Source organism: Peribacillus sp. NPDC097197 (genome assembly GCF_050278025.1).
GTDB lineage: Bacteria > Bacillota > Bacilli > Bacillales > DSM-1321 > Peribacillus.
In genome coordinates this window covers 1-57,671 of record NZ_JBNNST010000017.1, presented here as the reverse complement: position 1 = coordinate 57,671, position 57,671 = coordinate 1, and the positions used below count along the sequence as shown (strand labels likewise).

Below are 57,671 nucleotides of genomic sequence, written 5' to 3'. Positions count from 1 at the left end.
TCGTTGCATTTTTCAATACAATCATATTCAATGGTGTCCAAACGATTGGCCTTCAATATTTACCTTCGGGGTTGTTTTCGGTCATCGTTTATCTTCAGCCCGTTTTAGTCGTGTTAATAGCTTGGAAATGGTTGAAAGAATCATTATCCGCCATTAAAATCATGGGGTTAATGATTGGTTTTACTGGGGTGGTGCTTGTATGTCTGGATGGAATTTCCGGTAAAATCTCTTATGTTGGTATTATACTAGCACTTATTACTGCAACTGGATGGGCATTCGGTGTGGTCTATGTAAAGAAGACCAGTACACAAGTGCATGGACTTTGGCTGGTGGCGATGCAAAGCATCATTGGTGGTTTGTTTCTGACAGGAAGTGGTTTGGCAGTAGAAAATGCATCGAATATTGAGTGGAATTCAACGTACATATCCTGTTTGATTTTCGGATCAATCTTTAGTATGGCATTAGCTACCGCAGTGTATTTCAAGTTAATGAGTTCTGGCGAAGCAAGCAAAGTCGGATCTTTTACATTTCTTGTTCCTTTAATCGCCGTAGGGATAGGAACCATATTCTTAGGTGAACCATTTACTATATCCCTCCTTGAAGGCATGGTCCTCATCCTACTTAGCATCTATTTAATTAATCGAAAAGGTGCATCGAAAGTTGCAAAAGTGAAAGGCAAAAATGTGGTTTAACAACATTTCTGCCTTTTACTTTTGCGTTAGGGGACTAGTTAATGTAGGTATAAAGGCGTTATGGTCAAACCTGCTTTATCCACCTCGTTTACCCTATTTCATCTAAAAACCAAATTATAAATGATTTTACCTATTGTAAAAATATACCTTTTATTTTATGGTTAGTTTAGATAAAAGAAAAAGATTCATAGGGAAAAATCATGAATGTTCAAATGTGGGCATGATTCGGAAACGTGCTATTCTAGTCGCAACATAATGTAAACGCTTCCTTTTTTGAAAATTTTAAGTGTGAGAAATTATGAGCGTTATCCCAACCAATTAAAGACTATGGATGATTTCTATAGTAAAAGAGATTTTACCGAATAAAGTGATATCGAGGGCATTTGTCACAAATTGCTGCCATAGCATAGGGAGAAGGTTAAATTCTTTTTTTCTGACTTCATGGTTATCTTGACTGACTGGGCTATACAGTACATCTAGAATGAAAAAGCACCGAGAATCGCTTGGTCTCAATATCATTGCAGGGGGTGCAGGTATGAAGCTTTCAGAATTACTTGATAAGAACGTTCGAGAGTTCGGTGAGTATCCTTTTATATTCTCCGGAGGCAAACAGTATACAAATGTAGAAACCATGAACTATGCTAATCAACTCGCCAATGGATTGCGAAATCATGGAGTTGATAACGGAGAACGGGTAATCGTCATTATGCCGAATTCCCCGGAAGTGTTATTTGCCTATCAGGGAATCACAAGGGCGGGAGCGGTGATTGTACCTGTCATGTATACTTTACATCCAAAGGAAATCGCCTTTATTGCCGATAATTGCGGAGCCAAGTTGATTATTACCTCTTCTTTACTTCTTGATAATATTGGACAGGCGATTGAGTTAATGGATAAGCGGCCATCGATACTTGTAGTTGATGCACCTACTACCGAACAAGCCCAGAATTTCTATGATTATCTGTCCCCATCACCTGATTATGATGCGAAGTTGATTGAAGTGATGCCTGAGGATACGGCTGTCATCCTTTACACGTCAGGGACAACCGGGAATCCAAAAGGAGTCAAGTTAACTCATAGAAATCTATGTTCCAATGCAGAAAACTCAGTAAAACACTCTAATGTAGAACGTGGAACGACACTTGGAATTCTTCCGCTTGCACATGTGTTTGGGCTTACCATTTCTCATACATGCTACATAGTGGGAAGCTCCATTGTAGTATTCCCGCGCTTCGAACCGAAAGAAGTATTGGCAGCGATTGAAGCCCATAAAGTAAGAGCGTTTTCTGTAGTCCCTGCAATGATTCATGCTTTGGTAGCTTTCCCCACAGCCGGTAACTATGACACAAGCAGTTTGGAATCAGTAAGTTCTGGATCTGCACCATTACCTATAGCATTACTGAATACATTTGAACAAAAATTTGGCGCTAAGGTATATGAAGGATACGGATTATCAGAAGCGGCTCCCATCGTAACGGCACATACTAAAGATCGCCCGATTAAACCAGGATCCGTGGGGATTCCGATACCAGGGGTAACAATAAAGATTGTGAATGAAAAGAACGAAGATGTTCCAAGAGGAGAAATCGGTGAATTACTTGTCCGTGGAGATAATGTGACACCTGGCTATTTCCGGAATGATGAAGAAACCGATCGTACTGTAAAGGAAGGCTGGTTATATACCGGAGATCTAGGACGCTTGGATGATGAAGGATATCTATACATTGTCGATAGAAAAAAAGATCTTATCATTCGGGGAGGATTTAATATTTATTCTAGAGATTTGGAAGAAATCCTTAGTAAGCATTCAGGCATTTCAGAAGTTGCGGTTGTTGGTGTACCAGACGAGAGAATGGGTGAGGAATTAGTTGCCTGTGTTGTGAAAGACCCGTCCTCGTGCGTATTGGAAGAAGAATTGATTCTTTATTGTCAGGACAACCTTGCCAAACATAAAACGCCAAAGAGAATCATATTTTTAGATAGTTTGCCACGAAATGGAGTAGGAAAGATTTTAAAGACCCATTTAAGAAAAATGGTAAATGTGACGGATTTAACAGATTCTAAAAAAGGATGATTTCCAATCTTGAGAGGGGTTTTCAATGATGAGAAAAACCATTACCGCAACTTCAAGAGGCTTAATGATAGATTCATTTCCATATCGCTTATATCAAAAAGCAAAAAAGGTGGGAACATGGAATCCCGCTACCATTGATTATACAAAGGATGCTGAGGACTGGGGGATTTTATCGATAGGACAAAAAAATAGCATCCTTCGACTACTTTCGCAATTTCAGGCCGGAGAAGAAGCCGTTACCCTCGATTTATTACCGCTCATCATGGCAATAGCAAAAGATGGACGGATTGAAGAGGAGATGTACCTGACCACTTTCCTATTTGAAGAAGCGAAACATACAGAATTCTTCAGGACGGTTTTGGATGCTATAGGTGAAAAAGGTGAACTGAACCCTTTGTTAACTGACACGTACAAGCAAGTTTTCCATGTTATATTACCAACTGCCATGGAGCGTCTGATTACAGATCAGTCACCAGAGGCCATTGCCGATGCAGCCACTGTATATAACATGTTTGTCGAAGGGGTTCTTGCTGAAACTGGTTATTTTTCATTCTATAAGTCTTTGGAAACATCGAAATTAATGCCTGGTTTACTTGAGGGAGTCGGTAACTTGAAAAGAGACGAATCTCGCCATATAGGGTATGGAACATTTCTGTTGCAACGATTGATTTGCGAACATCCACATATATATGATGATGTCGTCATGAAACGAATGGAGGAGCTTACTCCTTTGGCATTCAAGATTATAGATGAAGGCTTTCAAGAACCTGACCTGGAAGCGTTCAATAATGAGCCCGACGAATTCGTGAATTTTGCTATGAAACAGCTAAAAGTCAGAATGGAAATTTTGTCACGAGCTAGAGGGAAGAAAATCGAAGACATTTACAAAACGACCGAAAGTGATGTTGGTGTTTATTGATAAGTAAAACAAATATTAGGGTCGATATGGGTTCATAAGAAAAGCTCAACCATTTCAAGGAATGGCTGGGCTTTTTTGTACGGCCTGGCTTGGGTGCAATCTAAATATAGGTAAGTCCCAATCTATGGTGGCAGTAGTAATAGTTAGCCTAATGTAAGTGTTTCTAAGATAGGATAGAGAAATGAAGCAGATATGAAAAAGAAGGAACAAACGGACTAAGGAGGATGAATGACTTAAACGTCTTATTGTTCCATACATCTCGGTAGAATATCATTAAAAAAAGCCCTGTAAAATAAGAGTGTCTTATTTTACAGGGCTTTTCCTATGGTTAAGTTATAATAGTTTATTCAATCAACGAATACATTTTTCTTATGCCATTTAAAGTATGGTTTATTATCAGGATGAAGGGGGATTTTTATGCCCTTTCTTAGCTGGTACGTCTCATATTCTTCTTCAGGAATCTGATTAGAAATATGTAGTCTGCCTTGACCGTCAAAGGAGATAAGGCCTTTTTCATACAAGGCATCATGATTGAAGCATAATAATAATCCATTATACGGGTTAAGGCGCTCATCATCGGTACTGTCCTTCCATGGTTTAGAGTGACTACTCTTTAGTAGGGCATCCATTTCTATTCCACATAGCGGGCATTTATGATTCCAAAGAGGCATAACCGATTTTCTGAATTTTTTTTGGCCACAGCGAATGTTCATTTTGGCTTCCGATTCTGTTTCAGCAAGAAGTGCTTGTAGAGGATTCCGCTCTTTAGCAATGACTTCATCGACAGAGAGTTCTAATTGATCTTCGTCCGAATTGAAGATGTTAAGCATACTCATATATTCTAAAAGTTTTAGTGTAAGTTCTTCATTACAAGGATATAGATATCCTGAATTGCCGGTTGCATCCTCCTGGAATGCTGAATATTTAATAGGAAGATATGGAGCAATACCGTCAAAGTATTCACGTATATTCAGGGGGACCTCCAATTCACGATACTCGGTTTCAACTAGATAACCATTATCTGTCCATCTAGTATAATTTCGAATTTTTTGAGGTTTATTATCTTCTTGACATCCTTTTTTTACAATACTTATCGCGACAATCGATCCCTTTACATAATGGAAAATCCGATCTCCACTTTTAACTTCTTGCATCAGTTTAGATGAGTGAGGTACTAAACCGGATTTATCGATTTGAGGAGACCAGATGATCCCTAAATGTTTTTCTTCTTGATAGGTAGTACCTTGCATGACAATAAAACTATTCAACGTCTTTCCTCCTACTTGCTACGATATGCGATTTAAATGAAAGAGCTGGTTTGCTTACTCTTTGGACATATTCTATGTAACTTATCATACCTTAATTATTTTAGAAATGTAACGATAACGTGTCAAATGACGAAGTATGTATGCGGGGTGAAAGAACTCATCCTGGGAAACCCATTCTAATGTAATGTATAGAGCGGGGATATACTAATCTGAAGTAAAAAAAGAGTAAGCATCAAACAGTTACAGTGTTTGATGCTTACTCCAGTTGGTTTTCTGTAATGCGCTTAATGGCATTCAAATCATTAGTTAAGAATTCGAACGGCTTTTACGAAAAGAGGTTTCCAGTATGAACCGTTGATGTTTGCATACGATACACCTTTGGAAGTTGAAGCATTAATCATTTGATTATTCCCCGCATAAATTCCTACGTGATTAATCACTCCATCATGATTAGTATCATAAAACACCAAATCACCCTTTTTCAATGAATATGAAGAAACAGGTACTCCCATTTGAGCTTGGCCAGTTGATGTGCGAGGCAAGGAGATCCCTGCTGCTTGGAATGCTTTCATGGTAAATGATGAGCAATCAAAGGCATCAGTGCGCGATGTGCTTGCAGCATATTGATACTTGGCCCCTAAGTATTTTTTAGCGGCGTTTAAAACGCGGTCCACTTCAGAAGAGGCAGAAGACACAGTCTTTGTAGCAGCTGTAGTTGCCTTTCCAGAAAGTTTAATAGTCTGTCCAATACGTAAAGTATTAGCATTTTTGATGCTAGGATTTAATGAAAGTATAGCTTTGACGGTCGTTTTATTTTTACTTGCAATTTTGGAGAGACTGTCCCCAGACTTAACTTTATATGTACTGCCCGATTTGTTTGCTGTACTGGTTGCACTAGATGTAGTGGCTTTTCCAGAAAGTTTTATGGACTGTCCAATACGTAAAGTATTAGCATTTTTGATGCTAGGATTTAATGAAAGTATAGCTTTGACGGTCGTTTTATTTTTGCTTGCAATTTTGGAGAGACTGTCTCCTGACTTAACCTTATATGTACTGGTTGAACTGCTTTTTGCAGCAGTAGCACTAGTTGAAGTAGCTTTTCCAGAAACAATGATGGATTGTCCAATACGAATTCGGTCCGAATTGGAAATGGTAGGGTTCAACTTCAATAATGCATTTAGCGAAAGATTATATTTTTTAGCAATTCCACTTAACGTATCCCCAAGTTTAACCACATGTTTCTTTGTTGAAGTTGTACTTTTCACCGTGGATTCATTTATCTTTAACACTTGTCCAGGGAAAATAAGGTTATTAGAAAGTTTATTTTGCGATTTTAATTTTTGAACGGTTGTATGATTTGCTTTAGCAATTTTATATAGACTATCACCTGATTTTACATGGTATGTACTAGCATAAGCTGAATTGCTGGCAAATAGGGTACCTATGATAGAACCCGCGATAATGAAAGATTTTTTTGAACTATTCATAAAAAGGAAGATTCCTCCTGATATTCTATAATATTATTGCACTATTTTTATAGCGCAATAATATTATAAGGCAATTAACCCAATAAAATATTAAAAATAGAAAAAAATTCTGATTTAAACATTAAATTATCATTGCTTATATTACAGGGATGTTACGAAGTGTCGGAATGTTGATGTGAGCAAGTGAAGGGTGAACCCTATTACCTATAAGGTTTCAATAATTTAGAAAATATATATATTGCAAGTCAATGATTTATTTTTGTTAAAGGTACCCTTAAAAGGATTGATTGCTACATTGCAATTTTGAAAAGGTAAAATGTAACACAATATACAAGATGGCCTTATATATTTTAAACGATATACTTCGCCATAAATTGTCTGAAAAGAGTATAGTAGTAGAATGATTCCGACTATTTTAAAGCATATTGTAATAGTTAATACTTTCATTTAGAATAATACCCATTACTACGAATTATCATCATATAAATATCCTTGTATAATATCAGTGATAAGGTCTGATAGTTTCTACCTGGCTGCCATAAAAAGCCGGACTACAGGGAAGCATGAATAAAAGAGATGAAACAGTTATAGGTAGCATTTTGTAAGTCACTTTGTGATTCTTGCAGAAGGTCCCACTATTACTTTGTTTTTTTGAAGAGGCTCTTATTTTTCATGCTTTCTGTCCAGTGGCCGAAAGCATGAAAAATAAGGGCTTTTTTATGTATGCATTCAACAGTAAAAGATAAAGGAAGAGGGTGCCGTATGTATTTCTTATTGAATATTCTAGGGGTATTGGTTGTCATGGGTATCGTATACTTGTGCTCACCTAATAGAAAAAACGTGAAGTGGAAAATCATTCTTACGTTGCTTGGCATTGAATTGATTATTACATGGTTCATGTTGTCGACCACCATCGGAACATGGGTCATTAAACAGATTGCTACTTTCTTCACCTGGTTGATTGCATGTGCTAATGAAGGAATCTCTTTCGTTTTTCCTTCTGTTATGGCAAACGAACAAGTGGATTTCTTTTTCAGTGCGTTGATGCCGATCATCTTCATTATTACGTTTTTTGATATTCTATCGTATTTCGGCATCCTGACCTGGATAATAGATAAAGTCGGTTGGCTCATTTCGAAAGTGTCCGGTTTACCGAAACTGGAGAGCTTCTTTTCTATTCAGATGATGTTTCTTGGAAATACGGAGGCTCTCGCTGTTATCAGGATGCAATTAAGTTCTTTAAAGGATAAGCGTTTGCTGACCTTTGGAATTATGAGTATGAGCAGTATAAGTGGTTCGATTATAGGTGCGTATTTATCCATGGTTCCGGCTGAATTTGTATTCGTCGCTATTCCATTGAATTGTTTAAATGCCTTGCTTATAGCCAATATGTTAAATCCTGTTACTGTCAGTAAAGAGGAAGATGTCGTATATATTCCTACAAAAGAGGAACGTAAAGACTTCTTTTCAACCATTTCAAACAGTATGCTAGTTGGAGTCAAGATGGTGATCGTCATTATGGCCATGGTAATCGGCTATGTCGCATTAACGGCTAGTCTTAACGGTATTTTAGGGCTTGCGGTAGATGGATTAACAATCCAAAAAATCTTCTCTGTCATCTTTAGTCCATTCGCTTTCTTGTTTGGATTAAATTGGGAAGATACGATGTATGTTGCTCAATTAATGGGAATCAAACTGGCAACGAATGAATTTGTAGCCTTGCTCGATTTGAAAACACAGATTAGCGGTTTGGCCCCGCATACAGTAGCTGTGGCCGTTACGTACCTGACCTCATTTGCAAACTTTAGTACAGTCGGCATGATTTACGGAACGTTCAATTCGATTCTAGACGAGGAGAAATCGAATATCATTGGAAGAAATGTTTGGAAGCTATTGCTTAGTGGAATGGCAGTCTCCATGCTTAGTGCCATGATTGTTGGATTGTTTGTTTGGTAACGCTGTGTATTATAGTTTTACTAGAAAACCTTAAATATTGTGGCTTTAATACGTGAATGAAAAACAAATTAGCCAAGTGATTTTTAGGTATAAATGATGTTAATCCCTTAATCGGTAAGATTAAGGGATTGCTTTTTTTACATGAGTATAAAAAGAAACCAATAGTCACGTTTCCGATAAGGTGAAGGCGTGAAATACATTAGAGATGTCATAATAAAAGCATGAAGAGCAGAAATTTTGTCCATGTTTCTGCTCTTCCAATTGAGTCAATGTCAACTAAATCACCCCACTCATTTTAGATTTTCTAGGTATTTCTCCAAATCCTTATCAACTATGAAAACTTCGATTCGTTCACCCGTTTTGGTACTAATGTCACTGTGTGAAGAAAGGACTTTACAACCTGTTAGATCCTCGACAATTTTTTCATAATCCTGACTGTACATTTCACGTAGAAGAGAGCGCATTTTTTTTACAAGCTTCTTTCCAGAATCCTGACTGACGAGGTGTTTTTCTTCGACAGTCAAGACTCCTTTAAAACGAGTGATCAGCATGTCATTAATGATGTAGGTTTTAACTTCTTGTGGCCCTCTGCCAATTAAATCACGCTGGAATTTAATGAATGCTGCACTAATTTCGGCTTCAATTTTCTTTTTTTGGTTTAACATAATGCCTCCGATTTTTTTCATCGATCGTATATGGGATTCATCATAATGCCGGATTCAAGTTTTTGTCAATACAAGTTTGTATATATATTAAAATATTAGAAATATATAGGATTAATGAGTAAATAATACTTTTATATAGAAAAACGGAAGTATATGGTCGAATATGAATCTATTTGCGAATATATGGAATTTTAATGGGGTTTACAAAGGTTTGCTGATGAGCGTAGAATATGCTCATCAATAACAATTTGATATCGGCCAAATCTCAAGTAATTGAGAACGGAGGACCCATTATTTATGGGGTTAATTCTGCTTTTGCAGAAGGGATGTGAACTCTTTCGCCATCCTACCCGTCAGCTAACTTCGTCGGCTAAAGCGAAGGAGGTCATAAGACCACCTTGATCCAGGAGGCTTTTTTGTTGTGTTTGTAGCAAAATAGCAACCTGTCATTTCAGTAGGTCTTTTTATTATGCCTATAATTACATGAAAAGGTTTCTTGGAAGACAGATCGCAAAGAGCGCTGAAAAGCTTGCTGGGCGATAAGTAGACCAATGAGTACTTTTTCTCCACTAATACTGTTTGCTTTTGCAAATATTCTTGTTTGGATTGTGAATCATTTTTTTCACTATTGAAACTAGGATAGCCATGCAATGCGGACTATTGGAGAAGGGGTAAGCATTGGTCTATTTTTTGTGTTCTTTTGGCACCAATTTCTCCACTAATCGTGAAGGAGGTAAATTGTAAAGATTTTTAAAAAAGTGAAAGGAAGGTTCGGATGGATGCTATAACTATCTTTCTAATGGGTACACCCTTTTTACTTTTCTATGGATTCATTCATTTTTGTAACAAAGTTATAACGAAAAAAGGAGAGGAGTAGAACATGTTATTCATTCTTATTGTCCCAGCGGTTACCGTGTATTTAATTCACGCTTTATTATACCCAGAGAAATATTAATAGAACGATAACGGAGGAAATGTAAATGGATTTTTTACAAATCATTGTGGTGTTGTTTTTGGTAGTGATCCTAGCCATACCATTGGCCCAATATTTAGCGGCAGTATATTCCCTTGAAACCACAAGGCAAGATCGTATGTTCGGGTGGTTAGAACGAGGCATTTTTAAAATATCTGGTATTAAGACATTTGATATGAATTGGAAGCAATATGCACAGGCATTACTCCTAAGTAACTTAGTCATGTTTGTCATCTCATACATGATTGTACGGCTTCAGGGAGTTTTACCGGGTAATCCAAGTGGGATAGCCAACATGGATCCGTCATTGGCATTCAATACGGCAGCAAGTTTTCTTACTAATACCAATTTACAGCACTATAGCGGAGAATCCGGACTTTCGTATTTATCACAAATGATTGTCATCATCTTCTTGATGTTCACGACACCAGCAACCGGTCTTTCCTTATGCATCGCTTTTTTCAGGGGTTTGACCGGTCAGAGGAGTTTAGGGAACTTTTATGTAGATTTAATTCGTTCGATCACTCGGGTGCTACTGCCTCTCTCCATTTTTGTCAGTTTGGTTCTGGTATCCCAGGGGGTACCACAGACCCTTGGTTCTACGGTAATGGCTACTACGTTAGAGGGAGCCACCCAACATATTGCAAGAGGACCTGTGGCTGCATTGGAGTCAATAAAGCACCTTGGCACAAACGGCGGTGGATTCTTCGGTGTCAACTCGGCGCATCCATTTGAGAACCCTAATGGATTTACGAATGTATTAGAGATTTTATCGATGTTTCTCATTCCTGCTGCCCTTCCATTAACATTCGGATATATGGCGAAAAATAACAAACAAGGATGGATCTTATTTTCAGCAATGGGACTCATGATGCTTGTTTTCCTAAGTGTGAATTACGCTAGTGAACAAAATGGCAATCCCCGATTGGAGGCAATAGGCCTTTCACAAGAGAGTGGAAACTTAGAGGGGAAAGAAGTCCGATTTGGGATGGCTCAGAGTGCCCTATTTACAACGGTGACTACAGCTGCCACTACAGGTTCAGTTAATAATATGCATGATACGCTGACACCGCTCGGTAGTATAGCGCCACTGGCCATGATGATGCTGAACTGTGTATTTGGCGGTGATGGGGTAGGCACGATGAACATTCTTATGTATTCCATATTGGCTGTATTCATTGCTGGACTGATGGTCGGGCGTACACCAGAGTTTTTAGGTAAGAAAATTGAAGGGCCGGAAATGAAATTAATAGCCATGACGATCCTTCTACATCCGTTAATCATTTTGGTACCATCTGCTATTGCACTAACGGCACAGATGGGGACATCGGCCATTTCAAATCCAGGTTTCCATGGGCTCTCTCAAATTGTATATGAGTTTACTTCAGCTGCAGCCAATAACGGTTCTGGTTTCGAGGGCTTAGGGGATAATACACCTTTTTGGAACATTTCCACAGGTTTGGTCATGTTGTTTGGCCGTTATTTTTCCATGATAGCCATGATTGCTGTTGCTGGATCATTACTTGCTAAAAAACGTGTCCCAGAGACGATGGGTACATTTAAAACAGATAATCCTACATTCCTTGTCATTCTTTTATGTACGGTTTTAATTATTGGAGCTTTGACTTTCTTTCCAGTGATTACCCTAGGACCTGTCGCAGAATGGTTAACGATTAGATAAACGATGAAAAGGAGTAGTACAGATGAATACGATGCGTAATGGAAAAGTAAATAATGAAATGCTTTTTGAAGCAATAAAAGATGCTTTCAAAAAAATGAATCCCAGAGCCATGGCACGAAATCCAGTCATGTTTGTAGTGGAAATAGGATTTGTCTTGACCCTTTTTCTAACTATATTTCCCGATTTATTTGGTGGAATATCAGATAGGGGATATACCAGTGCAGTGACTTTCATTTTGCTCCTAACCATCCTGTTTGCCAACTTTGCTGAAGCATTAGCGGAAGGTCGTGGTAAAGCACAAGCGGATAGTCTGAAAAAGACAAAGCTTGATTCAAAAGCAAAGTTAATCCAAAAAGATGGATCTGTAAAGATAGTCGATGCCACGGAACTGCAAAAAGGTGACATGGTTTTAGTGGAGGCCAATGATTTAATTCCTAGTGATGGAGAGGTCATTGAAGGGGTGGCTGCTGTTGACGAATCGGCCATAACTGGTGAATCCGCGAATGTCATAAAAGAACCGGGTGGAGACTTCAGTTCTGTTACTGGAGGAACAAAAGTAATGAGTGACTATATAAAAATAAAAGTTAGTAGTGATCCGGGGGAGTCATTCCTGGATCGAATGATTGATTTGGTAGAAGGAGCTAAACGGCAAAAAACACCGAATGAAATTGCACTTAGTACACTCCTTGTGAGTTTGACGCTTATCTTTTTGCTTGTTTGCGTGACACTCGTACCTATTGCTTCCTATATTAAAGTGACATTGCCAATCGCAACTTTGGTGGCATTATTGGTATGTTTGATCCCAACAACCATAGGTGGTCTTCTTTCAGCGATAGGCATAGCTGGAATGGACAGAGTGACACAATTCAATGTGATTGCCAAATCGGGCAAATCGGTAGAAGCTGCAGGAGACATCAATACTATCATTCTCGATAAAACAGGCACGATCACACATGGTAACCGGATGGCTCATGCCTTGCTGCCAGTACAGGGTGTGAATCAGAAGGAACTTACTACATTCGCAGCCTATTCATCCTTACATGATGAGACACCGGAAGGCCGCTCTGTTGTCGAATTTGCCAAAAGATCAGGATTACTTGAAAAAGAATTGGAAAAAAGTGACTCGGAAGGCATTGACTTTACGGCAGAAACGAGGATGAGCGGGACAGATTTTTCCGATGGAAGAATCGTCAGAAAAGGTGCCGTCGATTCAATAAAGAACTATATAAAGCAAGAAGGCGGAAACATTCCCAGCGATTTGCAAGACATTAGTGATGAAGTAGCAAGCCAAGGGGGAACGCCCTTAGTAGTCGCAGAAGGAAATCGGATCCTAGGTGTCATTTATTTGAAAGATACCGTTAAAGCAGGTATGAAAGAGCGATTTGATGAATTGAGGAAAATGGGCATCAAAACCGTCATGTGTACCGGAGATAATCCTTTAACGGCCGCGACGATCGCGAAAGAAGCCGGGGTAGACGATTACATTGCCGAGGCAAAGCCGGAAGATAAAATTGCCGTAATTAAGCGTGAACAAGCGGAAGGCAAACTTGTCGCGATGACCGGGGATGGCACGAACGATGCCCCTGCATTGGCACAGGCAGATGTGGGGCTAGCAATGAATACAGGAACAAATGCGGCCAAAGAAGCAGCAAACATGGTGGATCTGGATTCAGATCCTACAAAAATCATTGAAGTAGTGGCGATTGGAAAACAGTTACTCATGACACGTGGAGCATTAACAACGTTCAGCATTGCCAATGATGTGGCTAAATACTTTGCGATCATACCAGCTATGTTCATGCTGGCTATCCCGCAAATGAATGCCTTAAATATAATGGGATTAGCCACACCGCAAAGTGCGATATTATCAGCATTGATATTCAATGCCATTATTATCCCGCTCCTGATCCCGTTAGCCATGAAGGGTGTAAAATATGTTCCAATGAGCGCTTCAAGATTATTGACTAAGAATTTGTTTCTTTATGGATTAGGTGGCGTGGTCGTTCCTTTCATTGGCATTAAATGTATAGACCTAATACTTGAACTGTTTAAAGTAGCTTAAAATCAAATATAAGGGTGAGAATAGATGTTGAAAAATATACGTGTAGTTTTTGTGCTATTCATGATATGTGGTATGGCTTATCCGTTACTCATAACAGGGCTTTCACAAGTGATGATGCCTGCACAAGCTGAAGGCAGCTTAATTAAAAATGAAAAAGGGAAAATCATCGGGTCAGAATTAATTGGTCAATCTTTTGAAGAGGCTGGCTATTTTCATGGCCGGGTTTCTTCTATAGAATACGACGCTGCAGGCTCAGGGTCGCCAAACTATTCACCATCTAATGAAGAAATGATCAAGCGAACCAAAAGTGAAATGTCTGAATTTCTAAAAGCGAATCCTTCTATTAAAAAAGAGGAAATACCTTCTGACTTGATGACAAACTCTGGGTCAGGTCTTGATCCAAATATTTCTCCAAGAGGAGCACTTGTTCAGGTTCCACGTATCGCAAAAGAGAGGGATATATCTGAACAAAGTTTATATAATCTAGTCGAAGAAAATACGGAAAATCGTTCATTTGGACTTTTCGGCGGACCTCATATTAATGTGTTGAAATTAAATATTGCTTTGGATGATCTAAAATGATCGAGTTTAGGAGATTTCTATTTTCTCCTATTAATCTAGAAAGGAATCTGGGGGTAGTTATATGAATGAACACTTTCGAAGGAAAACACCAGATGAAATTCTACAATCTATTTCCGACATCAAAAAAGGCAGACTGAAGATTATACTCGGATCTGTTAGTGGGTCCGGAAAAACCTATCATTTGCTTATGGAAGGAAATGAGTTGAAAGGGCGTGGTATTGACGTAGTTATCGGGATTATTAGTGATGGGTGCAACCAAATGACAATGGAGCAAGTAGGTTGCCTAGAGGCAGTGCCCACAATTGAATGGAAGAGTAATGGACTTATTAGGAAAGATTTACATGTAGATGAAATTCAAAAAAGAAATCCTGAAGTGGTTTTAGTTGACCAGTTAGCTCACAAAAACCGGCCGTCTGCTAAAAATCCGACTAGATTAGAAGATGTTATGGAATTAATAAAAGGTGATATCAGCGTTATCACAACAATAAATATTTATGAATTGAAAGGAGTAAAGAAAGTTGCTGAACACCTACTGAATCTCCCGCTTCATGTAAGTGAGATCCTACCCGAGAATACGTTGACGCTGGCTGACGAAGTACGCCTCTTGGATGTGACACCCGAAGCAATACTTAAACGTCTGCAAGAAGGAAAAATCATGGAAAACAACAAGAAAACAGAAGCCGATATGAAACTATATAATCGAGATAACTTAGCGGTTCTTAGGGAGCTGTCACTCCGTTTTTTGGCTGGAGAAGTAGAAGAAGATCTTACTGAACATAGAGAACAGGAAGGGTTAATGGGACCATCAGGTGCTTCTGAACGAATCTTGGTATGTGTACAATACCATTGGAATGGCTCCATTTTAATTCGAAGAGGCGATCAAATAGCCAAACGATTAGGCGGAGATTTAGTGGTGGTTAGCTTTATTCCAAGTCAGAAAGAGCTATCTAAAGAGGAGTCGTTATTTAAAAGTTCTATACAAAAACTTATCGTAAAGCTAAATGGGAAGTTTGAAGAAAGAGCCATAAACGGGGGTGATATTGCAAAAGAAATCGTTGGATATGCCATGAAGCACTATATAACCCGGATTATCCTGGGTCAATCCAAAAGGACGAGATGGGAAGAAATCATCCATGGTTCTATAGTCAATAAGATATTGGGCCAAACGAAAAACATTGATGTATGTGTTGTAGCGGATAGGACAAAAGGAGAAGGGGAAAGGGTATTGCCTGCCGTTCAGTCAAAAAAAAAGAAAAAGAATCCATACCGTAGACTCTCGCCTGAAGAAATAAAAGAAAAAATACAGGGAGTGAAAAGAGGAACATTAAAGGTGTATATTGGTTCTGCTCCTGGCGTAGGGAAAACATATACCATGCTGAGGGAGGCCAATCAATTAAAGAAAAGTGAAATTGATATTGTGATTGGATTATTGGAGACACATGGTCGTAAAGAAACGGCATCCCAAGTTGACACGTTAGAAACATTACCCCGGAAACAGGTTCCGTATAAGAACGTCGTGTTAGAGGAAATGGATCTTGACAGAATCATCATCCGTAATCCTGAAGTTGTGCTGGTAGATGAATTGGCTCATACAAATGTGCCAGGAAGTAAAAACCAAAAACGTTATCAAGACGTTATGAACATATTGGAGTCTGGGATATCCGTTATTTCTACTATGAATATTCAACATGTAGAAAGCTTGAATGATAGTGTAGAGCAAATTACAGGGGTTCGCGTACGTGAAACGGTTCCTGACAGGATTCTACAATTGGCCGATGAGCTTGAATTAATTGATGTCTCCCCAAAGGCGCTTAGGCAGCGAATGCAAGAAGGGAATATTTATACCATGGATAAAGTGGAGCAGTCCTTGAATAATTTTTTTAAGACTCGAAATCTTATAGCCTTGAGAGAACTTGCACTCCGTGAATTAGCAGATGATGTAGACGATAGGTTAGAATCATTCAAGCGAAAAGAAGGGGTAAGGGGCCCTTGGAGAAAAGCAGAAGTAATCTTTGTTTGCGTTAACCTTAAACCAGACTCTGAGCGTTTGATTAGACGGGGTTTCCGGATAGCCTATCGACTTAAAGCAAAGTGGTATGTAGTGTATGTGAAGGATCAACGAACATTACCTAATGACAAGCAAATTATATTGGATAAAATAAAGAACCTTACGAAACGATTAGGTGGCACTTTCGAAATGTATTCAACAACCAACAGGCGAATGGTGGTAAGTGAAGTCACTAAACAATTACAAGACAAAAAAGCTACACAAGTCATCATTGGACATTCAGCAAAAGAAAGGTGGCAAGAAATCATTCAAGGTTCGATTGTCGCACAACTTTTAAGAGAAGCAAGACACCTCGATGTTTTAATTGTGGCTGATTGAATGGACGTTCACGAGTGATGTATATTCATAGAATGGATTCCTGCATCAATGAGAACCTAATGAACATTAAACAGGCGGTGTGTTCCCAGACACTTTCTTTCTGATTGCTTGTGTTTGAATGAATATCGCTCCAATTAACTCTAGCTGATTCATGTCAAAATATTGAGTTATAGGGAATGTATATAGAGCTTCATTTGTATTTAAACGACTGAAAATTATCTGCTTAGGTAACTACGAGGCAGCTTTCTGTAATATATGAGTCTTCCGATGTCATAAACATGGCAGAATATTATTTTTAGAAGGATTCATACTTTGATTTAAAAATAAATATCACAAGAACGAAGTATAGAGAAACCCCAAACAATGCAGGTTTCTCTTATTCTGATTAAAGGGACCAATAGCAAATCGATCTATATTTTCTTTTGCTTTCCCGTCTATTATTAACTCGCATAAAATCCATATCCTCTAGTTTATATCCGTTTTTGCTTTTAAAGCCTGCTTCCACCAGAGGCATCAATAACTTGCCCCGTGATCCATCGTGCTTCCTCAGATGCTACAAATGCAACGATATCGGCAACATCTTCAGTGGTGCCCACTCTAGAGAATGCAGAAAATGCCTCCGCTCCGGCCCGTCCTTCTGGGGTGGCGAGCATATCCTCGTTCATATCAGTAGCCGTAATTCCCGGGGCCACTGTATTCACAGTAATGCCTTTGGATGCAAAATGGGGAGCTAAGGCCAAAGTAAGTGTGTCTATGGCTCCCTTGGAAGCGGAATAAATGGTATGCATGGGACCAGCCACACGAGTAAAGCCAGAAGAAATGTTAATGATTCGTCCACCGTTCCGAATAAATGGGCTAGCTGCTTGAGTAATGAAGTACGGAGCTTTAAGGTTAACATTCATGATATCTTCAAACGTTTCAATCGATGTTTCTTCAAATGGAATGGCCGGTGAGATACCTGCGTTATTGATTAAGATATCTAAGTGTACAGTCCCCAACTCCGAGCGAGTAGCATCTTCAAATGCGGTCCAAAGCTTTTTTATACCGGAAATACCAGTGGTTAAATCTCCTTGCAGAGCCACATCTTTTGAACCCAAGGACTTGACATCATCCACAACTTTTAAAGCAGCATCCTTATTATTGGCGTAATGAACACCTATAAATGCCGCTCCGCCAACAGCTAATTTTTTGGTTATTTCAGCCCCTATCCCACGACTTGCCCCTGTAACCAATGCCACTTTACCATTGAATTTTCCTTTATTCGTCGACATATCATCTACTCCTTTAAAGATAAATTGAATGCATAATCAATATTAAAAGATTATAATCATTCTGAATAGTACGATATTTGTGTGTCGTTACGATCAAAGGGGATATTAAGAAAGGCGGACAACAGTTAAATGCAGGCTTGTTTTTTAGCATGACGAATAGAGGTAATATGAACTTAGAGTAAAGGAAGAGGTGGAGTTCCATGATTGAATTAACAAGTGCTGACTTAACTTGCCCGTTCACTACAGCTCAGAAAGTATTGTCGGGTAAATGGTCCCTCGTAATTATCTTTCATCTAAAGAACGGACCCATACGATTCAACGAACTCTTAAGGAAATTTGACGGCCTAACGCACTCGTCACTGACTAAACAACTGAGGCAGCTGGAAAACTTTCAACTTATTCACCGTGAGGTCTATCATCAAGTTCCGCCAAAAGTGGAATACTCCCTAACCAAATTGAGGGAAAAGCTCTTCCCAACGATTAATGAGCTCACGGAATGGGGAAGCAAGTATATCGATAATTGCAAGAGTGTTGAAAGATAACCGAAACCAGGCCACATTACGTTTGTAGTCGGTCGTTCATGACTTATTCGAATGCATTGGGTGGATTAAATGGAAGCATGGGCGGCATGATGTCACAAACCCAATAAAACCCCTTGATAATAAGGGGTTAGAAGGTTTATATGAATGATATACAAAACTAAGTCGGACATAACCTGAACCGCCGTATACCGAACGGTACGGACGGTGGTGTGAGAGGTCGGAGGCTAGGCGCCTCCTCCTACTCGATTATTCAACTAATGTCCCTGTTTGAATAAGTACATTCACAAACACCTTTAGCTCCAAAAAAACTAGAGCATCGTATCCGTTAATAAACAGAAACAGAAACTGAATAAACTAATATCTATTTGAATTATTTTTTAGAATAAGAGGAAAGACCCCGTCCGATAAGGTTTGCGGAAACAGGCTTTCTTCCCAATTCTCTTGCCCAAATTGATAGTTGTCCTATATGATGAATTTCGTGAACAATGCTATGTCTCATAACTTCGCCCCAAGTATCCGTTACAATTTTTCCATCTGGCAGGGTATCGTAAAATGATTTATTTTCCATACTTACATCCCAGTTATTCACAAATTTTTCCACTTCTAAATGAAATTCTGCGTCCAAATTTCGAACCTTATTCAAGCTTTTATAATTATGGAAACTCTCCTGAAAATCAGTTTTCCCCTGTAAGAGACGTATCCAGCTCCACTCGACATCAATAATATGGAAAAGTGTATGTAATATACTTCCCATTCCACCTGTTCGGTTTTGCAAAAGCTCATCTTCACTTAACTCTTCACACCAACGATACCAGTCTTCTCTTACCATCCAGTTATATCTGAAAAGTGTTTTCAATAAAAACCCTCCACAATAAGAAAATAATAAACTGATTTCACAAGCCCTCAATGGCTTCAGGGTGTTTTTGCTTTGATAAGTTCGTCACGGAATAATTTCAAAAATAGTACCTTGGTTAAAATCATTCACTTTCATCGAACCATAAACCCCTAAATATAGTGTAGTTTGATCAAGATTTGTTCCCAAGCTCACATAATAAGCTGATTGGGAACCAAAATTATAATCGGTTTGAATCACGTTATAATCATTTAGTTTACAATCTTCCCTTATACTAGTGTAAGCTAAAACCCCTCTAGCCGGAGATTGACTTTCTTCCTTCTGGGCAAGATCAGTAAACACAACATTTCCTGCTAAGGCGGGGATTTTATCCCCCATATAGGGTTGCACTCCTGTCAGTGCAGTTCCTCCAAATTTATCGGGTCGGGGATCTTTATGAAAATAACTAGTCACAGGTTCAAGACGATTTCCTGAAACTTTTAGTGCCTCATCATAATAAGCCATTGTTTTCTCTTCCAAAGTTGGATTCGCAGAGCAACCCTTTACAATTGGAGTAGGGAGGATACCTTCCCACGCTCGCCAGCCAAAGTTAATCAATCCTTCTTGACCCGCTTCAGATTTCATGAGGAAAGCTCGAGCAAGATGGGTAACCGGTATTGGTTTATACGGACCAAATGAAAAAATGGACTCTACCACATCCTGTCCGACATTTCCCGCATATTTGATGTACTGATTATTAAATCTTTGAAATGATATGCCAGGTATATTCCGTACGCCTTTAACAATCATCGTAAGTGTTTCCTGAATAGGTAGGGGAAGTTCATTGAACCGTGTGACGATGGGGGGATTTCGGATGAATGTATTCTTACCTACATCAATTTCAATTATTTTACCTGCGATTTCCATGTCGTTCTGGCTTAAATTGAATGGATCAAAGCCTGACCCACCATCCCCTGTGGTTAAAACGAGTTTTCCTGTTTCAGGTGAAAAGTTTAAGCTATTTACACCATTATGATTAGAAAATGGTCTTCTTATGTTTAGTAATGTCCGTCGTTGTTGAGGTTCACCATTCGAAGGTAAAACCCATTCTTCCAAAGTATCAATATGGTCATATTGAGTTTCTCTATCGTCCCACTTTAGGTTTAAGGTCCTTAAATCGCACGGGTTAGGTGAAAAAGAATCAGGAAGAGCACCAGGGCCCTGTGCTCCAGCTACTGAATAATGAAGGTAAAACAGACCGTTATCATAAAATTGGGGATGAAAAGCTAGTCCTAGCAAACCGCGTTCATCATATCCACCTCTAGAAGCACCTAGTTTTACGATACGCAGGCGAATATCAATAAACGTCCGTATAACTCCGTCTCTTATATAAAAAATTTCCCCTACTTGGGTTGCGATGAATATTGTTTCTTTTGAGTCACCCGGGAGTATCGCTGTTTTCAAAACAGTCGGTAAATTTATCTTACTTACAATGGGCCGTAAACCAACCTTCACTCTTTTCAATAAATTTACACTCCTTCTTCGTTTTTCTTTTATTAAGATATGATTAGACCTGTTTTATTAATACCAAATAATGAAGGAGCGAACTAGGAGTTGACCATCTTTTCGTAGCCAGCTAGAAAAAGAGGTTGTCATAATGTACTATGCCTTCATAAATCAGTTATCTATCGTTAAGTTGGATAGATATCCAGTGATTTTTAGATAAAACAGTGAATAGTATAAGGTTAGGTTACTATTTGATGGAGGTGGGATTTCTGAAGAGGGTAAAAAGTATAGCCGTACAGTATTGGCAGCATCCTTTTTTTGAAATCAAACGTGACCTTACGGAATGGTTACCTACCACTAAACTAATACTCACCGCGATATTAAGTTCGTTTGCAGCCATATTTCAATCAGCAGGGGGATATATGCCCGGCATTGGTTTTGTCGTAAGTGCGATGACGACATTACCTATATGTTTAGCAACGATTGTATCGGTCAGATACGGATTTCTTTCTTATTCTGTGACAATCCTTCTGGTATTGTTTATCCAGCCTAGCGAACTACTTATTTTTTCCTTCACAACGGGTATTCTAGGATGGGTACTTGGTGTTTCCTTCTATAAGTCGAAAACAAGGCTAATGGTTGTTTTCTTGTCGGGAGTTACCTTATTTATGGGAATCATAGCGATTCTTTTCATTTTCCGCTTTCCTGTGTTAGGCTCAGGCTTTGGTACGTCTTTTCATTTTCCATCCTTATTTCTCATAGCGGTTTTCAGTATTCTGTATGCATGGATAGCAGCAGAAGCTTGTTCGTTTGTTCTGAAGCGATTGGCTCAAACCCTGCCTGATAGAGTGATCAAGCGGGTGAATGATGTTCAGGACAGGAAATCCAGAAAAAATGTAAAAGTGAAAAAATAGAGCCGTAGCGAACCTGCTTGGGCTCTATTTCCTGTGAAACTTAAGAAAAATGGTTTGGCTATCGAGAATAGACTCCTGGAGTACTTCATTTAACGAAGCAACAGATCCACCTACAAGTATAGTGAGAAAGTAAATCACCAGGCGTTCGAGAGAAACAGAGCGTTCTAACAAGAAGAAACAGGGTTCCTTTATTAAAGGGACCCAGTTCGAAGAAGTAATCGTATTTGTTAGTTGAAAGGTTCCTAATCATTATTCGAAATCATTGTACGTATATCCCGGGAATTTGACCACTTCCCATTTCTTTTTCCTTAATGCGTCCAACACTTCAGATCCCACATTTAAATTACTTTCCACAATTTCTTTAGGAACCAATGCCATCCACTGTGTTAATGAAATATCGGCATATTTGGGGCTTTTGAATACTTCTAGGTACGTAAGCGTCTCGCTGCCTGTATTTTGGATATAATGTCCAAAGCAGAACGGCATGTACCCAACATCTCCTGCTCTTACATCAAACGTACGAGCTGTTCCATCAGCTGCATACCCGGTCATCCGTCCTTGGCCAGTCAGGAAGTATTGCCATTCATCATTATTCGGATGCCAGTGTAATTCCCTCATGGCTCCCGGCAAGACTTCGACAAGAGCTACAGATATATTTTCCGACACGGGGAAATTGGTGGAATCCGCCACACGGACCGATCCCCCTGGAGATGTAACAGGTTCTTGACCAAGGAGGCTATGCGTAAAATTCCGGGTACCGAAAGGATCTGGAATCGCTACTTGATCGATTGGACCGGGAACTTCCCCTTGATAAATGTACTTTTCCTGTTTCGGGATATCTTTAAATGCACTTTCCGGTACACCAAAATTAGCAGATAGAACTTCTTTAGGGGTATGGGCGAACCAATCTGAGATTGCGAAGGTGTCTAAATCCGAGAAAGCCCCGTTATCAAACACCAATAAAAACTCACACCCTTCCTCCAAACCTTGAATCGAGTGGGGGATGCCAGGTGGGAAATACCATAGGTCGCCAACACCAACGTCTGCAATGAAGTTTTTCCCATTCTGGTCTACAGCGGTTATCCTCGCTCTGCCTGCAAGCATAAAACTCCATTCGACTTCTTTATGCCAATGCAGTTCCCTTACGCCACCTGGCGTTAAACGCATATTAACTCCTGCAAGTGTCGTGGCGACCGGCAATTCACGTATTGTAATCTGTCTTGACCATCCACCGTGCTTTAAAACCATATTCGTGTCGGAGAAGGAAAACCGTAAATTCGGAACAGTTCCCTCATCCGTCACTGGGGGCACAAGCATATCCGGATTTTCCAATGCTCGTAAAATATCACGTGGTCCGAGATCTGTTGCACCAGCACCGTCAGCTCGAATCGGTTCAGGTATTCTATCCGCATACACTGTAAAATCAATCGGCTTCGTCAATGATTTACCTCCTTAATCCATCCCGTTTAATTGAAATTAAACAGTACTACATGATGTATATTACTCACATTACTTTTCAATGCCAGTAAGAACAGGTTGCATTTGGAAGTTAATACTTATATGACGTTTCCTCCCTTTATATTTCGTTTGATTCTTATTGTGTTGGCCATTTTTGTTTTAACGAACTTATAAAAGTTTGAACGTTTTTCTTATCTTTCATAATAGGAGAGTAAACATAGGAAAGCGTACGTGGAAACGTCTCATTTTTCACCTGTAAGATAGAAAGGATATGATGCTGTACATCTCTTTCTATGACACTACGGGACAGGAGAGAGAGACCCATTCCATTTTTTATAAGTGTTTCTTTAATTCCTTGGTTACTACTGATGGTCAGGAGCGACTTGACTTTCAGCCCGTTTGAACGGATAAGGTGGTTCAGGTATTCACGGGTACCCGATCCTACTTCTCGAGTGACCCATGCCTGATTTTGCAGGTCGGATATCGTTAGATCTTTTTTATTAGCTAGTTCATGTTTGTTGGAGGAAACGATAAATAATTCATCTTGCATGAAGGAGTGCACGGAAAGCTCCTTTTCATTGGTCTGGCCTTCAATCAAGCCTATATCCACTTTGTATAACTGGACGGATTGAACGATTTCTTCCGTATTTCCTATCATGACTTGAAGCTCGAGTTCGGGATAGTCATTTTGCAGATCGATGAGTAAAGAGGGGAGTATATACTCGCCAATTGTAAAACTAGCACCAATCTTTAATTCTCCTTTTATCGTGTTGTGACGCTCCTCGATGTCTCGTCTCGTTTGTTCGTAAATCGTGATCATCTGCTTTGCCCGCTCGTATAAAATTTCTCCGGTTGGGGTGATTTTTATATATTTTGGCGATCGCAGAAGCAATTTTGTCTGAAACTCTTGTTCCAGTTTTTTTATATGTAAACTAACATTGGGCTGTGACATTAGAAGTCTATCGGCAGTTTTTGTGAAATTTTTGACTTCGACAAGGGTTACAAACGTTTTTAATGCATCGTAATACAAATATATCCCACCTAATCATTAGTATTCCTAATAGTTTAAATAACATATATATATTTTACTAATGATTTTACATCTGGTAAAGTTTAACTAGAAATATATAGAATTGAAAAAATGTCGTTTCATTATTGTTATGCTTGTATACTAGAATAAAAGGTTATGCGACTATAACGATAATTATTTGAATATTCGTTATACATAAAATGATAGTTATTATTCTTTTGCGAGGTGGAAATCGTTGCAACTTCAGGTAATGAACAGTCCGTTTAACCAAGAACAAGTAGAACTTCTTAATCGTCTTTTGCCAACTTTGACAGAAACGCAAAAAGTTTGGCTGAACGGTTATTTGTCTGCGACGCAGTCTTTTTCTGCGATAACAGAGGCACCACTGCAAGAACTTCTTGTTAAACAACAAGAAAAGACAATATCAAAAGAAGTGACCATTCTCTACGGATCCCAGACAGGCAACGCCCAAAGGATTGCGGAGAACGCGGCTAAGAAGTTAGAGGAAAAAGGCTTTCAAGTAGCCGTTTCCTCCATGAGTGATTTCAAGCCGAATCAGTTGAAGAAAGTCAAAAACCTTCTTATTGCAGTTAGTACACATGGTGAAGGTGACCCGCCGGATAATGCTTTGACGTTTCATGAATTTGTGAATGGAAGACGTGCACCGAAACTGGATGATCTCCATTTTTCCGTGTTGTCGCTTGGTGATAGCTCGTATGAGTTTTTCTGCCAAACGGGCAAGGACTTCGATGAGCGTTTGGAAGAGCTTGGTGGCAAAAGGCTTTATCCTCGCGTTGATTGCGATTTGGATTATGATGAACCTGCAACGGAGTGGCTAGAAGGTGTTATTGCGAGCTTAAGTGAGGCCGGGGAAGCGGCTATTGTTGCTCCTGCTGAGCAATCAGTTGTTGGTGAATCCGTATATTCAAGAAAAAATCCATTCAAAGCCGAAGTTCTGGAAAACTTGAATTTGAATGGCCGAGGTTCAAATAAAGAAACATGTCATCTGGAGTTGTCGCTAGAAGGCTCTGGACTCACATTTGAGCCTGGTGATAGTCTTGGTGTATATCCAGAAAATGATCCTGCACTTGTAGACCTTATTCTTGAAGAGATCGAGTGGGAGCCTGAAGAAAAGGTGACCGTAAACAAACAGGGAGATGTTCTTTCGCTTAAAGAAGCACTCAGCTCCCATTTGGAGATAACTGTTTTGACTAAATCGCTTCTTGAACAGGCGGCACAGCTTTCAAGCAATGAAAAATTACGGGAGCTAGTGTCACCAGGAAATGAAGAAAAACTAAAAGCCTACCGTCAAGGAAGAGATTTGCTTGATTTAATCCGCGACTTTGGTCAATGGGGGGAATCGGCACAGGAGTTCGTCTCCACTCTTCGGAAAATGCCGGCCCGTCTTTATTCGATTGCGAGCTCTTTATCCGCGAATCCAGATGAAGTCCATTTAACAATCGGAACAGTGCGGTACAATACGTATGGACGTGAACGAAATGGAGTTTGTTCTATATTATGTGCGGAACGGTTACAACCAGGTGACACCTTGCCAATCTACATTCAATCTAACCAAAATTTCAAGCTGCCGAGTAATCCAGACACCCCAATCATTATGGTAGGACCAGGTACAGGTGTTGCTCCATTCCGTTCGTTTATGCAAGAACGTGAGGAAGCGGGAATACAAGGTAAATCGTGGATGTTTTTCGGGGATCAGCATTTCGTGACGGATTTCCTTTATCAGACCGAATGGCAAAAGTGGCTGAAATCAGGTGTGTTATCTAAGATGGATGTTGCGTTTTCGCGTGACACCGACGAAAAAGTATATGTACAGAACCGCATGCTTGAACATAGTGGCGAGCTATTCAATTGGTTGCAAGAGGGTGCTGCTGTTTATATTTGCGGTGATGAGAAAAATATGGCACATGATGTCCATGAAACCCTTATAGGAATTATCCAAAAAGAAGGCAGCATGAGCCATGAGGAAGCGGTAAGCTATCTTAGCAACATGCAAAAAGAAAAACGCTATCAGCGAGATGTATACTGATTTCGGACGGAAAGGAGATAAAATAATATGGTGGATCCTTTATTAAAATCAATACTAAAAGCACCAGACGGCCCGCCTAGTGACGTCGAGGAGATAAAAGAAAGAAGTAATTACTTGCGTGGAACGCTCATGGAAGTGATGCAAGACCGAATAAGTGCCGGTATTCCCGATGATGATAATCGTTTGATGAAGCATCACGGCAGTTACTTGCAGGATGATCGGGATCTTCGAAATGAACGACAAAAACAAAAGCTTGAACCAGCTTATCAATTCATGCTCCGTGTACGCATGCCTGGAGGTGTGGCCCAGCCAGCTCAGTGGCTTGTCATGGATGAACTTGCCCAAAAATATGGAAACGGCACGTTAAAGCTGACAACACGTGAAACGTTTCAAATGCATGGCATTTTAAAATGGAATATGAAAAAGACGATACAGGATATTCATGCGTCCATGCTTGATACGATTGCAGCATGCGGTGATGTGAACCGAAACGTCATGTGCAACTCAAATCCCTATCAATCAGAGATACATACGGAAGTATATGAATGGTCAAAAAGGTTGAGTGACTATCTATTGCCTCGAACAAGGGCCTATCATGAAATTTGGCTTGATGAAGAGAAAGTGGTCGGAACACCGGAAGTAGAAGAAGTGGAACCGATGTACGGACCGCTTTATTTACCACGGAAGTTCAAAATTGGAATCGCTGTTCCGCCATCGAATGACATCGATGTATATTCACAAGATTTAGGCTTCATAGCAATCGTTGAAGATACTAAACTTGTAGGATTCAATGTAGCGATAGGCGGGGGCATGGGCATGACTCATGGCGACACTGCGACATATCCTCAGCTTGCCAAGGTAATCGGCTTTTGTACACCAGACCAAATTTTGGATGTGGCGGAAAAGGTCATTACGATTCAACGGGATTATGGGAACCGTTCCATCCGAAAAAATGCCCGCTTCAAGTATACGGTTGATCGACTTGGGGTTGAAACGGTCAAGGCTGAACTGGAAAACCGACTTGGCTGGAACCTGGCTGAAGCGAAGGAATACCATTTCGATCATAATGGGGACCGCTATGGCTGGGTGAAAGGCGTGCAAGGCAAGTGGCATTATACCCTGTTTGTCCAAAGTGGTCGTATTGCCGATTTTGATGATTACAAGCTGATGACAGGCTTGCGTGAAATCGCGAAAGTCCATACAGGGGATATCCGGTTAACAGCCAATCAAAATTTGATTATTGCCAACGTCTCTAGTCAAAAAAAGAAAGAAATCAATGAACTTATGGAACAATACGGTTTGACGGATGGCAAGCATTATTCAGCACTCCGTCGCAGCTCACTTGCATGCGTCGCTCTTCCCACATGCGGATTGGCGATGGCGGAAGCTGAGCGTTATTTACCGGATTTACTTGAGAAAATCGAGAGCATTGTTGATGAAAATGGTCTGCGGGATAAAGAGATTACCATCCGTATGACGGGCTGTCCTAACAGTTGTGCCCGTCCAGCCCTCGCAGAAATAGGCTTTATCGGGAAAGCCCCCGGCAAATACAATATGTATCTCGGAGCGGCCTTTGATGGCAGCCGACTCAGTAAAATGTATCGCGAAAATATTGGTGAAGAAGAAATATTAAGCGAATTGCGTGTACTGCTTTCACGTTATGCAAAAGAACGACAAGAAGGCGAACACTTTGGAAACTTCGTCGTCCGCACGGGAGTCATTAAAGCAACAACAGACGGTATGAATTTTCATGCATAATCAAATATGTATTTGAGACAGGACTTGTGCCTGTCTCTTTTTTGTATTTGTCGAAAAACCGATATTGAATAAACTCGAAGATAGACCGATTATTGAACAATAAGCATTTGAACTTGGTTCTCAATAAGCCCAATCATAAGGCGGTTAAAAAATTGAAATGGGTAAAGGTAGCGTTGAGTAGTTCGATTTTTATTGTAAAACTTTCCTTCCTCCGTATCTTGATAGAATTGGTATTTCTTATTTTGACTTCTGTATTTATCTTTGTAGTTAGGGAATCGACCTTATATAAATATATTAAACGTACCTCCATAATTGATTGAATAATCCAAGATGAATTAAATTGGCTTTTTTGATTGGTGGCATAACTCAAAAGATTTGACCCTATTTTTGTAGTGTAGTAATATCAGTAGATGGACAGGTGTCATAACTTAGGGTTATAAGTTAAGTAGAAAAAGGGGAAATAGAACATGAAATATGGGTATGCAAGGGTAAGTACAATCAGTCAGGATTTAGCAGCACAACTTCAAGCATTAGAAAAAGAGGGCTGTGAAAAAATTTACTCCGAGAAGTTCACGGGTACTAAATCGGATCGTCCACAATTTCAAGAATTACTTTCATTGCTGAAAGTGGGGGACACTCTGGTTGTTACCAAGTTGGATCGCTTTGCTAGATCAACCGTGGATGCGCTTAAGACTATAAAAGATTTGTTTGAAAAGGGAGTTAAGGTACATATTCTGAATATGGGTCTGGTCGAGAACACACCTACGGGAAAACTAATCTTTAGTGTCATGAGTGCTTTTGCAGAATTTGAAAGAGATATGATAGTCGAGCGTACTCAAGAAGGGAAAGCTATTGCGAAGCTACGTGAGGATTTTAGGGAAGGTAGACCGAATAAATTTAGTAGGAAACAGATTGAACATGCTTTACAGCTATTAGAGTCTAATTCCTATAAACAAGTAGAAAATATGACGGGGATTTCTAAGAGTACCCTAATAAGGGCAAAAAGAAAAATAAATGTGTACTTTAAAGAGTGATAGTTTTTACAAAGTGCATCCATAATTCACTTGTTTTAGGACGAATTAAAGAAGAGATATAAAAAGAGTAGAATGACTTAACGAAAAACATCCAGTGATACTTTACAATTTAAGTGGGAGAATAACGGAAATTTACTGTAAATTTCGTTTTTGCAATTTCTCTTCTTGGGGGTAAGGAATGGAACTTGAAAACAGCATTTTATGAATTCGTTTAGAGTTTGAGAAAGCTATTCGAAATAGTCATTAAATAATAGAAGAAACTCGTCAAAAAATAATGCCTTTGCTCTGAAAGGTTATTACCAATGGAGAAAAGAGAATCTTTTACATTAAATGGTTCTGAGGGTGAAGGTATAATAGAACAAATTGATGGTGTAATTGAGTTTGATAACAAGATATTTTTGGTGGAAATGAAATGGTGGGATAAACCTATAGGAGTAGGTGAGGTTTCACAACACTTGGTTCGAATATTTAATCGTGGTCAAGCGTGTGGTATTTTTATTTCTACATCCCCTTTTACCCAGCCAGCGGTAGCTATCTGTAAGGATTCACTTTCTAAGGCCTTAATAATCCTTATTAACCTTGAGGAACTTTATAAGTTACTTAAACAGGATGGAGATCTTAAAGGATACTTAAAAAAGAAATTGCAAGCTGCCATAATAAATAAGGATCCATACTATATCCCGCTTTGAAAAATACTCAGTGCAAAAGGTTAAATCGCTAGCTCTCGACCAACAAGCTTTTCAATATATTTCGTGGCGAAGATTTAGAAATTGCGAATAACTAACAAGTTAAGGTTTTCGTAAATAGTTTACTATGAAGTAATAAGTAAATTGATACTTTTCTATTTAATTACTAGTTAAGGCCTTTTAAAGCGTGCAAGCTCTATATCGGTCCTGCACGCTTTTTATATTAAGTAGAAAGCTTTAAGCTATTTTAAAATTAAATAATCCTTTTGCATCATGGCCCACGATTCATTCATTACTCTGTGAAGGCTAGCCCAATCTTCACTAAGCTTTTCATCAACATATTTATTCCGAAGGTCTGGTTTCTCAATTAATGTCCATTTCATTTGAGATATTGAATATTTTGCAAAAGCCATCCATTCAGTGTAGTTAATTGCTAGAGGATTTTGATTGAAGTAAACCTTTCCTCCATTAACACCTGTACAAATTGAATGAGAAATAAATAGCATGGTTTGTAACTTAGGCATTCTTCTGTTAAGGATGTTTACTGGTATCGAGTCTTTTAATATGTGACCCTCACTTAATCTCTTAATACAATATAAAAATCGTACAACAACCTCAATAATCATAGTTGGAATTGACATGGAGCAGAAATGTTTAAAGTCATAACCTTGTGCATACATCCCTCTTGCAACTTCTGCTATTGATAGATTATTTGATCCAATAGATCCAAATTGAAATCTATTAAATAGAGTCATTAACGGTACTGGAAGTCCCATAGAGGTGTTCACATCCGATTGTAAATGTCCAAAAACTTGAGCAATTGCATTGAAAATGTTCATACCTTCTGGAACTTCGCTTACAACTTGAGAAATTATTTTACCGCTTTTATCAATTGCAGTAAACCTACCTGTCATAATATCAAAGACACCAAATATAAATCCTAAAATTGGATCATGACCTAAAGAATGATATCGGTGAAACCAGCTACTCAATCCATCGACATACTCATTTAAATTATGATTCGTAGATGGATCGTAAGGTACTTTAAACTTATTTTCCAACTCTTTGATCTTTTCAGGTGGAATAGCTTCATCAAACTTTTGACGAATATAGTTAGATAAAGGACCAGCACTGATGCCTTCTTTTGTTTTCTGTGGTATTCCCACTAAAAAAATATCTACTGCAGAAGCTAGTACACCTGCTGTTATGCAAATTGAGTAATCAATCGGATCTAATTTATGTAGTGTGTTAAATTCATTTCTTAACTGGGTAATGTATTTTTCGTTTGATTTCAGTTCTGCTTCAGTAAAAAAAGATTCCAACTCAACGTCTGTGTTAGTAGTTCCTTTAGTGTTATTTGAAATTTCTTCCCATGACTGTATATTTAGTATTTTCTTTGATGCTTTTGAATTAGTCATATCGTTCTTTATGCTATTAGCTCTATCACTTAGTCCTAGTTCCTCTAACAACTTCCCGCTTGAAGAAATATTGTCATTTAGAGTTATTAAATCTTTTTCAAGGGAAGGCATAGAATTTAATGTATCATCATGATATTTTAAAACTCTATTAATTTCTTTTTCTGATTCAGAATACTGAAATTTCCCCATTTATGCTGTACCTAGATCTGCTCTAAGATCTTTAATGGCTTGTTGTAATAATATATTTAATCCGTTTAAATATTCTGCTCTTTCTTTTGTAGCATCTACTTCTTCTTTAAGAGCTTTAATGATAGCGTTGTGCTTACGAAGAGCTTCTTGATAAAGTAGTTCCTTTTCTTGTTTCAATTTTGTTTTTCTGTGCCATGCACTTAACGCTATACCACCACCTGCTAATAAAGCTACTGGAGCAGCAAGAACAAAAACACCTGCAGCCATTCCCCCACCAACAATTCCACCAGCAGCTGCTAGACCTGAAGTAATGCCGGCAGCACTTAATCCGACAGTACCTAAACCATATAGAGCTGCAAAAGATGCTGCTCCACCTAGCCCAGCACCCAATGCACCTGAAAGTACATCTGATAGAGGGCTATTTAACAGTGTCCTTTTTTTATCCTGTATTGCCATTCCTGCTTCATTTACTACATTTACAACCGATTGAAGGGAGTCTATAGTTTTAAAGTTCATTTATATTAGCTCCTTAAAGGTTTTTTCTACCTAAATTTTATAGCAAGTTAATAATCAATTATATATAATGTTATTATATTACTGGAGTAAAAATTTTCCTATAATATTCATTTAATATTACTACCAAGTCGGGAACATTTAGGTACTCGGAAAAAAACTTAACTGGAGCTTGATATGGAAAATATAACTTATACAATAACTATTCCTACGCTGGGAATAGTTAATATCAACTTTTATGATATATCTCTAGAGGTAATAAATCTATTTGAGAAAACAAATGAATTTAAAAGGCAAAAAGAAATTAAACACTTGGGCTTAATTGCTAAGGTATTTGAGGGTTCATCTCACTCTCGGTTTGACTATGTAATGTTACAATGCGCCCTTGTGGATTTAGTTGATAATATTCATAAGGGTTCTTCTAATTTAAGTTTAGGGAGTCTAAAAGTAGATGGTGAGAGTATATCAGGCAACTCCATTGTAAAGTCTTGGTTTCTTCTCTCAAACTATGGACACACAAAATTTACCTTTGGTGATGAAAAAGCAATAATGCTGTATGCTATTAAGACAAAAGGTTTTAGAACTCAGTTACTAAGACCAATTGACGACAGCGAACTAAAGTCTTGGTGTGCCAAAGTAATTATGGATTATGATTATTCTAAGATGCACTATGTCTTGGCAATAAGAAGAATATACAAAGGAACCTTACGTAATATTAAGTCAAGGGAAAAATTACTTAAACTAATTAAATTGTTATTATTGGATAAAAGCCATCTAAGTTATAGGGTCAATGAAGAAAAACTTGAGCAATTAAAAAGGCTATTTAATGTAATAAGAAGGTTATCTATTATCTCTATTGATGGACATTATTCTCATATGCCGGTTACTATTGATTTGATTGCATCCATTATTTCTCTGGGTTCAATAGATAATACATACAATAATAAAAGTTTATCTGAACAGTTACAGCCGATAACTTCACTACTTCATGATGAACTCTACTTAAATAAAAACGTATTAGAACTACAAAGAAATTATGAAATAGAATCACAGAATTTGCTAAGTGCATATAAAGCAGAGGGTGTTGATTCATTAATTGAGTTAGCGCTTTCAAAAGGTTTGCACAGCGATCTCCAAAAAAATTTAAAACATTTCTCTAGATTACAGTTGAAAGAATCTTTACAAAGTGATAATGATTTTAAATCAGATTTAAATGAGCTAGCTAAGGTACGTACAGGATGTCGGGATACTGAATATAGCATTGATTATAATCCTGTTAGCGGCCTAAGATATATAGATTTCTTCTTATGTGTGGATAAATTTTCAGAGGAGCAGCTGCCATCATTCATTTTTAATATCTGTAATTATATCCATGGCTTAACTAGAATTCTAGAACAAAATGCAAATTTTGATATCGATAGAGTTTTGGAGAACGTTATTTCGATGGGGGAAGACTACAAGTTTGATAAAGAAAAATTAATTGAAATAGTCATCGAGTCAAGAAGGTTAACTTTCCCGGAATTGAATCGTAGATATATGAATGATATCATCCCGTTATATAAAGAGTTACTATGGAGTATTCTAAGGTATTTTATTAAGGATCAATATATTTGGGATGTGAACATACAAACTAGGAAATACCCACAGTTTATTTTCGACATTGATGGAAAAAGTACAAGTTTAAACCGTATTTTCAACTATGCCATAGAAAATGAACCTGATGGTGATAGAGCTTTTGAAATATTACAATTGAAAAAATCAGCTACTCGCACATTTGAGGGATTTATTTTAGCTAGCATGGCAAGAATTACAATATATGATATTACAAAATCACCGAATGAAAGAATTGCAACAGATATTGATTCTATCTTGATAAAGGTAAGTAAAAATAAAATGATAGTAGAGTTTCATGAATCAAAAAACACTAAAAAAACTCCTGAGAATAAAGCAAAAAAGGACTTAAATGATAAATTCATAAAAGTACTTAATAATAATGCTAAAGGGTATAGAATAAAAGAAGTAAAAGGAATGGGTGCAAAACTTGTGCTAGCTTTTAATAATCAGTAAGAAAGAGTTAAGTATTGAAATGTTGAAATTGCTAACATTTTGCGAACGCAATCCCTTAAAAAACTGTAAATCACCGTTAAAGATGTTACAGTAAATAATATCTAAAACGTTGATTTACCGCGCTTTTTGCACTTCTTGTTAACGATGTTACACTCTCAAAGCTTACGGGCGGCATGATGTAATCACTACTAAATCAATAATTATCATCCATCACTACCCAAGCCGAGTTGAGTGTGGGAACATATTCTATGTATTATACTTCAGTTTACATAATACATGTTATAAACACTCTCAAAAAGTAAGGTGCTGTCCCAAGTGTCATGATAATGACTTTTGGGATAGCACCTTTATAATCCAATTTCTTTAGAACCATTAGTATAATTTATCTTTCACAAGGTATAAGGTCTTTGTCACTGTAGCTTTTTTAATTGGCATCATAGAGTGTTTTTGAAATATATAGCTTATTTATTATTTTAATGTTGCGAAGAGAAGGTTGGTTCTCTTGCATAGACATTAGTATGGCTATTATGACGATTACAACCAAAGATACTCGGTTAAAATTAAAATAGTTATATCATGAACTTTTGTGATGATACTAATTGCTAACTAATGCTAGTTCTTCAAAAGCTTTAATTGCTGCCTCGGCAACTTGAATATCATTTGGGACGCTACTGCCACTTACGCCGACAGCACCAATGACTTTTCCATCTTTAACGAGTGGGATTCCTCCACCAAAAACGACTATTCTTCCATTATTGGTTGTGTTTAAGCCAAATAGTTCAGCATTAGGAGTAGTGGCATTGGCTAATGCTGATGTTGGCATTTTTAATGCTACAGAAGTCCAAGCTTTGTTTTGAGCTATACTTATACTGGCTAACCAAGCGTCATCCATACGATGAACAGCAAGTAAATTTCCACCTTCATCTACAATAGAGATTACCATAGATAGATTAAGGTTATTTGCTTTTTGTTCTGCTGCGGCAATTAAATGCTTTGCTAATTTTAAAGTTAATTTATTCATGAGAATCCTCCTATTAATTCTTAAAATATAATGGATTGTTACACTAGTTCTTGATCAATCTTAAGGATGCTTTGTAACATTAGGTTACCGGCTTTTTCAATGTCATCAGCATGACTATATTCTTCTGGACAATGACTTTTTCCATCAATACTTTTAACGAAAATCATGACTGACTTTGATATTGTTGACATATGTGCAGCATCATGTACGGCCATGCTCGAGAAAGTCATATATGGTTCTGACATCTCCTGTGCTGTTTTCTGGAGGATGTGAACAAGGTCGTAATCTAAAACAACCGTTTTTTGATTTAGGAAAACTTCCTGGTGAACGTTTACTTTTCTTTTTTTAGCGATGGATTGCCAACTTTCTTGAATTGTTTGTATCGCCTTCTCTATTTGTTCTTCTGAACTTCCTCTTATTTCAAAGATAAAGTTAACTAATCCGGGGATAATGTTCGCTGTATTTGAAGATACATTCAATGTACCGACCGTTCCGACTACACCATTGTCAATGTTATTACAATAACGTTCGATTGAAAGAATCATTTCTGCTGTAGCTGTTAGTGCATCTTTCCGATCTTCCATCAATGTTGTTCCAGAGTGATTCGATTCTCCAATCACTTTTACCTTACTTCGATACGTCCCAACCACTTTATCTATTACTGCCACGGCAATGTTATTTCTTTCTAATCTCTTACCTTGTTCGATGTGAAGTTCAATAAACACCTTTTTACTTTTTCGCATTTCCTCCATTTTTGCAAATTGATTAAGATCCCCGCCAACTTTTTTAAGTTCCGAATGAAGTGAATTTCCTTTTGTGTCATAGATATTCTGTAATTTGTCAGCTGTTAAGCTCCCCACAAATGATCGACTACCAAAAGTGGATAGATTAAAATCGTTTGTTTCTTCTGCAGTAAAAGAGACAATTTCAACATCATGATTAAGCGTAATATTATGGTCAATCAATGTTTGTATTATTTCTTTTGCCATAAGAACACCTAAGGGTCCATCATATTCCCCTCCATTGGGAACAGAATCTAAATGGGAGCCGATAACAATGCTGCCTTTTTTCTTTTGATTTCCTTTTTTTATTCCCCATATATTGGCGGCACCATCTATGTTTACTTCTAATCCAATACTTTCCAATTCTTGGATAAATAAAGTTCGTACATCTTGGTCAGCTATAGAGAAACTAGGTCGTGTCACACCACCTTGAAGGTTTTTTCCATATTGTGCATATTTATGGATGTCAGACAATAATCTATTACTATTTATCTGAACATCTACTTTGTTTGTTAAATTCCTCAAGTGTTTCACCTGCAATTCTCCTAATCTATTTATCACCTATTACACCGTAGGAAGGGGCTTGTTCTGGTTGGATTGCTCTTGTTTTATAGTCTTCGGCTTGATGTTTATAAATATCCCATAGCTTTTTTAAATCTTTAAGAGGATGGTCGCTGTCATCGACACGTAAATCTATATAAGCAAAAGGGATATCCGGTAGATAAACAAGAAGGGAGATGGAGCGTTCTTGATCTAACTCACCCCCCATGTCAAAACCAACTTCGAGTGATGCTATTAAGCGATCGGCTAGAGAAAGATCTGTCCTTTTTATAAAGTAATTCCCCATCGCTGTTGGTATTACCGCAACACTTAAAAGATTTCCAATACATGCTACGTTTTTTGCATAAAATTCTCCGTGAATCCCGAGGGCTTTTTCACCAGTAAACACACTAGCTTCGCCATTAGAGTCTACGACAGCTAGTTGTCTAAACTCTGGAAAATCTGAGGCAATTTTCATTGTTCGAATTGCGGCATGTGCATTATAACCTTGCTCTAAAGTAGAAAGTCCAATGTCTGCTAGACGAGGGTCTGTTACATTTTGGGTTAGTACTATTCCTACATTGGATTTAATCCAAGGACATCTGGCTCCAACAGCTGGACTACTTGAGGTAACGATAGCGCCTAAAGCGTTTGTAGACTCGCAACGTCCTGCAATGGAAAATGTGCTAGTTATTTTCATGGAAAATCCTCCTTCCAATAGAAGCAAGAAATGATTACTTCTCTTTTATTCGTATGTTCTATAAAATTTTTCTATTTTACTATTCTTTATCGCTAATTACGGCTTCAACATCAATTTCTACCAACATTTCTGGAAGTGCTAGGCCTTGAACGACAAGGCCAGTACTAACTGGATACACACCTTTAAAGTGTTTGGCAATCACACTGTATACTTCTTTTCGATAAGAACGATCTGTTACATAGGTAGTTAGTTTACAAACATCTTCCATCTTTCCGCCAGCTTCTTCAAGAAGCTGCTTTATACAACGACAGGCGTTTTCTGTTTGTTCTACAACATCATTTTCCCCATGAAAATTACCTTCTAAATCAAAAGCTGTTTGACCTCTCATATAAATATGATTTCCAGCACGGACGACCATACTAAATTCATTTGTTACATGGTGAGATTCTTCACCCATGTTGGAAGGATAAAATTTATTTGTCTCGAATTTATGGTATCGTTTAATTTCCATTAGATATTCTCCTTTCTATTTTCAGAGGCTATAAGTTTTTATAGGATAATGCGTAAAGTATCCCATCCAAGCAAATCTTGAGCTTGAGAATATCGACCTTCATCTAATAGCTGACGGATACGTGATGAAGATATCATTTTATTATCTATACATTTAAGAGGGGGTAGAACTTCCACTCTAAAATAGCGTCGTAAAACGTCATTATTTCCTTTTCGATCTTTACCGAACATAAAGTTAGGTCCTTCCCATATTTCAATTGGATGAAGTCGTTTTACTTCTTCAATAAATATGGGAACTTCCTGTCTAGTAAAAGCCTCGTTAAATTTTCCGATTATGACATGCTCAGCTCCTAAATGTTCAAGGAGCTGAAGTTTTTTCTTCTAACGTAGTTAAAAGTGAACAATCGGTAAAATAGACTTTCGGAGGTGGATCAAAGGTATATACAACAAAGGGAACGCCAAGTTTTTTGGCGCGTTCTTTTGCTGTGTTTAATAATAATTGGTGCCCTTTATGGATACCATCTAGCGCACCAATAGTAAGAATGGATTCGGGAAGCTTAATATTGCCTGGATCATGAATTTCCACTGGACACCGTCTCCTTTCGGATCCCATTCGATTCCTAGGCGCTAGTCACGGGGATAGAGGGGGTTAAGTCTGCTGCTTTACGAACTAATTCGCGTTGTTTCTCCATATCGAAATTAGTGAAAGCTGCTAGTTGTTGTGCGAATGGAGGACTTTGAGCAAATAGTTCAAAGGTTGTTCTGTGACCTGCATAAGAGGAATTTAATAAGTCTCTCGCAAAGTACAATAACTTCCCTCTTTCTTGTGCACCCCAATCGCCCACAGCGTAATATTCATCGATATAATCTTTGATGACGGGATCAGACATAGTATTGTAGTCCGGTGTAACAGCTAATTGGCCGCCTACTAGTTCTCTAGTTAAATGTGCCATGGCAGGGAATTGTGATAAAGCGAATACTCTACCATTATATAGGAGTGATTGATTTGGCATCATTAATCCGCCAGGACTTTGTTCTGCATTTGCGACAGCTGCTGTTAGAAAAGCATTGATTCCTTCTCTATAGCCGATTAGTTGAGAGAGCTTTTCTTTTACTGCTTGCAATTGTGTGAGCCCTGTTTGTTCTACATTTAATGCAGCTGTCCCAATTAAATAATCAGCTCTTCGCAACATTCTAAGGACGTAGTTAAAAGCTGAGTAACGATGTAGCGTGGAACGGATATAGGCAGCAGATGCTAATGAGCGATGAAATAAGACATTTTCCCAAGGGATTAGAACGTGATCAAAAATGAGTAATGTGTCGATTTCTTCAAATTTTGTAGAGATTGGATAGTCTGTAGGGTTTTTATCTTGACCAAGAGAGGTACGACAAATATGTTTTAATCCAGGAGAGCCCATGTCGCAAATGAAGCCGCATGCAAAAGGTGCCATTGTATCTTCACCGGCATTCCAATCTAATATAGTGGGTTTGACGAATGCTTGATGAGCATAGGCAGCAGCAGTCTCAAATTTAGCCCCCTTGACGATAATCCCTTTATCATTTTCTTCCACGACATGAAGGAGTGTACCGCCATTTTTTCCAGCAAATAATTTACTTCGATCCCCTTTTGGATCTGTATTGGCTGATACATGGAATAAATCTTTTCTTGCTACACGATCGATATGGTATTCGATATTTTTAGCGTAGGTCGGATCAATTTCATTCAATTTATCCTTAGCATCGTATAATGACCACATTTCGCCAATTGTTTCATCACCGACTCGATAAACAACTCCACCAAGGTCATCAAGAATGGTTTCTACATGTGTGCGGATGGCTGATAGATCATCTTTTGTCTTTGGGGCTTTGTACGCCCGTGAAACTATTTCGCCGTCTTTTAATGTAGTGGTTAAGATGTTTTTATGATGTGGCTCATATGCCATGTCATACATTCTAGCTTTTACATCAACAATTGGTTTAAATGCTGGATGTTCAGCTACGTTTGTAACCTTTTCACCGTCTATGTAGACTTCACGGCCGTCATTTAAAGTTTCTTTGTAATCTTTTCCTGTCATTAAAGTCATACTGTCTCCTCCTTCGGTTTAAAAGTTTCTTGTTTTAGATGTGTAAATTCACCAAATTGACCTTTAAGGTAGAGTAATGGATTTTCTGTTATCGACTTAGCTGAATGAACTTTTCCTAAAAAGACAGAATGTGTACCTCCATACATCTCTTTATGCAGTTGACATTCAATTTGAGCTACTACGTTAGGTAAAAGAGGATTTCCCAAATCGCTATATGAGTATACAAGGTCTTCAAACTTGTCAGTATGGGATTTTGAGAATTTTAATGCTAAGTCTCCTTGTTGCTTTCCTAAAATATGAACATTAAACGATCCGGCCTCCATAATAGCTTTTTGTGTTCCGGTATTTTGATTGACACAAATGAGAAGCATGGGAGGATCCAATGATACGGAACAAACAGCGCTTGCTGTTAGACCGAAATCTTTTTTATTATGTCGTACTGTAATAATAGAAACACCAGTTGCGAAATTACTTATTATGGGTTTAAAAGTTTCGGAAGTAACATTGCCTGTTGCTTGGTTAGCACTCATGTACGTTTTTCACCACTCTTTCCATTTATAATTATTTAAGGAATAATTCTCTAATTGTTCCTTAAATTAAATATATAAAATTCTGAAAATACAGTCAATATAATTCGTGTTAAGTTTATTAATTTTTAAATGTCATAAAAATTAACAAAATTATTTTCTATGTTATAAAACATTACAAATATGATTGACAAAGCAGTTTTGAAGAAGTATAAATAATTTAAGAATATTTCCCTTTATGTTCCAATATTGGAATATACAATCTGGAAAATCTGCATCAACAGTACTTATAGCCTATTTGTAAAGGAGGTTGTTTATTTTCCTGTTTTGTAAATAATGTTATTAAATATTACATGTTTAGAGTGACGCTAGTTAATACAGCAGTTTGTGAAGAATTCTACTAAATCTAATGATTTTCAACCTTCTCTGTATTTCAGCTATAGTAAAAAGTGGATTCGTGGTCGGTATATTTCCTTTTACGAATGATTTAATTTAGAGGGGGATGAAAGAATGAATAAATCTTTTCTATTCATAACATTGATTGTATTACTGCTAATTAGTGCCGGTTGTCAATCTAGTAGCTCTTCAACAGAAAAAAAGACTGAAAATTCAGTCAGTCATGAAGAGGAGCTTAGTATCGCTTTCTCAACGTGGGTTGGGTATGCTCCTTTCTATATTGCAGAGGAAAAAGGATTTTTTGAAAAAAATGGTGTGAATGTTAAGATAACGCGGATTGAAAGCTCATCAGATCGTTTGAGTGCATTAGCAGCTAATAGAATACAAGGAATTGGTGGAACGATTGATTCTCAGGTAGTAGCTGCGGCACGTGATATCCCACTGGTGCAAGTAATTAGTACGGAAGAATCAAGTGGTGGTGATGGTATTGTTGCCAAGAAAGAGATTAAAAGTTTTAAAGATTTAAAAGGTAAGAAGGTAGCTGTACAGACAGATGGAGGAGCTAGTTTCTTTTGGTTTAATTATTTGCTGAAACAAGAAGGCATGAGCATGGGTGATATGGATATCCAAAGTATGAGTAGTGGCGATGCGGGTGCAGCGTTTATCGCAAATAAAGTAGATGCAGCTATTACTTGGGAACCGTGGTTAACGAATGTAAAGAATACAGATTTTGGCCATGTGTTAATGACTAGTGCAGAAACACCTGGAATCATTGCTAGTTCCTTTGCTCTTCAGCAAGATTATGTAGAGGAAAATCCAGAGCAGGTAAAAGGTTTTGTGAAATCTTGGTTTGATGCCATTGAATACTTCAAGAAAAATGAAGAAGATGCTATTTCGATAATGGCAAAAGCAATGGGACAAACTGATGGGGAATTTAAGGAAGCTTTAAGTGGCGTTACTCTATACGATAAAGAGAAAGCACGCGAATACGTTGGTACAAAAGAAAATCCAGGTCAACTTTACGAATTAACAAAATTGGGCGCTGAATTATGGACAGAACAAAAGATTATTGATAAAGAGCCGAACATTGAAGATTTAATAGATTATTCTTTTATTGAATGAAGGAGGTGGTAGACATGCAAAGGAACAAAATCTTGGACATGGATACTGTCATATTAGAGGAATCTGTGAAGACGAAAAAGAAGAAAAAGAAAAAATTCCGTTATTTTGAACCGCAAAAACCGATACCCAAAAGCTTATATTTCAAATTGACTATGAGTAGCTTCATCTTATTGCTAGGCATCTGGTCTTTATTGACCTATACAAATATTGTAGATGCACTGTTTTTACCAACACCCACAAGCATTATAACCTCTGGTATTACTCTTTTTACACAATTTAACTTTGTAAATGATATCTTCGTAACGTTTAGTCGGGTACTTGTAGGATTTGGATTAGCGTTACTAATTGGTGTCCCCCTTGGCATCTTCGTGGGAAGCTATAAAGTAGTAGAAGCCTTTTTTGAACCCATCATTTCATTTGTGCGTTATATGCCTGTTTCAGCATTTATCCCCCTCTTCATCTTATGGATTGGTGTAGGTGAATTAGAAAAAATATCCGTCATCTTTTTCGGTAGTATCTTTTCCATTGTGTTAATGGTTGCAGTAGAAGTTAGTGGTGTTCGCCGTGAATTATTAGAAGCTGCGTATACACTGGGTTCTTCTAATATAGGTGTTTTACGATCCGTCATATTGCCAGCCTCGATGCCCGGTATTTTAGATGCAATTCGCCTCGTTTTAGGATGGGCATGGTCCTATATCATAGTTGCTGAATTAATTGCGACGGCTTCAGGTATTGGTAGTGTCATCATTGAATCACAAAGGATGTTTCGAATTGGCAATATCATTTTTGGAATATTAACAATTGGTATGCTTGGATTACTATCGGATTTAATCTTGAAATTTTTTGGTAAAAAAATGTTTTCTTGGAATTACGGGAGGTGAGGAGATATATGGAGCTTTTAGTGGATGTAAAAGATGTTAGAAAAGTGTATGAAGGAACTGGTAAGAAACCCGATGTCCTCGCTGTAGATACCATTAACTTAAAAATAATCAAAAATGAATTTATTACAATTTTAGGACCTTCTGGTTGTGGGAAATCTACATTGTTACGGATGATTGGAGGGTTAGAAGAACAAACAGAAGGTGCAATCTACTTGCAAGGGGAAGAAATTATTGGACCTTCTGCTAATCGAGGGATGGTGTTTCAGGCGTATTCCTTGTTCCCTTGGCTCAACATAGAAGAAAACATTCAATATGGTTTAAAGATCAAAGGAATGGATCCTCAGGGAAGAAAAGATATTACCAAACGATATATTGAGCTAGTAGGCTTACAAGGTTTCGAGCATCACTATCCAAAACAATTATCAGGAGGGATGCAACAACGTGTGGCTATTGCTCGTGCCCTTGCAAATGATCCCGAAATCTTACTATTAGATGAACCATTTGGGGCACTTGATAATCAAACGAGATTGATTATGCAAGAGCTACTCCTTGAAATATGGGAGAGAACACATAAAACGATTTTATTCATTACCCATGATGTAGAAGAAGCCATTTTTCTTGGTAGTCGTGTTATCACAATGACATCAAGACCAGGAAGCATTAAAGCAGATATTCCGATAAATTTAGTGCATCCTCGTTCTTATAAGATTAAAACAGAAGGAGAATTTCTTACTTTGAAAGCACAACTGACAGAATTAATTCGAGATGAAAGTTTGAAAGCAATGGAATTAGAAGTTAAATAATAAGGGGGAATATACATGGTAACGAAAGAGGATTTTATGGTTGAGTTTAATCAAATTAAACAAGAGCTTAAGGAACATGCACACGTGAGGGCTTTGGAATTCTGGACAAGGGAAGATCTTACCCATGAGGAAGTATTTGAAGCTATTAGGGAGAGAGATTGGCTTGAAATGCAGTATGTTATATTCCTCGGAACAGAGATCATTAAATACTGGAACGAGTTTGATAGAGAAATTGTTACAGCTTTATGCAGACATATGCTAGAAGAAGCAAATCATTATGAAATTCTTAGTCGTGTTTTAGAAAAACATGGTTATACAGCGCCTGTTGCAACTTCAGAATTGAACAAAGGGTGGGAGGAAATACATTGGGCAGCCCTTGAGAAAGATGCAGTTTGTGCAATTGCTGTTTGGAATTGCTCAGAGACATCCACGACAACTACACATGATGTCGTCATTGAAAGTTGCAGACGGATTGGTTTGGAGGATTTAGCGAAGTGTTATGAAAAGATAAAAAAGGATGAAAATTTCCATGTGGGATTAGGAGAAACCATCATTGCAAAGTACATGGTTACAGAAGAACAAATTATAAACGCAACGGAAGGAATTCGTAGTTTTCGAGATGAAATGATGAAGTTTTATAATGATATTTATGAAACCAATAATCAAACTGTTTGAGAATTTTTAAATACTAAGTAACTCTAAATGGTTCGATCTGTTGAAACCCTTTAGGTATAAATAATATGAAAAGGAGAAATGTGTATGTCGAATGTTACGTATTTAAATCCCATAAAGTTTGAAAATATGGAAGCGGAACGTAAGCATCGGAAAGAAAGACTTGCAGGTGCTTTTCGACTGTTCTCAAAGTTTGGTTTTAGTGAAGGGGTGGCAGGACATATTACTGTACGAGATCCAGAATATACAGATCATTTTTGGGTAAATCCGTATGGCAAGCATTTCAGTGAGATTACTGTATCTAATTTGATTCTTGTAAATGAAAATGGTGATATTGTGGAAGGAGAAAAATCATTAAATGGAGCAGCATTTGCTATTCACTCTGAAATTCATAAAGCTAGACCAGATGTTATAGCTGCAGCACATGCACACTCCTTATATGGAAAAACGTGGGCTTCTTTTGGAAGATTATTAGATCCAATCTCTCAAGATGCGTGCCAGTTTTACAACGATCACGCGCTCTTTGATGACTATACAGGATTAGTGTATGAAACGGAAGAAGGGAAGCGCATTGCAGAAACATTAGGCAAGTATAAGGCGCTTATCCTGAGAAGCCATGGCTTACTTACAGTGGGGCAATCTGTTGATTCAGCAGCTTGGTGGTTTATTACAATGGAACGATTATGTCAGTCGCAAATATTAGCAGAATCAGTTCAAAAACCAATATTGATTGATGAAAAAAGTGCTTTAATAGCTGCTGAGCAGACTGGAACAGAGTATGAAGGATGGCTTAATTTCCAACCTTTATGGAACAAAATCGTAAAGGAAGAACCTGATTTATTGTTGTAAAGTAAGTTTCGTGAAAATGGTGTGTTTTTAATTTTTTTGTATATTTTGGTATAATAATTTAAATGAGAAGGCTTCTTTCTAAATGTATTTCAAGTAATATTGATATACATTCAAGAGAGGGTGCCTTTTTTAACTATAATGACTATGTGAATGTTGATATACATAGTGATTAGAGGAAGGCAGGGAAAGAAAATTGATAACAAGAGCCGGGATAGTTGGTCCATCTAGTACAGTAAAAATGGTAGTAGAACTTGCAGAGGATTATAAGGACCGTTTACAGGTCATTCCTTTTATTTATAAGAATCCTGAAGAAACAACATCCATAATACAACAAAAACAAAGTGAAGTTGATATTTGGGTGCTTGGTGGACCAGTTCTTTATCCTTTTGTAAGAGCAAGTGGGTCTAACCAACCTTTTTTCTTTCTTCAATTGGATGGTGCGAGTTTGACAAAGGCAATGATTGAAATCGGTTATAGTGATCAGCGACATTTGCAAAATATGAGTATAGATATTATACCTAAACGTGATGTATATGAGACTTTTGAAGATCTTAATTTGTCGAGTCAATCTATTTATTCTCAGGAATTTCATGAGGGTATTTCTATAGAAGAGCTACTTGATTTTCATAAAAAATTATATAACGAAAATAAAGTAGATACTTGTTTAACATGTTTGTATGCTATATTTGAAAATTTACAATCGGAAGATATACCTTCATATTGGATCACACCTACACGTACTAATATTCGTGAAACATTAACAAATGCGATTCAATATTGGGAAACAAAGTATTTTAAGGAATCTCAAATTTCCGTTATTTTGATTAAGATTACTGATGGAGAAGAAAATGATAAACTTACATTATCTTATAATCAGTATCGATTGAATTTACAATTACAGTCAGTCATTGTTAATTTTTCTGAATCTCTTTCAGGTTCAATTGTAAACCTTGGAATGGGTAGCTTTATCATTTTTTCAACGAGAGGCTCTTTACAGGAGTCATCAGAACATGTAGTAGACTTATTGGATAAGGTCTCATTAGTAACCGACTATCCTACACATATTGGTATTGGATATGGTGATACAGCCTTAGCAGCAGAGAAGCACGCAAGAATAGCCTTACTTAATGCGCAAACGTATGCTTCTTTTTGTGCATTTCTTGTTGACGATCAAGGAATGATAGAGGGACCCCTTCAGGAACAGGAAAGCATCTCTTTTAGTTATAGAATAGAAGACCGAGAAATGAGTGGAAAACTTAAACTGTGTGGGGTGACAATTACTACATTTAATAAGATATTGTCAGTTCAGAAAAGAACCGGTAATCATTCTATAACAGCATCACTTCTTTCAGAATGGCTAAAAATGACGCCAAGAAATGCACGACGTATACTTAATAATTTGGTAGAACAAGATATGGCTGAAATAATTGGAGAAGAAGCTCCCATATCAAAAGGACGACCACGGAAGATATATAGGATTAATAGTATGTAAACTATAATTTTCAAAACTACTAGGCTACTTGAAGAAGTTGACCTTTATATTCTCTTCTTACCGCTTTCATATATAAGAGTGCCCCGGCAAGTCGCCGGGGGGATATGTCTGGAAAAAATATAAATAAAAGTAATGAACTGGAGATAGAAAAGCTGCTTATCCCGTACGATGCGACAATTCCATGGTTTACGCTATCTTTAGGTTAGGATATTTTTAAAGAATAGCAGAGACATTCATATAGCAGTTACTTATAAATGGATATGTCGTTTGTCTAGACTCATATTGGTACAAATTCAGATTGCTGACTGTTTCTTGGCAGGCCGATGTCAGCCATGGTAAGTAACCCTGGTTTTCGAATCGCATCAATTTGTTTAGCTGTATTAATAACCATGGAGGCAGTAGCAGTATCACCGAATACTCCATTTGGTATGATTAATCTTTGTGTTTCGTTTCCTTCAATTATAATCTCATCCTCTTGGTTAATTCCTACAGACATGTTCAAGTCCAAGCAGATTTCCTTTCCGGTAGAGGTCAAAGCTCTTGATACTTGGTGTAGCCCACTAACCGCCCCTTTTTTTAGAGACGTAAGTGGAACGGTTATATCTTCGGTGGCAATTGTTGGCTCAATGGTATTATTTATACTGGTAAGTTCCCAATCTAGCCCATATGCAATTAATCTAACAGATTCTTCAAGCCCAACATGCCCGATCTTATCCTGTTCAGCCAGTGCCTCAAATTCTCCTTTTGTCATACCGATTCCAACTTTTCTTTGTAAGGGGAGGCGGCGTTTCGAAACATCCACTTTACGATTGACAAGGACTCTGTTTACCGTTGTAACAACCGTTGAAAAACAGATTGCCATGGTATCCATGATGAAACCTGGATTAATGCCAGTCCCGATGACACTGAGCCCTTTACTCTTTGCATATATATCTATCTCCTTTGCCAGCTCAGGATAGCGCTGCCACGGGAAAGAAAGCTGTTCACAGGTAGAAACCACTGAGAACCCATGATCTAAAAGTTCCTTGATTTGCGGCCAAACGTGGTTTGCATTGGAACCGGTCGCATGAAGGGCAATTGGATGCTCTACACTGGTTTTTACTTCATGAATACTGGAGACCACATGTACATCCATTTTATTTTCATTTATGATCAGCCCAATATCCTTTCCAACCTTTTGGGGATCAATATCTACAGCACCAATAATCGATTGAGGATTTGTAAGATATGCACTACGCAGAATTTCCATGCCGATAGGACCCAAGCCAAATACGGAAAATTTCGAAATACCACTTACCATTTATTTATCATCCTTTCAAATGTTGTATAACCGAATGCTAACATTGAAGGGAACATAACAAAAATAGTAAATTTTTATATACATATAAACCTTGATTATAAAAGGGACAAGTTGTACTTACTTTAGTTCTTTATCCTTATAACTCACAACGAAGCGTTGGATTGGAGGGTATGTATGATTTGATTTATCAAGAAAGGTGTATGTTCGCTACTTTTCCAAACAGCTGATATTGAGCTAGACAGATTCATATTTTCGATGTTTAAGGCCTTTACCTTTTTAGTTCCTAACAAATCAATCATATCTTTGGGCATGAGGGCAACACCTAAATTATTTGAAACTAGGTTTGCAATCGTTAATAGCTCAGATCCTTCACATAATTTTTTTGGAGAAAACCCAGCAATCGAACATGCCTTTTCCAAAAGAAATTGAAGAGAGTGGGCTTGTACTGCATGATAATGAATAAAGGGTTCATTCTTTGCCTCAGTTAAATGTATGGATTCTTTTTGAGCTAACCGGTGTTCAAAAGAAACGACTAATTGCAATGGAGATTTGTTGAATTCAATCATATTTAGCCCTTCATTTGTCAGAATATTGGCATGTATGGGTGTTCGGATAAAACCAATTTGATATTTTTGCTGTTTGACTAGCTTGACTGCTCTTGCGGAGGTTGTCTCTTGAAGATCCACTTCTACTTCAGGAAATTCAATACGTATCTTTTTCAATAAATTTGGTATATAAATACTTGCTGCTGATGGTATTGTGGCAATTTTTATTTTTGGTTTGGGGACAATTTTGTTTTCAACGATATTGCTAACTGTTTTTTCGATGTCATCAAAGGAAGGAGCGAGCTTCTTGTAGATATATTCCCCTTCTTCAGTCAATGTGATTTTTCTTGTTGTGCGATTTAGAAGCTTAAAACCTAATTGTTTTTCAAGTGATGAGATTTGTTGGCTTAAGCCAGGTTGGGAGATATGAAGGATCTTGGAGGCTTTGCTGAAACTAAGGTGGTTTGAAACCTCAATAAAATAACGTAGGGATAGGAAATTGATAAAATCACTCCTTTTGTTTAAGTGGTATCAGAATAACTGGATACAGCCAATAAGAAGGTATTTTATAATCAATAGTTATAAGTTTATAACAATAATATATTTCTCAAATGCAAGAGTCAATATTATCTTTAAAGAAGGATGTAAAAAAACTGAAAATTTAGTTAAATATAAAATTGGTTAAAAAAACGCACGATAATGACTGTAAGGATATGGGTTAAATTCCCATATGTAAAATGAAGGAAATTAGAGTTGGTCACAGAATACTATTAATATCGTCGCATTTAAAGATGATGAAATTGAAAAAGGAGGGATTTTTGTGAAGGGATGTAAAAGCCTTTTTTTATTCGGAATGATCATGTCCTTACTACTTATTACTGCTTGCAGTAAGGGGAATGAAGGGGCCTCTGGAGACGAAAGACAAAACTTGAGTCTATTAACAGGTGGGACTGGTGGTACATATTACCCACTCGGTGGTCAGATCGGAAATATCATCACGGATAATACCAATGCGAATATTACACCACAAACCTCCGGGGCTTCTGCAGAAAACATGGAAACCTTAAGAGCTGGAGAAGCTGAGATAGCTTTCTCGCAAACGGATATTGCTGCATATGCAGTTGAGGCCAAAGAAATGTTCAAGGGGAACCCCATTGATAATATCCAGGCAATTAGCTCTTTATATCCAGAAACTGTACAGCTTGTAACAACAGCTAAAAGTGGGATTAAATCAGTGGAAGATTTAAAAGGAAAGAAAGTATCGGTCGGTGCCCCTGGATCAGGTGCATACATTAATGCCATGCAAATTCTAGCACTTCATGGGTTATCAGCTAAAGATATAAAAGCCCAAAACCTCTCCTTCGACGAGTCAACGGACGGAATACAAGCTGGGAATATTGATGCAGCATTTATAACAGCAGGTACTCCAACTGGTGCAGTAGAGGCACTTTCTGTTCAAAATGATATTGTTGTCCTACCAATTGCGGATGAAAAGATTAAAGAGTTGGTTAAGAAATATCCATATTATGCGGAGGATACCATTCCGAGCGGCACTTATAAGATTAAATCAGATGTAAAGACCGTTGCCGTGAAAGCCATGTTGGTTGTAAGAAAAGACATGGACAAAGACTTGGTGTACGAAATGACTAAGGCTATTTATGACAATACAGACAAAATCACGCATGCAAAAGGAAAATTAATTACGGCAGAGACGGCACTTGAAGGATTAGGGGAAATGGAGTTGCATCCTGGTGCAGCTAAATATTTCGAAGAAAAGGGAATTACCAAATAAATGCTACGATAATCGATAGTTCGCTATCGATTTCGTTGTTTCTTGAAGTTTGGAGGTTTCGATGAGCAGCAATTTTTTTAAGAGATTCGTGTTTTTTATTATCCCTCTATTTCTGTTCAGTGCTTTACTTGGTTTCATACCATATAAACAAGTCCTTGCATTTTCCTATCAAGATCAAGGCGAGTTGTTGGCTTATTTACCTTTGAAAAGAGAAAAGACGTTTCAAATAGAGTATACACATTCCATTCACCTCTCGGAAGTTCTTGAAACCTATCAGCTATCAAGGGACTCCATTAAGCAAACCGAGCTGGCATATGAAGACTTTGCTGTAGGCATGCCTTCTAATGCAGAGGGAGAGGAAGTCTTTGAAGAAAAAGACGGTGTGTATCATATCAAAAATATGAATCGAACATTTGAATATATTGACTTAAGAATAGGGCAGGTTGGGGCCAATCATCGCTTAATCTATAAAAAACAAACTGTATTATTATCACGATTTATTAAGCCGGGAACATGGATCAGAATTTCAACGAAAAAAATTTCCTTTTGGGAACAATTGGATGGGGTGAATATCAATGGATGATGATAAAGGAAAAGTGCAGTACTTAACGGAGGAAGAACAGCAGAAACTTTTAGCGAAATACGATCCTGAAGCAGGGACCAGGAAATTAAAAGGCATGTTGGGGTATATTGCTTTTTTCGGTCTCTTAGCATTTTCTTTATTCCAATTGTATACAGCCATCTTTGGGGTTTTTACAGCACAAATTCAACGGACGATTCATTTAGGTTTCGCGCTATCTTTAATCTTTTTATTATTTCCTGCAAATCGGAAGAAACGCCAAAAAGGCAAGCTTCAAATAGCATGGTACGATATGATTCTAGCAGTATTAAGTATAGGAGTCGGAGCGTATTGGCCCTTGTTTTTCGACGATTTGGTCATGAATGTCGGTCGTTTAGGTACGTTGGATTTTACGGTTGGTTTACTGGCCATTTTACTGGTGTTAGAGGCAACGAGGCGTGCAGTAGGGATACCTATAACGACAATAGCGGTGCTATTCATTTTATATGGTCTATTTGGTCAATATATGCCTGGTTTCCTTTCGCATCGCGGTCTAACTTTCGAGCGGATGGTCCAAACGATGTTTTTCTCTACAGAGGGGATTTTAGGAACACCGCTGGCGATTTCATCCACCTTCATTTTCCTATTTTTACTATTTGGTGCCTTCCTTATACGAACCGGGGTTGGCCAATATTTCAATGATCTTTCAACTGCGATTGCAGGTAGAAGAGTCGGCGGGCCTGCTAAGGTTGCCATTTTTTCAAGTGCATTACAAGGAACCATCAGCGGCAGCTCGGTAGCGAATGTTGTCACTTCAGGGTCATTTACGATTCCGATGATGAAAAATCTGGGTTACAAAAAGGAATTTGCTGGGGCAGTAGAGGCATCTGCTTCAACAGGTGGACAATTAATGCCACCGATAATGGGAGCGGCAGCGTTTCTAATGGTCGAGTTTATTGGGAATGGCATCACGTATTGGGATATAGCAAAAGCAGCCACCATTCCAGCCATTCTTTACTTTACAGGGATTTGGATCATGACCCATTTTGAAGCAAAAAGGCTTGGATTAAGGGGATTGACGAAAGAAGAAATGCCGAACAAGAGAGAAGTGATAAGAAAAGTTTATTTATTGATACCAATCGTTGCTATCGTTCTCCTACTGATGTCGAATATAACCGTTACACATGCCGCATTGTATTCCATTCTTATCTCGATTATTGTAGGGTTTATTAACAAAGATGTACGGATGAAATTTAGTGATATCATTCATGCCCTAGTAGATGGGGCCCGTACGGCATTGGCAGTAGCGGCTGCAACGGCTAGTGCGGGTATTATCGTAGGGATTGTCACAAAGACAGGGCTAGGTCTAAAGCTGGCGAATGGATTAATCGATTTGGCTGGTGGCTACTTAATACCAACACTTATGCTTACAATGGTCGCGGCCTTAGTATTGGGAATGGGGTCACCGACAACTGCTAACTATGTAATTACCTCTACCATTGCGGCACCCGCCATCATTTTACTGGGTGTACCGGATTTATCCGCACATCTATTCGTTTTCTACTTTGGCATTATTGCGGATATAACACCACCAGTGGCACTAGCCGCTTTCGCAGCAGCCGGGGTTTCTGGTGGAGATCCCTTAAAGACGGGGATCCAATCGTCTAAATTAGCGATAGCGGCCTTTATTATTCCTTACATTTTCGTACTATCCCCACAAATGCTGATGATTGATTCAACTTGGATGGAAGTGGTATGGGTCGTTTTTACGGCAATGACTGGAATGATTGCTATCGGGGCCGGGGTCATCGGTTATTGGATACGCGGAATGCATTGGTTAGAAAGATTCCCAGCCATTATTATCGGCTTACTATTAATCTATCCTGAAACCATTACGGATATCATTGGATTAGCTTCCTTTGCCGTCTTGCTTGCTTTCCAATATTTCAAGAAGCAAGACAAAAGGAACATGCCGACCATTTTAGATAATAATCATAATATTTAGGTAATGGACTGAAGACACTAGACGGTGGCTTTTACCCAACTACATCATTTATCAGTTAAGGAGGTGAGTGTGTAATATAAGGTGGAGCCACCGTCTTTAATTTATATAGTTTATAATTTTGTTGTTTAATAAGTCTGAACTCTACTAGAGTTATCTCCATGATACACATAGGAACTGTCTCCAACTTTAGAATCTTAACCAGAAGAAAGGTATAGGTTTTTCTAAGTGAACAGGATTTACATCCGTTTTGAAAGGGGACTTTATATGACCTATTTTAAGAGTTTAATTATAGCTGTTTTCAGTATCTTTTTAGTTGTCTCTACCGTTATTGCAAGTGTGCCCGGGGTAGATAAGTCAATGAAGCAAGGAACAAAAAAGGGAATCGTTTCGGTTTCCCATCCCATAGCAGCGGAAGCTGGTAGAAAGATTTTAGAGCAAGGCGGAAATGCTGTTGATGCAGCAGCAGCCATTCAGCTGTCATTAAATGTAGTGGAACCGATGATGTCGGGAATTGGCGGAGGGAGTTTCATCATGATTTACAGTAAAGAGGAAGATAAAATTACGATGATTGATAGCCGTGAAACGGCTCCAAAAAACGTTACACCTAAACTTTTTCTAGATAAAAACGGAAAAGTTGTACCTTTCAGTAAACGTCATATTACAGGAAAGGCGGTAGGGGTCCCTGGAACTTTAAAGGGAATGGAGATGGCTCTTGAGAACTATGGCACGATGAGTTTATCAGAAGTAATAAATCCTGCAATCAAACAAGCGGAAAAAGGAGTGAAAGTAAATTGGTCCGCAGCTCAATATATTGATGAAAATAAAGCGAAGCTTCTAAATAATCCTGCAGCTGCCAAAGTGTTCATTCCCGGGGGAGAACCATTAAAAGAAGGTGATAAGCTCATCCAACCGGATCTTGCCAAGACATTCAAAATTATTCAGAAACAAGGGCCGGATGCACTTTATTCAGGGGAAATCGGTGAAGCGCTTGTCAAGGAAGTTAAAAAACGAGAGGGCGTCATGACCACGGATGATTTGAAAAGGTATGAGGCGAAAGAAAGGGAACCGATTCAATCGAATTATAGGGGATTTGAAGTCGTGGGTGCCGCTTCGCCGAGTTCAGGTAGTTTGACGGTCCAACAAATTTTAGAATTGATGGAAGGGTATGATGTGAAGAAGATGGGAATTAATTCCCCTGAATATCTTCATTATTTAACGGAAGCCATGCATTTGGCATTTGCCGACCGTGCAGCATACATGGCTGATGAAGATTTTTATGAAGTTCCTAAAAAAGGGCTTTTAGATGAGGAGTATATAAAGGAAAGAAGAAAACTAATTAATCCTAATAGATCAACTGCAGAAGTAAAAGAAGGAGATCCATGGGAATATGAAGGAAAAGAACCTTCTTCCATGCCAACTGTGGTGGAGAATCATCCTGAAGGTCAAACCACCCATTTCTCGGTGATGGATAAGTGGGGGAATATGGTGTCATATACGACTACGATTGAACAAGTGTTCGGTACTGGCATAATGGTACCGGATTATGGTTTCATGCTAAATAATGAAATGACAGATTTCGATGCTACACCGGGGGGCGTTAATCAGGTAGAAGCAGGAAAACGCCCTAGAAGCAGTATGTCACCAACTTTTGTCTTAAAAGATGGAAAACCTTTTCTTGCCTTGGGCTCTCCTGGGGGAGCTACCATTATTGCATCCGTGTCTGAGACCATCATGAATGTAATCGATCATGGGCTACCAATCCAAGAAGCCATCTTATCACCTCGTATATACTCAGCGAACTATCCCACTGTTCGATGGGAGCCGGGAATTGAACAAAATACAAAATTGGAGTTAATGGCAAAAGGTCATGTCTATGAAGAAAAACCTCAGCATATTGGAAATGTGCAGGCCGTCGTATTCGATTATGAAACGGGAAAAATGTATGGTGGGGCGGATAATACGAGAGAAGGAACAGTTCTTGGAGTAGATAAGGGATACTATAAGTCGAAAAAAGCTCCAGAAATTAAAGAAGAGAAGCCAGGTCCATTCACATTAAAAGTAAATGGTGTACCTTTTCCGTATACAGCTAAACAAATGAAGATAATAGATGGTAAGCCTTATATTCAATCGGATAAATTGCTACTTGGTTTAGGCGTAATAGGCACAAAAGATTTAAAGACCTATAAACCAGATCAAAAATCATTCCTACCCGTTTTAAGGGTCGGAAAAGTAACAGGATTTAAAGTGGAGTGGAACGAAGAAGATAAAGTAGTATTATTGGAAAAGGATCCAACTGATTACGAGGATATAGACGATGATGGGTCCATCACAAACTAAGTTGATTAAAAACCCTCCATTAAAGCCAGCCATGCTTTTATGGAGGGCTTTTTCATGCCCAATGATAAGGAATGGGTCCTGGAAACATGGTCATATTTGTCCAATTTGAAAAGGAACAAGGAGCAATGAAACAAGGGGGACGATCACTAATTCGTTTTGTTTTTACCTTTGGTGGATAATGTATATAATACGGGTAACAACCAATTGAAGGGAGACTTATTATGAATGAATATAAAGTGACAGTGAAGAATGGAAGTATGGTAATTCTGACGGATGTTATCAAAGCTGAAGATGAAAGGGAAGTTCTAGGTACACTATTGATTAACAGTGAATTGTTCAATCAATCATTTACCGATATTAATATTTTAGAGCTTTAACATAAAATACAGTAGGTGATAGTATGTGTGGACGGTTTACCCTTTTTACGGGCATTGAAGAAATCATTGATCGCTTTGATATACAGTCTGCTTTTAATGAAGAGTACCAGGCAAGCTATAATGTAGCTCCGACGCATTCCGTTCTATCTGTCATTAATGATGGTAATAAGAACCGGTTAGGATATCTCCGATGGGGATTAATTCCGTTCTGGGCTAAGGATGAAAAAGTTGGCTACAAGATGATAAATGCCAGGTCCGAGACAATTGCCGAGAAAGTCAGTTTCAGGAATGCTTATAAAAAGAAACGGTGCTTGATTCTTGCCGACTCCTTTTATGAGTGGAAGAAGGATCCTGAACGTAAAATACCAATGCGGATTAAACTTAAGAATAATGCTCCATTTGGAATGGCAGGTCTATGGGAATCATGGAAATCAAAGGAAGGTACGGTTTATTCTTGTTCAGTTATCACCACGACGTCAAATGAATTGATGACAAGCATTCATGATCGTATGCCGGTCATTCTTAATCCTGAAGATGAAAAGGTTTGGCTTGACCCGACCATTCAGAATACGAACTATCTCCAACAATTCCTAAAGTCTTTTGACGCCGAACAAATGGAAGCGTTTGAGGTATCATCGGATGTGAATTCTCCTAAAAACAATTCCTCCAACCTCATAGAACGGATTTGTTGAGAACTTTTATTATGTAAAACAATATACGGCATATTTTGATAGAAATCGGTCCATACCAATTCTAGCCTATTGAATTGCTGAAAAGTTGTTATATGATATAGTTGACAGAAAAAAATTATCTATGTGACAATCCGGTTTAAACCGGTAGTGTTTTCTGTTTCAATAAGATAAATGGGAGTGTAGATCATTACTACATTCATCATTCATATCTAGTTAATTCAACCTTAACTCTTGCAGTTAGGGTTTTGTTTTTGCCTATGTAGTAAAATTCAAATCAAGGATGTTCACTGTTATTTAGATACCACACACATATTGAAATGAGTTGTATATGGGACAAGCCTTTAAAATACACTTAGGGAGAACCTCATTAGAATCTTCAAGTGTAACTCCTTTCCTTTTGTTAGAGGATGGAAGAGGAGACGGGGCTATTTCCAGTGATGGTAAAATCATGGGCACCTATCTTCATGGCATCTTTCATAATCGTCTGTTTACTAGGTCTTTATTCAATCAAATTCGTCGGGAAAAAGGGTTGGATGAAGTAAAGGATAATGTGCAAAGTGATTCAGAGCGACGAGAGGAAGCGTATGACCTCTTGGCTGCCCTTTTGGAAGAAGATATTGATATGGATACAATCTATCAATGGCTGCAAATCGAAAATTAAAGATGACACCTGGAAATATAGATGGTTACATACTCTAGCAGAAGAGAGTCTAGAGTATGTAATTTTGTAATGGAAAGAGCCCTGTTGCCTATACATAGATATAAAACGTTTTATTTTACTGATAGCTTATTGGTTCTTGGTTATGTAAAGGTTATGTAAAAGTAAGTTATGCAGCTTATCAAGTTCTTGGCTTATATGTAAAGTTTTTGGAGCGGTGAATCCATGGTTAAAAGCTGTATAGATTAATTCCTTCCTCAAAATTTCTATTTTTGTATGTAGTAGTTCCATACTTTCCAATGAAAATCCCTCAAGTTCTTATACTTTTTTGTCATGTATCTATTATTACATAAATTAGGATGACTTGCCGGTATTTTGCTTCAAATTGATTTCTACCATCAAAATGCATAAGATAAGGATTAAATTTCCTTTTTTCGGCCATATTAAGTGACAGACCTTTAGTTAATATGGTATGGTGTGTTTTCTACATACTTTATAGAATTAAAAGGATGAGGTGTTTTAATATGAATAAAACAGAATTAGTCACAACTGTAGCAGCACAAGCAGAATTAACAAAAGACGACGCTAAAAAAGTAGTGGATGCATTGTTTGAGACAATCACGACTACGCTAGCCAAAGAAGAAAAAATTCAATTAGTTGGATTTGGTACATTTGAAGTACGCGATCGTGCAGCACGTACTGGTAGAAATCCGCAAACAGGTGAAGAAATACAAATTGCAGCTAGCAAAGTTCCTGCATTCAAAGCGGGTAAAGAATTAAAAGAAGCCGTAAAATAAGGGGTTCCCTTTATTTTCAAATCTCTGGAGTTAGTTAGTCTCCAGAGATTTTTTTGTTTTTTAATTGCTACATAAGTGGATTTTATTGATTTAGAGCATAAAAACAGGCCCTGATTTTCAGGGCCTCAGACTGTAGACAAACTCGATGAAAATCGACTTTGCCTACAGTCTTTTTTATTTTAAAATAAAAGTATTAAAACTTGAGGTGATAAAGATGCTT

The 57,671-nt window shown here is 38.0% G+C and carries 51 protein-coding genes and 2 riboswitches (1 of these 53 running past the window's edge); of the genes, 30 read left to right on the top strand and 21 right to left on the bottom strand.

Features of this window, described 5'->3' with window-relative positions:
* From ACQKL6_RS17840 to ACQKL6_RS17830, 3 genes are all read left to right on the top strand, one after another.
* Positions 1-692 carry the 3' portion of a DMT family transporter gene (locus tag ACQKL6_RS17840; protein WP_427651641.1) on the top strand. The gene continues 217 nt to the left of window position 1, outside the view, so 692 of the gene's 909 nt are visible here — the last part of the coding sequence; the start codon falls outside the window, past its left edge; its stop codon occupies positions 690-692.
* 535 nt (positions 693-1,227) lie between these two features.
* Positions 1,228-2,766, top strand: coding sequence for a class I adenylate-forming enzyme family protein (locus ACQKL6_RS17835; protein ID WP_402872473.1), 1,539 nt, complete (start codon positions 1,228-1,230; stop codon positions 2,764-2,766).
* 28 nt (positions 2,767-2,794) lie between these two features.
* Positions 2,795-3,685 (top strand): R2-like ligand-binding oxidase, encoded by an 891-nt coding sequence (locus ACQKL6_RS17830; RefSeq protein WP_402872476.1) that lies wholly within the window; start codon positions 2,795-2,797, stop codon positions 3,683-3,685.
* Between the two features lie 347 nt (positions 3,686-4,032).
* Here ACQKL6_RS17830 and ACQKL6_RS17825 read toward each other — a convergent pair whose 3' ends face one another.
* Together ACQKL6_RS17825 and ACQKL6_RS17820 are read right to left on the bottom strand one after the other, a co-directional pair.
* Positions 4,033-4,953, bottom strand: a complete 921-nt coding sequence (locus ACQKL6_RS17825) for an HNH endonuclease (protein ID WP_427651640.1) — start codon at positions 4,951-4,953, stop codon at positions 4,033-4,035.
* Positions 4,954-5,255: 302 nt separating this feature from the next.
* Positions 5,256-6,440 carry a LysM peptidoglycan-binding domain-containing protein gene (locus ACQKL6_RS17820; RefSeq protein ID WP_402872482.1) on the bottom strand — a complete coding sequence of 395 codons (1,185 nt, stop codon included), beginning with the start codon at positions 6,438-6,440 and terminating at the stop codon, positions 5,256-5,258.
* 472 nt (positions 6,441-6,912) lie between these two features.
* Positions 6,913-7,014, top strand: a riboswitch (purine riboswitch).
* A gap of 188 nt (positions 7,015-7,202) precedes the next feature.
* On the opposite strand from ACQKL6_RS17820, the gene ACQKL6_RS17815 reads away from it, so the two are divergent.
* Positions 7,203-8,396, top strand: coding sequence for a NupC/NupG family nucleoside CNT transporter (locus ACQKL6_RS17815; RefSeq protein ID WP_427651639.1), 1,194 nt, complete (start codon positions 7,203-7,205; stop codon positions 8,394-8,396).
* 290 nt (positions 8,397-8,686) lie between these two features.
* On the opposite strand, the gene ACQKL6_RS17810 is transcribed toward ACQKL6_RS17815, so the two are convergent.
* Positions 8,687-9,061, bottom strand: coding sequence for a DUF2294 domain-containing protein (locus tag ACQKL6_RS17810; RefSeq protein WP_402872487.1), 375 nt, complete (start codon positions 9,059-9,061; stop codon positions 8,687-8,689).
* Between the two features lie 246 nt (positions 9,062-9,307).
* Positions 9,308-9,448: riboswitch (cyclic di-AMP (ydaO/yuaA leader) on the top strand.
* A gap of 493 nt (positions 9,449-9,941) precedes the next feature.
* On the opposite strand from ACQKL6_RS17810, the gene ACQKL6_RS17805 reads away from it, so the two are divergent.
* The 5 genes from ACQKL6_RS17805 (at position 9,942) to ACQKL6_RS17785 (ending at position 16,745) form a co-directional block, all read left to right on the top strand.
* Positions 9,942-10,016, top strand: a complete 75-nt coding sequence (locus ACQKL6_RS17805) for a potassium-transporting ATPase subunit F (RefSeq protein WP_402873169.1) — start codon at positions 9,942-9,944, stop codon at positions 10,014-10,016.
* 25 nt (positions 10,017-10,041) lie between these two features.
* Positions 10,042-11,715, top strand: a complete 1,674-nt coding sequence (gene kdpA / locus ACQKL6_RS17800; RefSeq protein WP_427651638.1) for a potassium-transporting ATPase subunit KdpA — start codon at positions 10,042-10,044, stop codon at positions 11,713-11,715.
* 22 nt (positions 11,716-11,737) lie between these two features.
* Entirely contained in the window at positions 11,738-13,777 is a 2,040-nt protein-coding gene (gene kdpB, locus ACQKL6_RS17795; RefSeq protein WP_427651637.1) for a potassium-transporting ATPase subunit KdpB, read from the top strand.
* 24 nt (positions 13,778-13,801) lie between these two features.
* Positions 13,802-14,359 carry a potassium-transporting ATPase subunit KdpC gene (gene kdpC, locus ACQKL6_RS17790; RefSeq protein ID WP_402872496.1) on the top strand — a complete coding sequence of 186 codons (558 nt, stop codon included), beginning with the start codon at positions 13,802-13,804 and terminating at the stop codon, positions 14,357-14,359.
* A gap of 61 nt (positions 14,360-14,420) precedes the next feature.
* Positions 14,421-16,745, top strand: coding sequence for a histidine kinase (locus ACQKL6_RS17785; RefSeq protein WP_402872499.1), 2,325 nt, complete (start codon positions 14,421-14,423; stop codon positions 16,743-16,745).
* Positions 16,746-17,233: 488 nt separating this feature from the next.
* Here ACQKL6_RS17785 and ACQKL6_RS17780 read toward each other — a convergent pair whose 3' ends face one another.
* Positions 17,234-18,016: an SDR family oxidoreductase gene (locus ACQKL6_RS17780; RefSeq protein ID WP_403080182.1), complete on the bottom strand. Its 783-nt coding sequence runs from the start codon at positions 18,014-18,016 to the stop codon at positions 17,234-17,236.
* 200 nt (positions 18,017-18,216) lie between these two features.
* Here ACQKL6_RS17780 and ACQKL6_RS17775 point away from each other — a divergent pair, with 200 nt between their 5' ends.
* Positions 18,217-18,558, top strand: coding sequence for a winged helix-turn-helix transcriptional regulator (locus ACQKL6_RS17775; RefSeq protein ID WP_427651635.1), 342 nt, complete (start codon positions 18,217-18,219; stop codon positions 18,556-18,558).
* Positions 18,559-18,928: 370 nt separating this feature from the next.
* Here ACQKL6_RS17775 and ACQKL6_RS17770 read toward each other — a convergent pair whose 3' ends face one another.
* Together ACQKL6_RS17770 and ACQKL6_RS17765 are read right to left on the bottom strand one after the other, a co-directional pair.
* Complete coding sequence (locus ACQKL6_RS17770; RefSeq protein WP_427651633.1) at positions 18,929-19,414, bottom strand: DinB family protein; 486 nt, start codon at positions 19,412-19,414, stop codon at positions 18,929-18,931.
* Between the two features lie 84 nt (positions 19,415-19,498).
* Complete coding sequence (locus ACQKL6_RS17765) at positions 19,499-20,914, bottom strand: PQQ-dependent sugar dehydrogenase (RefSeq protein WP_427651632.1); 1,416 nt, start codon at positions 20,912-20,914, stop codon at positions 19,499-19,501.
* A gap of 236 nt (positions 20,915-21,150) precedes the next feature.
* Here ACQKL6_RS17765 and ACQKL6_RS17760 point away from each other — a divergent pair, with 236 nt between their 5' ends.
* Positions 21,151-21,810 (top strand): hypothetical protein, encoded by a 660-nt coding sequence (locus tag ACQKL6_RS17760; protein WP_427651631.1) that lies wholly within the window; start codon positions 21,151-21,153, stop codon positions 21,808-21,810.
* Between the two features lie 249 nt (positions 21,811-22,059).
* Here the strand turns inward: ACQKL6_RS17760 and ACQKL6_RS17755 are convergent, their stop codons facing one another.
* Both ACQKL6_RS17755 and ACQKL6_RS17750 read right to left on the bottom strand, forming a co-directional pair.
* Positions 22,060-23,250, bottom strand: a complete 1,191-nt coding sequence (locus ACQKL6_RS17755) for an oxalate decarboxylase family bicupin (protein WP_402872514.1) — start codon at positions 23,248-23,250, stop codon at positions 22,060-22,062.
* Positions 23,251-23,404: 154 nt separating this feature from the next.
* Complete coding sequence (locus tag ACQKL6_RS17750; protein ID WP_402989607.1) at positions 23,405-24,298, bottom strand: LysR family transcriptional regulator; 894 nt, start codon at positions 24,296-24,298, stop codon at positions 23,405-23,407.
* 235 nt (positions 24,299-24,533) lie between these two features.
* Between ACQKL6_RS17750 and ACQKL6_RS17745 the strand changes: the two genes are divergently transcribed.
* The 4 genes from ACQKL6_RS17745 to ACQKL6_RS17730 all read left to right on the top strand — a co-directional run bounded on the left by ACQKL6_RS17745 (position 24,534) and on the right by ACQKL6_RS17730 (position 29,826).
* Entirely contained in the window at positions 24,534-26,345 is a 1,812-nt protein-coding gene (locus tag ACQKL6_RS17745; RefSeq protein WP_402989605.1) for an assimilatory sulfite reductase (NADPH) flavoprotein subunit, read from the top strand.
* Positions 26,346-26,372: 27 nt separating this feature from the next.
* The gene (gene cysI, locus ACQKL6_RS17740; RefSeq protein WP_402989602.1) at positions 26,373-28,103 is read left to right on the top strand and encodes an assimilatory sulfite reductase (NADPH) hemoprotein subunit; all 1,731 of its coding nucleotides are present in this window, start codon (positions 26,373-26,375) and stop codon (positions 28,101-28,103) included.
* 467 nt (positions 28,104-28,570) lie between these two features.
* Complete coding sequence (locus ACQKL6_RS17735; protein ID WP_427651629.1) at positions 28,571-29,137, top strand: recombinase family protein; 567 nt, start codon at positions 28,571-28,573, stop codon at positions 29,135-29,137.
* A 302-nt stretch (positions 29,138-29,439) separates the two neighbouring features.
* Complete coding sequence (locus ACQKL6_RS17730; protein WP_427651628.1) at positions 29,440-29,826, top strand: restriction endonuclease; 387 nt, start codon at positions 29,440-29,442, stop codon at positions 29,824-29,826.
* 239 nt (positions 29,827-30,065) lie between these two features.
* Here ACQKL6_RS17730 and ACQKL6_RS17725 read toward each other — a convergent pair whose 3' ends face one another.
* Both ACQKL6_RS17725 and ACQKL6_RS17720 read right to left on the bottom strand, forming a co-directional pair.
* The gene (locus ACQKL6_RS17725) at positions 30,066-31,430 is read right to left on the bottom strand and encodes a hypothetical protein (RefSeq protein WP_427651627.1); all 1,365 of its coding nucleotides are present in this window, start codon (positions 31,428-31,430) and stop codon (positions 30,066-30,068) included.
* A complete protein-coding gene (locus ACQKL6_RS17720) occupies positions 31,431-31,946 on the bottom strand; it encodes a hypothetical protein (protein ID WP_427651626.1) in 516 nt (171 codons plus the stop codon).
* A 174-nt stretch (positions 31,947-32,120) separates the two neighbouring features.
* On the opposite strand from ACQKL6_RS17720, the gene ACQKL6_RS17715 reads away from it, so the two are divergent.
* Positions 32,121-34,010, top strand: a complete 1,890-nt coding sequence (locus tag ACQKL6_RS17715; protein WP_427651625.1) for a hypothetical protein — start codon at positions 32,121-32,123, stop codon at positions 34,008-34,010.
* 595 nt (positions 34,011-34,605) lie between these two features.
* Here the strand turns inward: ACQKL6_RS17715 and ACQKL6_RS17710 are convergent.
* The 8 genes from ACQKL6_RS17710 to ACQKL6_RS17675 form a co-directional block, all read right to left on the bottom strand.
* A complete protein-coding gene (locus ACQKL6_RS17710) occupies positions 34,606-35,031 on the bottom strand; it encodes a GlcG/HbpS family heme-binding protein (RefSeq protein WP_402969145.1) in 426 nt (141 codons plus the stop codon).
* A gap of 38 nt (positions 35,032-35,069) precedes the next feature.
* Entirely contained in the window at positions 35,070-36,347 is a 1,278-nt protein-coding gene (locus tag ACQKL6_RS17705) for a Zn-dependent hydrolase (protein ID WP_402989586.1), read from the bottom strand.
* Positions 36,348-36,363: 16 nt separating this feature from the next.
* Positions 36,364-37,053, bottom strand: coding sequence for a DUF1028 domain-containing protein (locus tag ACQKL6_RS17700; RefSeq protein ID WP_402989583.1), 690 nt, complete (start codon positions 37,051-37,053; stop codon positions 36,364-36,366).
* A gap of 79 nt (positions 37,054-37,132) precedes the next feature.
* A complete protein-coding gene (locus tag ACQKL6_RS17695) occupies positions 37,133-37,564 on the bottom strand; it encodes a RidA family protein (RefSeq protein WP_402959192.1) in 432 nt (143 codons plus the stop codon).
* A gap of 38 nt (positions 37,565-37,602) precedes the next feature.
* Positions 37,603-37,896, bottom strand: a complete 294-nt coding sequence (locus ACQKL6_RS17690; RefSeq protein ID WP_427651650.1) for a hypothetical protein — start codon at positions 37,894-37,896, stop codon at positions 37,603-37,605.
* 25 nt (positions 37,897-37,921) lie between these two features.
* A complete protein-coding gene (locus ACQKL6_RS17685; RefSeq protein ID WP_427651624.1) occupies positions 37,922-38,149 on the bottom strand; it encodes a hypothetical protein in 228 nt (75 codons plus the stop codon).
* 34 nt (positions 38,150-38,183) lie between these two features.
* The gene (locus tag ACQKL6_RS17680) at positions 38,184-39,647 is read right to left on the bottom strand and encodes a 4-hydroxyphenylacetate 3-hydroxylase family protein (RefSeq protein WP_402989580.1); all 1,464 of its coding nucleotides are present in this window, start codon (positions 39,645-39,647) and stop codon (positions 38,184-38,186) included.
* Complete coding sequence (locus tag ACQKL6_RS17675; RefSeq protein ID WP_402989577.1) at positions 39,644-40,177, bottom strand: flavin reductase family protein; 534 nt, start codon at positions 40,175-40,177, stop codon at positions 39,644-39,646. The genes ACQKL6_RS17680 and ACQKL6_RS17675 overlap by 4 nt, the downstream gene beginning before the upstream one ends.
* A gap of 507 nt (positions 40,178-40,684) precedes the next feature.
* Between ACQKL6_RS17675 and ACQKL6_RS17670 the strand changes: the two genes are divergently transcribed.
* From ACQKL6_RS17670 to ACQKL6_RS17645, 6 genes are all read left to right on the top strand, one after another.
* The gene (locus ACQKL6_RS17670) at positions 40,685-41,692 is read left to right on the top strand and encodes an ABC transporter substrate-binding protein (RefSeq protein WP_402989574.1); all 1,008 of its coding nucleotides are present in this window, start codon (positions 40,685-40,687) and stop codon (positions 41,690-41,692) included.
* 14 nt (positions 41,693-41,706) lie between these two features.
* Positions 41,707-42,573, top strand: coding sequence for an ABC transporter permease (locus ACQKL6_RS17665; RefSeq protein ID WP_402959180.1), 867 nt, complete (start codon positions 41,707-41,709; stop codon positions 42,571-42,573).
* Positions 42,574-42,581: 8 nt separating this feature from the next.
* The gene (locus ACQKL6_RS17660; protein ID WP_427651623.1) at positions 42,582-43,376 is read left to right on the top strand and encodes an ABC transporter ATP-binding protein; all 795 of its coding nucleotides are present in this window, start codon (positions 42,582-42,584) and stop codon (positions 43,374-43,376) included.
* Positions 43,377-43,391: 15 nt separating this feature from the next.
* On the top strand, positions 43,392-44,051 hold the full coding sequence (locus ACQKL6_RS17655) for a hypothetical protein (protein WP_402989568.1): 660 nt from the start codon (positions 43,392-43,394) through the stop codon (positions 44,049-44,051).
* An 84-nt stretch (positions 44,052-44,135) separates the two neighbouring features.
* Entirely contained in the window at positions 44,136-44,897 is a 762-nt protein-coding gene (locus ACQKL6_RS17650) for a class II aldolase/adducin family protein (protein ID WP_402989565.1), read from the top strand.
* A gap of 238 nt (positions 44,898-45,135) precedes the next feature.
* A complete protein-coding gene (locus ACQKL6_RS17645; RefSeq protein ID WP_427651622.1) occupies positions 45,136-46,389 on the top strand; it encodes a hypothetical protein in 1,254 nt (417 codons plus the stop codon).
* A gap of 277 nt (positions 46,390-46,666) precedes the next feature.
* On the opposite strand, the gene ACQKL6_RS17640 is transcribed toward ACQKL6_RS17645, so the two are convergent.
* Positions 46,667-47,689: an NAD(P)H-dependent amine dehydrogenase family protein gene (locus ACQKL6_RS17640; protein ID WP_402959169.1), complete on the bottom strand. Its 1,023-nt coding sequence runs from the start codon at positions 47,687-47,689 to the stop codon at positions 46,667-46,669.
* 143 nt (positions 47,690-47,832) lie between these two features.
* A complete protein-coding gene (locus ACQKL6_RS17635; protein ID WP_427651649.1) occupies positions 47,833-48,738 on the bottom strand; it encodes a LysR family transcriptional regulator in 906 nt (301 codons plus the stop codon).
* 316 nt (positions 48,739-49,054) lie between these two features.
* On the opposite strand from ACQKL6_RS17635, the gene ACQKL6_RS17630 reads away from it, so the two are divergent.
* The 7 genes from ACQKL6_RS17630 to ACQKL6_RS17600 all read left to right on the top strand — a co-directional run bounded on the left by ACQKL6_RS17630 (position 49,055) and on the right by ACQKL6_RS17600 (position 56,657).
* A complete protein-coding gene (locus ACQKL6_RS17630; RefSeq protein WP_427591860.1) occupies positions 49,055-50,026 on the top strand; it encodes a TAXI family TRAP transporter solute-binding subunit in 972 nt (323 codons plus the stop codon).
* Positions 50,027-50,087: 61 nt separating this feature from the next.
* Complete coding sequence (locus ACQKL6_RS17625) at positions 50,088-50,609, top strand: DUF1850 domain-containing protein (RefSeq protein ID WP_427651620.1); 522 nt, start codon at positions 50,088-50,090, stop codon at positions 50,607-50,609.
* The gene (locus ACQKL6_RS17620) at positions 50,602-52,590 is read left to right on the top strand and encodes a TRAP transporter permease (protein WP_427651618.1); all 1,989 of its coding nucleotides are present in this window, start codon (positions 50,602-50,604) and stop codon (positions 52,588-52,590) included. Before ACQKL6_RS17625 ends, ACQKL6_RS17620 begins: the two co-directional genes overlap by 8 nt.
* 264 nt (positions 52,591-52,854) lie before the next feature.
* Entirely contained in the window at positions 52,855-54,927 is a 2,073-nt protein-coding gene (gene ggt / locus ACQKL6_RS17615) for a gamma-glutamyltransferase (RefSeq protein WP_402989553.1), read from the top strand.
* A gap of 221 nt (positions 54,928-55,148) precedes the next feature.
* Positions 55,149-55,304: a hypothetical protein gene (locus ACQKL6_RS17610; protein WP_402989550.1), complete on the top strand. Its 156-nt coding sequence runs from the start codon at positions 55,149-55,151 to the stop codon at positions 55,302-55,304.
* Between the two features lie 23 nt (positions 55,305-55,327).
* On the top strand, positions 55,328-55,996 hold the full coding sequence (locus tag ACQKL6_RS17605; RefSeq protein WP_402989547.1) for an SOS response-associated peptidase: 669 nt from the start codon (positions 55,328-55,330) through the stop codon (positions 55,994-55,996).
* A 328-nt stretch (positions 55,997-56,324) separates the two neighbouring features.
* On the top strand, positions 56,325-56,657 hold the full coding sequence (locus ACQKL6_RS17600; protein WP_402989545.1) for a hypothetical protein: 333 nt from the start codon (positions 56,325-56,327) through the stop codon (positions 56,655-56,657).
* 126 nt (positions 56,658-56,783) lie between these two features.
* On the opposite strand, the gene ACQKL6_RS17595 is transcribed toward ACQKL6_RS17600, so the two are convergent.
* A complete protein-coding gene (locus ACQKL6_RS17595) occupies positions 56,784-56,945 on the bottom strand; it encodes a Spo0E family sporulation regulatory protein-aspartic acid phosphatase (protein ID WP_402989809.1) in 162 nt (53 codons plus the stop codon).
* Positions 56,946-57,178: 233 nt separating this feature from the next.
* On the opposite strand from ACQKL6_RS17595, the gene ACQKL6_RS17590 reads away from it, so the two are divergent.
* Complete coding sequence (locus ACQKL6_RS17590; protein ID WP_402872569.1) at positions 57,179-57,451, top strand: HU family DNA-binding protein; 273 nt, start codon at positions 57,179-57,181, stop codon at positions 57,449-57,451.
* Positions 57,452-57,671 lie beyond the last annotated feature (220 nt).

Bases quoted from the DNA above. Each gene is read 5' to 3' on its own strand.
- ACQKL6_RS17695 (WP_402959192.1), bottom strand. From the start codon at position 37,564: ATGGAAATTAAACGATACCATAAATTCGAGACAAATAAATTTTATCCT.
- ACQKL6_RS17785 (WP_402872499.1), top strand. From the start codon at position 14,421: ATGAATGAACACTTTCGAAGGAAAACACCAGATGAAATTCTACAATCT.
- ACQKL6_RS17815 (WP_427651639.1), top strand. From the start codon at position 7,203: ATGTATTTCTTATTGAATATTCTAGGGGTATTGGTTGTCATGGGTATC.
- ACQKL6_RS17625 (WP_427651620.1), top strand. From the start codon at position 50,088: ATGAGCAGCAATTTTTTTAAGAGATTCGTGTTTTTTATTATCCCTCTA.
- ACQKL6_RS17640 (WP_402959169.1), bottom strand. From the start codon at position 47,689: ATGGTAAGTGGTATTTCGAAATTTTCCGTATTTGGCTTGGGTCCTATC.
- ACQKL6_RS17820 (WP_402872482.1), bottom strand. From the start codon at position 6,440: ATGAATAGTTCAAAAAAATCTTTCATTATCGCGGGTTCTATCATAGGT.
- ACQKL6_RS17590 (WP_402872569.1), top strand. From the start codon at position 57,179: ATGAATAAAACAGAATTAGTCACAACTGTAGCAGCACAAGCAGAATTA.
- ACQKL6_RS17720 (WP_427651626.1), bottom strand. From the start codon at position 31,946: ATGAACTTTAAAACTATAGACTCCCTTCAATCGGTTGTAAATGTAGTA.
- ACQKL6_RS17655 (WP_402989568.1), top strand. From the start codon at position 43,392: ATGGTAACGAAAGAGGATTTTATGGTTGAGTTTAATCAAATTAAACAA.
- ACQKL6_RS17735 (WP_427651629.1), top strand. From the start codon at position 28,571: ATGAAATATGGGTATGCAAGGGTAAGTACAATCAGTCAGGATTTAGCA.
- ACQKL6_RS17660 (WP_427651623.1), top strand. From the start codon at position 42,582: ATGGAGCTTTTAGTGGATGTAAAAGATGTTAGAAAAGTGTATGAAGGA.
- kdpB (WP_427651637.1), top strand. From the start codon at position 11,738: ATGAATACGATGCGTAATGGAAAAGTAAATAATGAAATGCTTTTTGAA.
- cysI (WP_402989602.1), top strand. From the start codon at position 26,373: ATGGTGGATCCTTTATTAAAATCAATACTAAAAGCACCAGACGGCCCG.
- ACQKL6_RS17810 (WP_402872487.1), bottom strand. From the start codon at position 9,061: ATGTTAAACCAAAAAAAGAAAATTGAAGCCGAAATTAGTGCAGCATTC.
- kdpA (WP_427651638.1), top strand. From the start codon at position 10,042: ATGGATTTTTTACAAATCATTGTGGTGTTGTTTTTGGTAGTGATCCTA.
- ACQKL6_RS17725 (WP_427651627.1), bottom strand. From the start codon at position 31,430: ATGGGGAAATTTCAGTATTCTGAATCAGAAAAAGAAATTAATAGAGTT.
- ACQKL6_RS17680 (WP_402989580.1), bottom strand. From the start codon at position 39,647: ATGACTTTAATGACAGGAAAAGATTACAAAGAAACTTTAAATGACGGC.
- kdpC (WP_402872496.1), top strand. From the start codon at position 13,802: ATGTTGAAAAATATACGTGTAGTTTTTGTGCTATTCATGATATGTGGT.
- ACQKL6_RS17830 (WP_402872476.1), top strand. From the start codon at position 2,795: ATGAGAAAAACCATTACCGCAACTTCAAGAGGCTTAATGATAGATTCA.
- ACQKL6_RS17620 (WP_427651618.1), top strand. From the start codon at position 50,602: ATGGATGATGATAAAGGAAAAGTGCAGTACTTAACGGAGGAAGAACAG.
- ACQKL6_RS17700 (WP_402989583.1), bottom strand. From the start codon at position 37,053: ATGAAAATAACTAGCACATTTTCCATTGCAGGACGTTGCGAGTCTACA.
- ACQKL6_RS17710 (WP_402969145.1), bottom strand. From the start codon at position 35,031: ATGAATAAATTAACTTTAAAATTAGCAAAGCATTTAATTGCCGCAGCA.
- ACQKL6_RS17670 (WP_402989574.1), top strand. From the start codon at position 40,685: ATGAATAAATCTTTTCTATTCATAACATTGATTGTATTACTGCTAATT.
- ACQKL6_RS17780 (WP_403080182.1), bottom strand. From the start codon at position 18,016: ATGTCGACGAATAAAGGAAAATTCAATGGTAAAGTGGCATTGGTTACA.
- ACQKL6_RS17715 (WP_427651625.1), top strand. From the start codon at position 32,121: ATGGAAAATATAACTTATACAATAACTATTCCTACGCTGGGAATAGTT.
- ACQKL6_RS17600 (WP_402989545.1), top strand. From the start codon at position 56,325: ATGGGACAAGCCTTTAAAATACACTTAGGGAGAACCTCATTAGAATCT.
- ggt (WP_402989553.1), top strand. From the start codon at position 52,855: ATGACCTATTTTAAGAGTTTAATTATAGCTGTTTTCAGTATCTTTTTA.
- ACQKL6_RS17675 (WP_402989577.1), bottom strand. From the start codon at position 40,177: ATGAGTGCTAACCAAGCAACAGGCAATGTTACTTCCGAAACTTTTAAA.
- ACQKL6_RS17665 (WP_402959180.1), top strand. From the start codon at position 41,707: ATGCAAAGGAACAAAATCTTGGACATGGATACTGTCATATTAGAGGAA.
- ACQKL6_RS17605 (WP_402989547.1), top strand. From the start codon at position 55,328: ATGTGTGGACGGTTTACCCTTTTTACGGGCATTGAAGAAATCATTGAT.
- ACQKL6_RS17645 (WP_427651622.1), top strand. From the start codon at position 45,136: ATGGTAGTAGAACTTGCAGAGGATTATAAGGACCGTTTACAGGTCATT.
- ACQKL6_RS17595 (WP_402989809.1), bottom strand. From the start codon at position 56,945: ATGGAACTACTACATACAAAAATAGAAATTTTGAGGAAGGAATTAATC.
- ACQKL6_RS17775 (WP_427651635.1), top strand. From the start codon at position 18,217: ATGATTGAATTAACAAGTGCTGACTTAACTTGCCCGTTCACTACAGCT.
- ACQKL6_RS17760 (WP_427651631.1), top strand. From the start codon at position 21,151: ATGGAGGTGGGATTTCTGAAGAGGGTAAAAAGTATAGCCGTACAGTAT.
- ACQKL6_RS17730 (WP_427651628.1), top strand. From the start codon at position 29,440: ATGGAGAAAAGAGAATCTTTTACATTAAATGGTTCTGAGGGTGAAGGT.
- ACQKL6_RS17835 (WP_402872473.1), top strand. From the start codon at position 1,228: ATGAAGCTTTCAGAATTACTTGATAAGAACGTTCGAGAGTTCGGTGAG.
- ACQKL6_RS17610 (WP_402989550.1), top strand. From the start codon at position 55,149: ATGAATGAATATAAAGTGACAGTGAAGAATGGAAGTATGGTAATTCTG.
- ACQKL6_RS17650 (WP_402989565.1), top strand. From the start codon at position 44,136: ATGTCGAATGTTACGTATTTAAATCCCATAAAGTTTGAAAATATGGAA.